Origin of the sequence: Bacillus cereus group sp. N31 (genome assembly GCF_016483245.1) — a bacterium.
Classification (GTDB): Bacteria; Bacillota; Bacilli; order Bacillales; family Bacillaceae_G; genus Bacillus_A; species Bacillus_A toyonensis.
Genome location: NZ_JAEHCH010000008.1, coordinates 57,672 through 115,342, shown reverse-complemented (window position 1 = coordinate 115,342; position 57,671 = coordinate 57,672). Strand labels below are relative to the sequence as shown.

Sequence of the window (57,671 nt, the reverse complement as noted above, 5' to 3'; positions counted from 1 at the left end):
ACGTGCCATTACTCAACATCTCCTTTTTTATTAGTATATTCAGAGATTTTCTCATGGTCTGTCCATATACCTAAGTCCATACCAAGTGCAGACAAATAAGGCACCAATTCATCTAAAATCTTTTCGCATACCGAATTTAATATAATAAAATTCAAGTAAAGAAAAAACCGCACCCCATTTTTTCAGTTACGGAATCTTTTTTATATTCTCTTTTGAAAAATTCATTATGAATCACTCTCACTTTCTAATTATCTAGTCCATTTAGTTTTAATGTCACTCTATTAACGATACTTCCCCATAAATATCTAAAGAAATTTCTAATCATGCCATCCCAGCTACTTGCAAAAAATGAAGAAAAAGCTTATAAAGAAAAGTGAGGTTCCTGATATTCGGTTTCATGATCTAAAGCAATCCCTTAACATTAATGTTGCAATAATGTATTTAACTAAAGTCTGAAAAAGAATTCAAAGACACCATCGCAAGTGAGGAGCCAGTAGTTGTTAAGTTCTTTACTACATGGTGCCCAGATTGTGTACGGGTGAAGTAGTACGTTTTATGCATGAGTATTCAACATTAATAATCGTTAATATATAAGGGTTTAGAGGACATATCAGCGACCATTTCCCTCTTACCATTCCTAAGAAGTATTCGTTTTGTTTGCATTTTCGTTTGCAAACTTGTTAGCACTTTTTTATATTTCTTCTATTATATATACCTTCACAAACACATCATACATCGCCTCTAACTCTTCCAATTTTTGTTCTCTACACTGATTAATTTTAATAAGTAAGGAGTGAAATATATGTTAAAAAAATTAACAAGAGAAGAACTAATAAATCTAGTAAGTAAAATTGTAGAATCTGAAGGAACTGAAGAAGAGATTGATGAAATGATAGAAATTGTAAAAAGAAATGTTCCACATCCAGAATTAAGTGATCTAATATATTGGAATGATGAAGATCTTACTCCAGAACAAATAGTAGAAATAGCACTGGCGTATACACCGATACAGCTTTAGATTTTTTAATAAAATCTTACTCTTGCTACATAAATAACAATAAATTTATACTTTATTAGATAAAACTTAGAAGAGTTATAAATTTAGCAAAAAAAGAGGCAGAACTCACAATTGGGTTCCGCCTCCTTTTTGCATCTCCTATTTCATATATACATAGGCTTCATTTGCTGTCATATAGTATGTTTTGACTTTTCTATTTTGTGCCTTATATTGTGGTGAACCATCAACAGTTACCTTTGCATCAATTATAAATGCTATACCAATCTCTTTACCTTTCATTTCCTTCCTAGCAAAGCGTATTCTCTCTTTACGAACTCTCTCCCCCTGACTAAAGACTGTAAAACACAAAAATTTTATAAAAAGCAAATCTTTCAAGGAAAATATATACAATTATTGTTATAATTAAGTTCACAATATTTTTCTGGGAGTATTCCTATAAAGAACAGTAGACAATGGAGTTTTTTTACCGTATAAAGTAAATGAATATGTGACTACTGAAGTGTTACATATAGGTAACCACGGTACGGATTATATGAAAGAGGTAACTAAGGTACTAAAAGAAGTTAAAGAATATGGTGGTACTCAAGCAGACGCTGTTGCAGCTTTACATGACTTAAGAACACGTTTATTAGATGGCAGCTTAAAATTAATTAACCCGAAATAATTTATGAATAGATTAAACATCAAAGGAGAAGGAAAATGAAAATTTGGGAATTGAAGAGTTCATCTAATAACTATGAGTCTTTCCAACTATTAAATTATAAAAAGGATAAGAAATATTTTGAAGGAAAATTCAAATCCACTACAATTTTACTAGATTCATGGGGAGAAATATTTATTGAATGTCTAGAAGAAGGAAAGCATAGTGATTTTCCTCATTTTTGGGGAGAAACTGGTGCACCAATGGTTAGCGAACCAGCGAAAAAATTATTAGAACCTTTAATAGGTGCTAATGTTGAGTTTCTTCCACTTATTCATAATACAACAGGTGAAGTATATTATGTAGTTCATGTTTTAAATGTATTAGATGCAATTGATAGTGATAAAGCAATTTTAAAAAAACTAATTACAGGTTTAATAATAGGATGTGAAAAATTTGCATTTACTCCTAATGTTATTCAAAATGAAATGATTTTTAAAGTATATGTAAATAAAAGGATTCATCCCACTGCTGTTTTTGTATCTGATGAACTTAAAAATACAGTTTTAGAAAGCGACTTAAAAGGCTTTGAATTTGTAGAGGTATGGGATTCGGAATCAAATATATAGTTTAAATGGCTTTCAAAAGCTGACAGACATTATAAAAAAGCAGAACCTCAGCTCCCATCAGGTTCTGCTTTTTTTGCTACCTACTACCTCACATATACGTATGCTTGAGCATTACGCATCGCTTGTACATCGTCTGGTAGATCACCATTTGACGAAGATTTCTTTTGTTGTTTTACTACACTTTCTATCGCATTATCTAGTGCTGTGCTTGTTTCTTATGTGGATTTAATCGGTAAAGATTCCGGCTCATTCTTGATACGTGTACCTTGTAATGCTTGTTCTTCCACAGCTTGATTAGTTAATTCCCTTTGTTGTCTTTCCTGCTGAATTACATCAGCAGCCACGTTAGAAATATTGATAGTGTTAGTTTTTGAATTCCGTAAGCTTTTAAGCGCATTACCAGGCTCAATAAGAAACACAAAAGCCACGACAATCTCGCACCGTGGCTGAATATATAAATGTAATTGTTTTTTCGTCCTTTTCGCGGATTCTTACCGCCCCATGCCCGTTCTTCGGTAACGTTTTGATAAAGGGGCTATGTCCTTTGATTAAGAGCACATAGATACGCTATCCCCACAGTATTCTTTTTTTCAAAGAACTGTATAGATAGGGCGTAATATCAATTCTGTTTTAAAAAATCCCCAAGAATATCCCCTGTTTTGTCAATAAAAAACTACGCATACACGTACACGTAGGTCAAATATAGATTATGGGTTATCATTATCTATAATCACTGAAGAGGTTTTATATCACTTATACAGTCGGGGATGGAAATCGCGCCGCTTCAAAGTGCGCACCATCTTCAGATGCATCAATAATTCCAGCAATAGAACTCTGAGCAAAAATCTCTACCCGATCTCCTGCTTCTAATTGAAGTATTGTAGAGACATTAACCACATTCACAAAATTTATTGGACCAAAAAAATCATTATCTATTGCAATAGCTGGATTTCCATTCACGCGAATTTCTACCCGTGCTCTATAATTTAAGTTGGGATTATTGGGAAGAAAACCGATTGTTCCCAGAACAGAATATACCCCTCTAGTTCGTGGGCTAAAGGTAGATGTAACCGGATTATATTCATTCGCTAAATCAAATTGTTCATTTTGAAATAAAACCTTGACAAAAGTATTAGCGGGAACATTTTGATTTACTGTATTTCTAGCCCTAAAAGCAGATGCTCTTACAAGATTGTATAGCTTATCATCAGAACAACAATTCACTTTTACATTAAACCAAGGCTTTTCCCCATGTTTTTCATCACATTTTTCATAACTCTTACTGCTTCTATGACAATCATGATATTTCTTTTTATAATCCTTACAATGATCACAGTAGTAATAAGACATACTAGATTCCTCCTTTTAATTTATTACTAAATACTATGTAAGGTAGATTAGAAAAGTTTGGACAAACTATCACTATTTTTAATAGAATAAAAATAGCCCCACCAACAGGCAGGGCAAGGAAACAATATAACATATAAAGTAGAACAACCACATCACAACCAATCTATATCAATAGCACAAAATACTAGAATTCCATCTTCACTTGTATAAAATCTATTTTTTAATATCCAACTGTCCTAAAATCTGATTCCATCCTCTATTTTGCATAAAAAATCATTTCAAATACCTTTATCAACTCATTTTTGAATATTTAAACAATAAATTAATATACAAACCTTGCATAAACTATTCGTTTTTTCTCTAAGGAGACACTTTTAAATTTTGACAACTTTTTGAACGACGAATTATTATACACTATTTAAGAAAATTGTATAATTTTGTCTAAATAAACGCATTTACACTTCATTATGTCAAATATAGACTGGAAAGCGTAAGGGAAAGATATATTCCTAAAAAAACATAGGGAGGCTTTATAGAATGGGAAAAATAAAGAAGTTTGCGGGAATGGCCTTAGCAGGCGCAATTGGATTAAGTGGTTTAAATTTATTTGGTACAACAAATGCCAGCGCTGCAGAGTATGAGTCATCGTTAAATTCAAAGCAATTCATAAACATTTCTAGTCCCCAGTTACAAATCAACAACTTACAAGAAAACATTAATGCTCGGACTAGCGCTAAAATTGTAGGGAAAAATGTTCAACTTGAAATTTATAATTTGGAAAACCCCTTTAATACACAGTTCTACAAAAAAGTGTTATGGTCTTTTGATGCGGATCATCCATTTGGATCAGAAGAATCACCTTCATATTTTCATTATGTAAATACAAAATCAAGCAGTTCAAAACTTAATTATACTAAAGCTAGCTTACCATTATGGAAGTATCCAGAAATAAAAGAAGATGTTACAATTTACGGCTATGTTCAAGCAAAAAATGGACTCTATTATCCAGCTGGATCAACACAAGTTACTAAATAAAATAATGATAACGCTAAACTAATACTCTAGCATTCCTTTCCCCAAAAGTTAACATAGAGTAAAGTTTTAAAAAAAGACACTCTTATAGTGTCTTTTTTTATATAATCCCCAAAGCAGTAGCTATCAAACGGATAGCACTTTTTTTATTCTCATAAAAACTATCGCGTCTCATCATTAATTCGCTATAAACATAAGAATCTTTCACCGTCCGATTCCTCAGATACTTCATCTCAATAATCTTCTGCTGATCTTCATCAAGAGCATATTTCAATGTCCGTTCGATTTGTTTAAAACGTATCTCATGATTCTTATCATCATCTTTCATTTTAGGAAAAAGAACGACGCATCCTGCTTGGGCCTGTTCTTCTTGGTTTTTCATCCGGACGCACAATGCTTTGTAGTTTTTCAACTCCTTTACCACAATTCTACGCATCTCCTTTTCATCGATGTCTCCAAAAAATGACAGTTTATTCATACGATACTCAATTCCATTTTTTTCCAAAAAAAAAAAAAAAAAACAAAAAAGAACATTAATCAAAAAACTAATCAAGCCTTTTGACTAACGTTCTCCAGTTAGCTGGTAGAACTTACATTAGGTACTCTTCATCATCTATGGTATCAATTACCTCAAGTAACACTCTTGACTTATAACAATACTCTAAATTATTACTAATAATAGATGATATACAAATAACAATAAGCAAACAATAAGTTATTAAATTAATAACTTCCTCAAAACCGTAAGATGCCCCTTCTTTAAACAATATACTTTTTACAGCCCATAAAAATATACCCATAATCATTGTAGTAATAAATTTAATTAAAAATTCAATGTATGACTCGTTTTTATCTACAACTTTTAAATGAGCACGAAATAGCTTTGCCTTTTCTTTCCCTAACTTTAAAATTTGACGTCTAATTACTCTTAAATTATCTAAACAATCCGTTTTAGCTTCTCCTTCAAATATTTTATTCTCTAATTCGTAAAACCCTTTATATTTTCCTGTGACCCATTCTTGTAATGTTGCATACTTTACTTTTTTATTACGTATCAAACGCTTTCTAAAAAATGTACTATTCATACAATCATAATAAGCCTTTAACATATATACACTAATAAACAATGAACCTATGCATGCACCTAATTTTTCATTCATAATTCTTAATAGGCCACAAATAACAGAACCTATTACAAAAACTAATAAATAATAAAATAACCTTTTAATCACTAAAACTCTTCTCCTTCATCAAATCTAACCCTTTTCACTTTTCCTTGGTGTGTTATTTTTTGTTTTACCATGTTCTGGCAATTATGTTAGCTTAATATTTCCAACGTTTACAATAATAACAAAAATATCGTTAAATTCCAATTTATTAATTTTATTTATTAATTCAATAGAACCCAGACTTTTCAATCTCATAGTTTTACTTCCTTTCCCTTACAAATCATAAATTCAGAATTCCTGCCTTTTCATTTCTCTCATATCAGTAGGCCCCCTCCATTTCCCTTCACTTTCCCACTGTTTCTTGAGCTTCCCAACATAGGTAAAACTACGATCGTACATAATGCTGATTTCTTTATCTGGAATTCCCTGTTGATTCAAATCCCTCACTATCTCAGGTGTTAATCCCATCGGTATTTTCTTTCTTTGCCCGCCATTCTTTTTCGGCTGTGTATCAAGGTATCTACCCAACTGGTGTAACTTTTCCCCAGTCGGGCACATTTTACACTCATTAACACTAAAGCTTTCATTTGATGATCGATTGTAATAACACCGTCTACATTTTTGCTCGATGATATCACCGATTTCATATGTGAGTGCTGTTCGTTCTTCATTTGTAAGTTTCATTTTGATTCCCCCAAAAGATTACTCTTCTAAATCTTCATCAGATACTTTCGACTCCTGCTCTGATTTCTTTTCTTCCTTTTGCTCATCTTCTTTTTCATCCTTCTCCTCTACCTTTGGCTGTTCCGATGTTTCTGGTTGTTTTTCTTTCCATTCGTGCCATTTCAAGGCTAATGGAGCTACACGCTTACGATATTCATCAATTACTTCAATGATTTGCCCCGACGACATATCCAATTCATTTGCTAGTTTTAAGTAAGACTCACCTTCAAGACGACGTTTCACTATTTCAGGGAGTTTCTTCGGCAATCCATCAAAACTTGTTGCTAAACCACTTATAATAAATTCATCAACAATTTCTCGATCTGCTTGTTCTTTCTCTTCGCGCGTTTGAATTTTTTCTTCAGGGATATCAAAGTCTGCTTCTAACTGTTCAAATGACGGCTTTATTTCTTGCACAATGCCTTTCTCATCAACTTCATACTGTGTAACTGGCTCATTTGTTTTTGTGTTGATAGTCACGTTGAAATTAACTTGCATTGATTCAAGCGCAATAAGAACTTTCGTATCAATCATTTCAGATAAAGAATCTAGCTTTCCTTTCAACGATGAATCCGATACTTCCAACACGATTTCTTTCTTACCATCAGCTTTAAGATTTACTTTCTTTAACGTTGGTTTGAATTCGATATATGACATATGATCCGCTCCCTTTATCTCGCTTGTTTTAGTTTTTTCTCTTCACGTTTTAATTTGTTGTACTCATCTAGTGTGATAAAGCCACCGTATTTTCTCACATGCTTTAGCAAGATGAGTTGTAATATGAAGAAAAAGAACGGTATGGTGATGGATATAATAATTATGATTTAGTTTGTCCAACCTATAATGGTAACCCCTGCAATTTCAGAAGTTTGACACAGCTCTGGAAAAAGCTTATAAAGAAAAGTGAGGTTCCTGATATTCGGTTTCATGATCTAAGGAATACCATGCAACATTAATGTTGCATGGTATTCATCCGAAGATTGTTAGTGAACGATTAGGACATAAAAGAGTAGGTATCACATTGGACACCTACTCACATGTCGTACCAGGCCTACAAGAAAAAGCAGTCGAAGATTTTGCAAACAATCTATTTCAAAAACACTAATGTTTGCAAAATGTTTGCAATTACGGATTTCGCATAAAAATACTAGCTTATCCGTGTAACATTGAGAGGAGTCAAAAACATGAGAGAAATCAAGTCTGAAAAAGAATTCAAAGACATCATCGCAAGTGAGGAGCCAGTAGTTGTTAAGTTCTTTACTACATGGTGCCCGGATTGCGTACGTATGGACAACTTTATCGGAGAGGTAATGGAAGAGTTCAATAAGTTTGAATGGTATTCTATTAATAAAGATGAGTTTCCAAGTATCGCTGAAGAGTATCAAGTAATGGGTATTCCAAGTTTACTTGTATACCAAAATGGTGAGAAGCTAGGCCACTTACATAGTGCTAACGCAAAAACTGAAGAGCAAGTTACTGAGTTTTTAGAAGCATACTAAGATGAAAATCCTCTGAAAAATATTTTTCAGAGGATTTTCATCTTTTTTCACAATTATTGTCGTAGCTCTTTCTTCATGACCAATGTATATAATTACACTCCTTTCCCCCTCATCCCCTAAGTATAGATGTATACGTTCGTATCACCACTTTCATATGTAATTAATATATCGTATTGTCGTATTTCGCCACTTTCCTTTTGTTTTTTCATTTCAATCCAAAAATTATGAATCCCATTGATTATTTGTTTGTTTTCTATGTTCATTACATATCTTTCATTTAATCCACCGTATCCTTTACATGTAGATATTGATCATTTAGAAATATAATACTTCTTCACAATTTCATCATTTGATGAATTACATCCGCTCATTATTAGAAAAATACATAGTAAGAAAAGTATTCGTTTCTACATCCACCTACCATCTTATCCCTTTCATTGTGAATGATTCCCAATTATATTCATACCCTCACTTTGTACTTTTCAACATATTTTTCCTTAACGAAACTTTGTTACCCCCTACTTAAAAAGCTATAAAGTGTCAACAATGTTTGTATAGACCCACACGAGTTTCATTTGATACTCTATGTATAGAAAGAAATTCCTTTAAAGAAAGGTGCGTGATTAAAATGGATACTCTTTCTCATAAAGAAGCTGATAAAGGTGCTATTGTCAGCATTATGGCCTACATATTTTTATCCTCTATGAAAATTATCATCAGTTATATTACCCTCTCTAGCGCATTACGTGCTGACGGTTTGAATAACTTAACGGATATTGGTGCCTCTTTAGCAATATTAATCGGTTTAAAAATTTCTCGTAAACCTCGAGATCCAGATCATCCATATGGGCATTCGCGTGCAGAACAAATAGCTTCGCTTGTTGCTTCTTTCATTATGGCAACGGTCGGATTAGAAGTTGTTATTAGTGCCATTCAATCATTTTTAAATCCGAAACAAGCTGCGCCCAATGTACTTGCTGCATGGGTAGCTTTATTTTCTGCTGTCGTTATGTACTGTGTATTTAGGTATACGAAAAAGATTGCAATTCGAACAAAGAGTAAATCATTAGAAGCTGCCGCAAAGGATAATTTATCAGATGCGCTCGTAAGTATTGGTACAGTTGTAGGCATTGTCGGCTCACAGTTCCAAATGCCTATTTTAGATCCTATTGCCGCTCTAATTGTCGGACTTATTATTTGTAAAACTGCATGGGAAATTTTCGTAGAAGCTTCTCATATGCTAACAGATGGCATTGATCCTAATAAAATGGAAGAATATGCTGATGCTATTGAGCATATTTCTGGTGTGGAAAACATTGTAGATATTCGAGCGCGTATGTACGGGAATCAAACGTACGTTGATATTACAATCGAGGTAGACGCTCGTATGGATGTTGGAGAAAGTCACTGTATTACTGACAACATCGAAGCCATGCTTCGAAAAAAATTCGGAATTTACCATGCCCACATTCATGTTGAACCAATGGAAAAAGAACCTATTATGACATAGGTTCTTTTTTTATAAACGCTTTATGAAATATAACACATAAAACGAGCCAGCTACCGCCAGCTGCCCATCCTGCTAATATGTCAGATGGAAAATGCACGCCAAGATATATTCGGCTAACTGAAATAGATAATACAACAAAGCTTGCTATAAGAATAATCAACAGTTTTTTATGCAATGAAATACGCTCTTCAGTAATTGTGACGTATGCAATAAATCCTAAAAAAGCAGTAGCATTCATCGTATGACCGCTCGGAAAACTATATCCAGTTGCAGTAACAAGCTGCGTTACATCAGGTCTTGCCCGTTCATACCATAGTTTAAGCATACTGTTTAAATAACGAGATCCGTAGTAATTAATTGTTAGAAGTAATGCACTAAGCAACTTTTTTCTAACGAGAAAATACATTACAAGAATAATGAGTAACGGAAAATATATTCTTTTGGAACCGATAAAGGACACCCAAGTAAAATAGGTTGTCAAATAATCGTTTCGAAAACTTTGAATAAAGTGTGCGACTATATTGTCAAATTTCTCAATACAAGCGGTATGATACGAAAGTGATAGTGCGACAAAACAAATGAGTAGAGTAAAGCTTAACAAGTATAAATGTCGATATCGTTTCACATACATAACCTCACTATGCAAAAAAATGGAGCGGTTGTTTTAGTTTTCCTCTCCATTTCTTTTTTATGCATAGTTTATTAAAAAATATAATTGTTAATTTTTTGCTGCATCGTTGGGATATCTTCATTCGTTACTGTAAAGCGAATAACCTTCTCATCCAGATCAAGTGCTTCTGCAAATAAACCTGCCAATCCACGTGATTTTCTATCTACTTCCATAATGATTTCTAACCGATCGTGGGAACTTGGCAAGATTAATAATTCTAATTCATCTAATTTCCCATAATACTGTCCTGAAACAGGAATAAACTCAAACTCTTGTGCGAATGGTACTTGCTTACGTAATCGATATGGTAATTCTTCGCATTCTATATGACGCGCTTTAAAACCTAATTGATTTACACTCTCTAATACACTGTTCAATAGTGCATTTGGCAACACTTGAATGTAATCACGGTCACTTGGATCAATACTATTTTTAATATCAAGGCCTGTATGAACCCAAACCGTTTTCATTCCAAGTGTTAGTGGTGCTTCAATTGGCATCTTAAATGAAAATGGAATTTCTTTCTTTTCATTTGGCTCTACAGAAAATGGATCTGTTAAACGAACTCTCTCTAAGTCAAACGTTGCTGTTACTTTTTTATCATCCACTTCTCTTACATATGATGTAGATAACGTTAAGTAAATGCTTTCAATTTGTTGGCTAACTGATCCCCCAGTTATACGAACCTTCCCTACTATCGTTTCTCCAACTACATACTCCTCTTTTTCAAGAACAGTATCTACTTTTGCACTACCAATGCCAACACTCGCTAAAAACTTTTGAAACATGGAGTCTCCATCCTTTCTAAAGCAAAAGCTATATCTTTTTTTAAATCTTGTACATTCTCATAGTACGGTGTTTTTATTTGTAACATTCGCATCAATATTTCACGATTATCATTTTTCAAAGTTAACTCTTCATACCATGGCTTTTCATGTTTTTCAATAGATTCATATCCTGCATATAATAAAAATAACGAGAAATGGCCAAGCGCATAAAAATCGCTACGAAAGTGAACTTCTCGCATCAAAGCTTGTTCACCTTCATACGTTGTAGCTCGCTCATCACCCTCACCTTTATATTTAGCTAATCCAAAATCAATAATACTAATTTGATTTTCTTTCATTAATATGTTCGGAATACGTAAATCTCGGTGAATAATACCTTTACTATGAAAAACTGAAACAATTCCTAATATTTCATATAAAATTTCAAAAACTTCACGTTCTTTATATACACGCCCATCTGAGAAAATATAATCTTCAAAATTTTCACCAGGCATATATTCCATCACAAAAAAACTTTTTTTCTCCCATAAGAACTGATCATAGAGACTAGGAATTGCTTGATGATTCAATGTTTGTAAAATCATTTTCTCTTGCTCAAATGATTTTCTACCAGACTCATATCTTTGTTTACTTTGTCTTAACTGTTTTAAGACTTTATATCTATTTATTTGTAAATCATTAACGACATATGTAACCCCATAACTGCCCATTCCAATTACTGATTCAATTTTATAACGTTCTGCTACAATTGTATTTTTTCGCAGTGGTCTATCAAATAAAGCTAGTACACGATGCCATTTCATCAGCTACTTGAAAAGAAGCTACGGCTTTTACGTTTTCTTTTATAATGTTGGTGTCCATAACCAGAAGAACGTCGCTTATAGTCACTACTTGAATAAGAGCGCCCTCTATGACGATAATCACTACTCGAATACGAACGATTTTTTTTCTTTCCTAATAAAGAATCAATAATTTTTTTGAACATCCCTTCACCTCTTTAGTAAAATTTTCTCTTAATTATACCAATAATTTATAAGCACATTTGTGACAAGTTTGTAAAGAGTAAAAAACGACGAGTTTAGCCCGCCGTTACTTTCAATCTTCCTCTTCATCAAAAACTTCGTCAATCATGCATTTCTCTAATAAATACTCGAATGTAATATCTGCGAGATCTTCAATTTCCTCTCGCTTTGGGACGTATCCCCTTTCAATTAGTTGCTCATAAAAAAACTCCGCAATCTCTTCCGTATCAATTACGACTTCAATTTCCTTCATGAGCATCACTCCTTTATTTCTGTTTTATGAAAAAATCTCAAAATTATGTATATGAGATTAGAAAAATAGTTTTTCTTTTTTATAGGTCATATCATTTGGACGAGGTGCATACGATGGTAGTACAAGCTATCCAAAAGGGGGAAATAATAATGGAATACCAATACGAAGTAGAACAAACAAAAGAAGAGTTCATGCATGAAGATCAATGGGCAGACTCTCTTATTAAATGGCTTTTTATTTTTTTAATAATTGTAGGCATACCTTATACTGCATATGTTGTTGTTCAATTTATTCTCTCTGTCTAGTTAACTATTTTTTCTCTGTCAATTTAACTAAATAATTATGAACAACATCCATAACAATTTTATATTCTTCATCTTTAAATGTATCAAATAACAATTGATAATCGTTATAAATATCAAGTAACCCATCTATGATTTCTTGACGATTTGTCTTAACACTCACTTTTTTCGAGTTGTTAATTGACTTTAATTTTCCTAAATCCAATTTATTCATGCCGGCTTTATCTTGTTTCATTTTCTTCAAAATTGCATTTGCCGTTTGAGCATTGGCAAGTAAAGTTAAATCTGATTCATCCGCTTCTAACCATTCACCATCCGTAATTCGTGATAACTCATATATCGTATCTTCCCATGCGTCATTTTTGTATCTCCATACCTCTGTACGAAAACCAACAATACGGAAAACATCTTTATCATATCCAGTCACTTGCACGAGATCACCAAAGGTGAAATTATAATTTAATTCAATCCACTCCGTATCGCCCTTTTTCATTTCTTGCTCAGTAACGTGCTGCAATGTTTGTTCTACATAAAATCCATCGTGATTATTGACTTCGTATACATAAACCCCATCTAAAACTTTCATATTTGTGATTTTACCAACGGTTCCATATAGCGTAATCACGACTATGTCCCCTACGTTGTATTTAGGTTGTTTTTTTCTTGCCATCTCTATCTCTCCTTTTTTTGACGTCGTGATTTTGATAACAGTATATGCAACCTACTTAAAAACGCTTATCACAGAAGCTTATATTCATAAATTTTTTCGATAAAAAAATATCACTACATAAAATTTATGTGAAACGCAAGAAAGCTAGTAAATAGACTAGCTTTAAATCAAGACATTTCATATAAAAAAACATACAGAATACTTCACTTTCAAAAAGTAATGTATTCTGTATGTTTTCAAATCGTTTTTATCCTTCTTGTATGTATAAATCCCACGCTTCATCAAATATAGACATACTTTCTAGCATTCCACTTAACTCTAAGTATGAACTAATTTCATCATAGTCTTCAGATTGCTTGGGAAAACTTAAATCATCATACATTGCCTCTGCTAAATCTGAAATTTCATTTCTAAATAAAGCTGCGCGATGCTTCATCATATAATGGTAAAATGTCTTTTTCAAAAATATTCCCTGCCTTTCTAACTTGGGTACATTATACAAGGCAAAAAAGAAAAAAACCAGCATAAAAGCTGGTTAAAAGTCGAAATAATTTCTTTTTAATAGTCTTGGTCTTCCCATTAACTCTTCATATGTTAGTTGTTTTGGCAAATCTTTCGTATAAATTAAAAACAACTGATCTTCAATTTCTTTTACAGTATGGTCTGCTTGATAGTCCATTCCACATGAGGAACAAGAAATACATGGTGTCTTTTGGATTTCAATGGCTTTCGTACCATCTGGTAGTTCCCAATACACAGTATTCAAGCTTTCTTTCGCTTCTGTACTGTCACACCACATACAATTCATACTGCATCACCCTCAGTTTTTTTGTCGTTTTCTTCTAATTTAGCCATTTGCGATTGATATTTTTTATCTTTTAATTGGTCTCGCTTATCACGTTTATCTTTTAAAGATGCATGCGTATCATTATCTTCATAGTCTTTACGACGGTTCATACGCTGTAAATCATCTGGAACAAGGTTAAATTTCTTATCGCTCATAAGACCTGCAATACCAACATCTGAACGTTTTTCTTCATAGTTCGGATAAATTTCTTTAAAGTAACCTTCAGCTCTTCCTGGAATGTAGCTCTCTGGTTCTGGATACGTCGTAATAACCCCTTCAAAGTTACGAAGTACAACTTTATCCGCACTTTGTGAAATTAAATAGTTTGGCTGAAGCGCAATTTTTCCGCCTCCGCCCGGTGCATCCACAACGAATGTCGGTACTGCATAGCCAGAAGTATGTCCACGTAAGCCTTCAATAATTTCAAGACCTTTAGAAACTGGTGCACGGAAATGTCCAATACCTTCAGATAAGTCACATTGGTAAATATAATATGGACGTACACGGATTTTTACTAAGTCATGCATTAGCTTTTTCATAATTGGAACGCTATCGTTAATACCTGCTAAAATTACCGCTTGGTTCCCAATTGGAACACCCGCGTTCGCTAGCATTTCACATGCTTTTTTCGATTCCTCTGTAATTTCAATAGAAGTGTTGAAATGTGTATTTAACCATACTGGATGATACTTTTTAATAATGTTACATAAGTTTTCTGTAATACGTTGCGGGAATACTACTGGTGCTCTCGTTCCGATACGAATAATTTCAACATGCGGAATCTCTCGTAAATTTTTTAATACGTATTCTAAAATTTTATCATTAATTAGAAGACCGTCACCACCAGAGATTAAAACGTCACGTACTTGTGGTGTTTCACTAATATAAGCAATCGCATCGTCTAATTGTTTCTTCGGTACACCCATTCCAATTTGTCCACTAAAACGACGGCGTGTACAGTAACGACAATACATAGAACATTGATTCGTTACTAAGAATAATACGCGGTCAGGATAACGATGTGTTAGCCCTGGAACTGGTGAATCTTCATCTTCATGAAGTGGATCTTCTAAATCATATTTCGTTTTATATAACTCTTCCGAGATCGGTACAGATTGCATCCGAATCGGACAGCGTGGGTCATCAGGATTCATTAGCCAAGCATAATACGGTGTAATATTTAACGGGATCGTTTTCGTTGAAATTTTAACGCCCTCTTCTTCTTCAGGTGTTAAGTTAATCACTTTCCTTAAGTCATCTAACGTTTTGATCGTATTCGTTAATTGCCAAACCCAATCATTCCATTGCTCTTCAGTAACATCTTTCCATAATTCGATATCCTTCCAGTGACGATTTGGTTTGTATACATCATGTAACATTGCTATTCCCCCTTTTTATACGCTCATCCTTTATATAAGCAATTGTTATGCCAACTTCATATTCTTGATAAGTAAATGTGCGAAATACCCTATTATATAGGAGAAAAAATATTTTCAAGTGCAGTAATAACAGAATATTAACTATCATATTCATTACCTTTTATATATGTAAACGTTCTTTTATTGGTGCAAACACACAAAAACCGCCGATTATTCGGCGGTTTTGTCGTACTTGCTCAGTTTATATTGAAGCGTTTGACGCGGAATACCTAACATTTTTGCTGCTTGCAAAATATTTCCTTCCGTTTCAATCAACGCTTGGTCTATTAATTCCTTTTCTGTTTGATGAAGAGCTTCCCGAAGCGGTAATATACTTTTCTTCTTTGGAAGTTTCTCTTTCTTAAATATACGAGGTAAACAATTTGCGGTTAATGCATTTCCTTCCGCAATAATGACAGCATGTTCAATTGTATGTTTTAACTCACGAACATTTCCAGGCCATTGATAAGCTTGTAGTCTTTCTTTCGCTTCCTTATCAATTTGAAGTACACCTTTTTTATAGCTTTTATTATATTCTTTCAAGAAATAAGAAGCTAATAGTAATACATCCTCAGTTCTTTCACGTAGTGGCGGGATATATAATGAAAACACATTTAATCTATAATATAAATCAGTGCGAATTTTATTTTCTCGTAAACATACTTCTGGCGGCTGATTCATCGCGGTAATCACGCGAACATCTACTTTCCTCGTCTTATTATCACCGATTCGTCTAATGACTCCATCCTCTAATACACGTAGCATTTTCGCTTGTAAATCGAGCGGCATTGAATTCAGTTCATCTAAAAATAATGTTCCTCCATCTACAAGTTCAAATAAGCCTGCCCGTTCAATCGCCCCTGTATAGCTACCTTTTGTCGTTCCAAACAGTAAGCTTTCTAATAGTGATTCTGGTAAAGCTGCACAGTTTTGTGCAATAAATGGCTTGTTTTTTCTTTTAGAAGCTTCATGAATTGCTTGCACGAACAGTTCTTTTCCTGTTCCCGTTTCACCATATATTAAAACGTTTGCATCTGTTGGCGCTACTTTTTGCGCTAACTCTTTCGTCTGTTTAAAGCGAGAATCATTTGTCACTATCGTCTCAAATGCAGCATGCTTTTTAATCACTTTTTTTCTAGACGATCGCTTTATTTTCGACTGTAAATCGACAATGGTATCAGTTAGCTTTTGAATTGTAGAGTAGTCTTTCGCAATTTCAACAGCACCAGCAATATTCCCATCTATAAAAATAGGTAACGTCGTATTTACGGTACAAACATCTTCTCCATTTAAATTTTGATAATGTTGCACTTGATGTACAATTGGTTTTTTTGTATCTAAAACTTTCATCAATGTACTCGTTTCCCTAGTTAAAGATGGGAACGCCTCTAACAAATGCTTTCCTAACACTTTTTCAATTTTGGATCCATCGTGTTTCGCAGCAACTGTATTGTAAAAAATTGTAATACCATTTTCATCTACTGCGTGTATAGCCTCATCAATACTGCCCAAAATCGCTTCAATGACTTCTTGTGTCGAAACTGCTAGCAATGTCATCCCCCCTTTTGCCGAAAATTCAGCAAATACTATGCCGAATTTCCGGCATACCTATGTGCGATTATAAGCATGACGATTCCGTTCTAATATTTTGATGAAATTTATTTTTGATTAGATAAAGTAAAACTTTAATTAGTCGGGCTTTTACGAGCAGCCCGATTCCCACCTAACTTTTTTACTTTACAGCCGAATTTTGAGGCGGGAGCCTTCATGCTTTCGAATAGCTAGATAAATCTTTTACCCATATATTCATATCTTCCAACTTATCGAAAATGTAGCAATTGTTCGCCAGTCTTCCTGTATATGTATAGCCTAACTGATGAAAGGCAGCATTCATACCGAAAGATAGCGATCGAGCAATTGTATAGGAACAGAAAATAGATTTTTCTTGAAGCTCTTCTTCTAACTTAATGAGCAAACTTTTCATAAACCCATGTTTACGATATTCAGGTAAAGTAGCACAATTCGTTAATTCTGCATTGCCTTCCTTTACGTTCATTTCTGCAGACGCTGTACTAATGATTTTCCCCTCAAATTCATATACGTAGTAAATTGTATCGTCTTCTTTCATCGTCTGTAATACATAACTCGCTTCATTTAAAGGTGTCGGATACACTTCAAATACTTTTCCAAAGACAGTTGCTAATTCTTCTGCATCTTCTTCAGTCGCTTTTCTTAACAGAAATTTCTCCGGGACTACTTTTTCTTTCACTTCTTTTGCTTTTACACCACTTAAAATAGTATCTTCCTCAGACCAATGAATACTATTTCGTCTTTCATCATTAATATATTTCACAAAGAAGTATGCATCGTGTCCTTGAAAATAATGAGGTATCGTCGCTTCCAATAAGAAACCGAAAGAGAGCCATGTTGAAACATGCTCTCCCTTTCCTTTAATAATACATTTAGTGAAAGAATGTTTCTCTGCTAGTCCGTCAATTGTCTGTATAATACTTTCAACATTTCCTGTATAGTGATCTATTCGAATACGTTTATTAAAATAATCTAAAACTCCTTCTACTGTATGGCAATTTGTCTGCTCTCTAAAAGATTCATAGTATTTCATTTTTTCACCTCACACCAATCTAGTAATGTACATGCAATAATTTTTGCGGCAGCTATCATTTTATCAATTTCTATATATTCGTTTGGATAGTGTGCTACTTTCGTCTCTCCCGGACCAAATACTATCGTTGGTACACCTGAGATTTGTGTAAATAAACCTCCATCAGTCCCCCACGGAGATGCTTCAATCATTGGTTCCTTCCCTTCAATTTCAACAAAGTTATGCTGAAGTGTTGTAATTAACTCATGGTTTTCTTCTAGTTCACCAGGAACCCATCTCGCTCCAAACCATTCTACTTCTACTGGATTTTCAACAAACCAATTGTCCACATCATGTAATTCAGCGATCCAACTCTCAAACTCTTCTTTTGCTGCCTCAATAGTCTCATTCGGCGCAATACCATATCTTCCTTCTAAAATTAACGAATCAGGAACAGAACTTGGCCAGCTACCACCTTCAATTTTTCCAATATTAATTGGAATTGGAATCGGAATTCCTTTAAATAACGGATCAGTAATTCGACCATTTCTCTTCTCTTCTAATTTTCTCAAATGATCTATAACAAACATGCTTTTTTCAATTGCACTTACTCCTTCATAACGTGTACCACCGTGTGCAGCTTTCCCTTTTACATGTAGACGGAACCACATTGACCCTTGTTGCTTCGGGAAAAACTTCATATTAGTCGGTTCTGGAATAATGACACCATCTGCCTTATATCCTCGTAATATAGTCGCTAATGTCCCTGCCCCGCCACTTTCTTCTTCTATGACACTTTGAAAATAAATATCTCCTTTTAATTCAACACCAGATTCAATAATCGCTTCCATCGCAAGCATAAGTGCGACATTGCCGCCTTTCATATCCGTCGTTCCGCGGCCATATATACGATTCCCTATTTTCTCACCACTATATGGGTGATGGTCCCATTGATTCACATCGCCTTCTGGTACTACATCAATATGCCCATTTAATATCATAGATTTTCCATCGCCGCTTCCTTTTAAAGTTGCCACAATGTTCGGGCTGTCTGAAAAACTTGTACGTGGTGATACAAAATAAGGATGATCTTTCATTTTAGAAAAAGATGGTTCCCAAATATCAAGATCTAAACCTAGCTCACGTAATTTTTCAATCACAATTGCCTGCGCACCACTTTCATCACCAGATACGCTTTTTTCTTGAATTAACCGTGTTAAAAATTTCACACTTTCCTCTTCATGACTCTCAATATAATCACAAACTTGCTTTTTTAATTGCTTCATATATTACATCTCCCCTCATTCAATAACTAGTAAGTTAGAGCCAATTTGAAACTCAGCTTCCGTATGTTGCTTTATATCTTCTACTGTATACGGGCTCATTAATTCTTGTAAAATGAGTCCACTCGAAGTCACTTCCATAACCGCCATATCTGTAATAATTAAATCTACACATTTCTTTGACGTTAATGGCAATGTACACTCTGAAACAATTTTTGCATTTCCGTATTTATCAACATGATTCATCACAACAACGACACGCTTCGCTTTTTGTGCTAAATCCATCGCTCCCCCAATACCGGGCACACGTTTCCCTGGTACAATCCAGTTTGCTAAATCTCCATTCTCACTCACTTGTAATGAACCAAGAATCGTTATATCTAGTAAACCTTTTCGAATCATCCCAAACGCAGTGCAGCTATCAAAATAACTCGCTCCTGTAATAAGAGAAGTCGGTAAACCTGCTGCATTACATAAATTCTCGTCTTCATTCCCTTTACTTGGCGTTGGCCCGATACCGACGATTCCATTTTCTGCATGAAACATTACATTTATATCGTCAGGCAAATGATTCGGTACAAGCGATGGAATGCCAATACCTAAATTTACAATCATGCCATTTTGTATTTCTTTCGCCGCACGCCTAGCAATCTTATCTCTCACTTCTACGCCCATACCCATTTCCAATTCACTCCTTCCGACGGTACGATATAATTTACGAAAACACCTGGAACGACAATTTCCTCAGGATCTAAACTTCCAAGTGGAACAATTTCTTCTGCTTCTACAATCGTTATGTCCCCAGCCATAGCAACATGAGGATTCATATTCCGCGCACTTTTGTCGAATACAAGATTACCAAACGGATCAGCTTTTTTCGCATAAACAATCGCAACTTCAGCAGTTAATGCAGTTTCAACTAAGTATGTCTTGCCATTCATTTCGACTGTTCGTTTTCCATCTTCTACAATCGTATCAACACCAACATCAACTAAAACACCACCAAGCCCTACGCCTCCAGCGCGAATACGCTCTGCTAATGTTCCTTGCGGGGAAAACTCAATTTGTAATCGTCCTTCATTTAACTGTCTTCCTGCATTTGGATTTGAACCAATATGGGAAGTAACTAAAGACTTAACTCGTTCATTTGTAACAAGACGACCGATTCCTACATCAGGAAAGCCCGTGTCATTTCCTATTAAATTTAAATTTGTAACTCCCTTTTCTAAAATAGCCTGTATTAAAGTTGGAGGGGATCCAATCCCCCCAAATCCCCCAAACATTAATGTCATATCATCATGGAACAAAGAAATTACTTCCTCTATCTCTTTTAATTTATTGAATGTATTTGTAATTGTTGTCATACGATACTATGCCCTCCTTTTTGCATCATCTCTTCTACACTTTTTGCAAAAATTGAAAGTAATTCATCTAACTCGGAATATGTAGTTGTCATTGGCGGTGCCACAAGCAGTGCGCTATCTTCTTTTCCTGCTTGCCCTGAAACAGCTTGGTATAAAAGAAGACCATTTTTAGCTGCAACCGAAATAAGCTCCGAAGCTTTTGTAAACGGTTGCAATTCTATTCCGATCAGCAACCCTTTTCCACGCACATCCGCAATAATTGTCGATTGTTGCTGAACTTTCTGTAGTCCCTTAATTAAATATTCTCCCTTTTCCGCTGTTTTTTCAGGTAGATTATGTTTCTCCATGTATTCAATAACAGCTAGAGCCGTTGCTGCAGATAATGGATTTGCACTTAGCGTATGACCACTCATAACAGAACGTGACCCACGTAAAATCGGCTCCATAACTCGGTCACTAACAATCGTCGCAGCCATTGGTGTATATCCCGCTCCTAATCCCTTACCAAGCGTCATAATATCCGGTTCTACACCCCAATGCTCCATCGCAAACCATGCACCAGTACGACCAAGCCCAGTCATTACTTCATCCGCAATGAATAAAATATCGTAATGACTACAAATATCTTTAATCACTTTATAATATTCTTTCGGTGGTACAACCGCACCGCCAGCTGCTCCGATAATCGGTTCAGCAATAAAAGCTGCAATATGCTCCGCACCAATTCTTTCAATTGATCTTTCTAGTTCAGTTGCACAAGCAAGCTGACAAGTTGGATATACCTTTTGTACAGGGCACCTGAAACAATATGGGGCTGGAATAGTTGGATAATCTTCCAAAATAGATACGAAACGTTGTCTGCGCAGCGGATGCCCAGACATTGATAAGGCTCCCATCGTAATACCGTGATAGCTCATCCAGCGTGACAAAATTTTATGTTTCCCTTGAATACCGCGCTCCTGAAAATGCTGAATTGCAATTTTCATAGCTGTTTCATTTGCTTCCGTACCACTATTTACGAAAAAGCTCCAGTTCAAATCTCCTACACTTAAATCACTTAACTTCTTCGCTAGTTTTTCAGCTGGTTCACTCGTAAACTGTGATCTATATACGAAAGCAATCTCCTCTGCTTGCTTTTTAATAACATCTGCAATCTCCTTTACGCCATGTCCAATACCTGCCGTAATTGCTCCTGACGAACCATCAAAATATTTATTTCCGTTCTGGTCATACAAATATACACCTTTTCCATGTGAAATCATTGGATACGGCTGACCAACAAGTGGTTTAATTAAGTAATCGCGCATAGCGCTCCCCCATTTCTTCAATTTGTATATGTATATGAAGAAAATTGACGTTTCTTTCATAAAAAAGAATCCTCTGCACAAGCAGTGAATTTATCAAAATACTATTATAAAATATACAAATGAGTGCTAATAAATGTTTTGAAAACAGAAAATTCAGAACTTAAAACGAAGACCAATCCTTATCTATATGCTCAAATAACCCTCCCTTATATAAAAGTAACGTATTACTAAATGTTTTCCTAACATAATGCCAGCTTCCCTCAAATGCCGACATTGTGTAAACTTCGACGGAACTCCCTTTAAACTCCTTCCTATTATCCTACTTTAAATTGCATATTTCCAAAAAAATTTCGACAATTATCTCGCCGCAATGATAACAATCTTTTTATAGAAACTAATTTTCCACATTTAATATTTTCAGTTTATACATAAAAAAAGAACCGATTAACCACATTAATCAGTTCGGCACGACGCTCTTTTATCAATATTACTGGGACTCGCTAAAATAAATCAAAAAACCATACGTTTTACGAATTCAACAGTCATATAACGATTTTTCACACAAATTCCTTCATAACTTCATTCACAATCATAATCGGGATATCCCCATCCCAAGGTGCCACTCCTTCCACCGAAGTTAAACTACCTTTCCTTTATAAATTATGTAGGACAATTATCCCTTTGTATGTGTGTTTGCCTATAAATTAAAAAATCCCTTTACTAAAAATTTTTTATACATGTATTCGATACGTTGATTGAAATGCCCTTATAATTTAGTCTTTTTATATTTTTATTACTCCTAGTAAATATAAGCTTCTATTCAACTTAACTAACTCCATATACAACTCTTTTAGTACCACTTTACTAGCCAATAATACTCAGACATACTTCTCCCAAAATATGTTTTTAATCTTTTACTTTTCCCATTCAGAAATACAAGTTTTTCGCATAACCTCTTTCTCACTTCGCATATAGTTTTAATGATGACAAAGGAGGAATGTGCATGTCTCAATCTGAAATCGAAAAATATGGACAAGAAGCTGTACATTACGATCAGCTCGCCCGTTACTATCAATATAGCAATCCCAAAAAATATGTAGAACTATATATGAAGTATTACGATGCACTTACAAAACTTGTACAGGCATATGAAAAAAGAGATTCACAAGAAGCCGCTTTACCGTCACATATAAGAATTTTTCATTCTGCTCCAAACACGCCTGCGGTTGACATTTTAGTAAATGGACAAAAGGTAATCAAAAACATTTCATTTAAGCAATTTAGCCCCTATTTATCATTAGTACAAGGTAAATATCGCATTGATATCGTCCCTGTCGGGAACGAAACTCCAATTTTTTCAGCTTTAGTACCGATAATGGGAAATCATACGTATACACTTGCCGCAATAAATAGTGATAATCACCTACAATTACAACCTATACTTGATAATACACATATACCATCTGGGCAATCCAAAATTCGATTTATGCACTTTTCTCCAGATACCCCTGTTGTTAACGTAGATTTAAAAGGTGGAGATCATTTATTTGAAAATGTGCTCTTTAAACAAATAACAGATTTTTTACAAGTTAGCCCTGGTACAGCAGATATTGAAGTTTCACTCGCAGATAATAAAAAAATCCTGTTAACTTTACCTAAATTCGATGTTGAACCGAATATAATTTATACCATTTCAATAGTAGGTTATTCAACTAAAGACCCTAAATTAGAAGCCGTTATACTTACAAATTAAAACAGTCTACACCATTTATTTGGTGTAGACTGTTTACTTTTGAAATGCAATTTGAAATTCTGTCCAATCGCTATCTGAACGACACATAATGGACCCGTTATGTTTTTCTACAATTTGTTTACATACAAATAACCCAATACCAGTTCCTAATTTTTTAGTAGTTACAAATGGTTCAAAAATCGTTTCTACATTTTCAGCTGGAATCATCGGTCCATTATTTTTTATCACAATTCGAATAGCTTGCTCTTCTTCAAAAACATCAATGATAATTTTCCGCTCTTCTTTCATTGCTTCCATAGCGTCAATTGAGTTCATTAAAATATTTAAAAATACTTGCCTCACTTCACTCCGATAACCAACAAGTGGTATTGGATACGGCAAATTCTTTTCAATCGAAACATTTGCATTAACCAAACTCGGATATAAGAACTGTATAATATCTTGGAACAAGTCATTAAGCCAAAAACGTTCCGATTCATTCCACATTTCTTTTTTCGAAACGAGTAAAAATTGCGAGATTCGAAAATTTAATTGATCTAATTCATGCGAAATGATATCTAAATACGATAAACTCGGATGGTCTGCCTTTAATAATTTGACAAATCCCATAATTGAAGTAAGCGGATTACGAAATTCATGTACAAAACTAGCTGACATTTGGCCTAAAATCGTCAGCCTTTCTTTATGTGTTTCATTAATATATTGCTGTTTTTCCTCTAAATTCCTCGATATAATTTCCGAGTATTTTAAAACGGTATAATAAATTAATTTGTCAAAACAAGTATGTATTTTGGCCATAATTGGTTTCAATTCACGAGCGCTAACATCTAATTCACACATCGCTTCAAAAAGTTCATTTCTTCCCACATTTGCATTATAAACAAAGTCTCCAATATTCGCATCTGCTCCTGCTCGTTCAATTGCGATTTTCTCGCATAATGGTTGAAGATAATTTATATCTTTATCTTCCATAGTAAGTTCGATTATTAACTCTAATAAATCCTCTCCATTTTGAACTACTTCTAGTTTAAATGGATCTTTTTCGGAAATTATCATTTTGTTTTTCCAGTTCTCTACGAATTGGTGCCTGTTGTTTTTCAAGTGTGAACAAAATACTTCTTTAATATCCTTATCGATTGGAAAAACCTCCATTCACTCCATTTCCATACGACGAATACCCTTTATATTTTGAATATTAACACAAAAAATATGTTTCGTTAATAGATTATTGTCACATTTTGTTAATTTCTGTTGATAAAATTATTTTTTTCTTTCTTATTTAATTATTTATATTCAAATCTCTCTTTTTCCTTCTCATTTTTTTAATTATTTCCGTATCCAAAACGACTTTTTTTGCATCATTTTTAATTCTTGCGTACAATAGGAAGTGAAAGGTGTGAAAAATATGGTAAATAAAAATGTGGAAGACTATCTCCAAGAAGGCATTTATGGCCAAAAGCAAAACAAACCAGAAGAACGTAATATGTATTTAACTACATTACGTGAGCGCGTAGAAATCGCTTTAACTATCGGTCAAGTAATGCAAAGTAATGTATATACTGAAGTAGCAAGTAGCATACGCTCTTCTCAATCATTACAAATCCTCCTAAACGGTGGCATTGCTTACCCACATTTATCAAAATACATTAAATTAGCAAACGAAAAAAATATTCCTTTTACAATTGTTCAAAATAAAGATACAGAAACACCAATTGGTTTAGTATTATCTCATAGCACAGCTGTAGATAAAGAACAAATTTATGTAGAAGATGCTATTTTCAAACAAGAAATGAAGTGAAATAAAAGGTACACTTAATTAAACAAGTGTACCTTTTGCTTTATTTTTTAATACACACTAATTTCATTTCTGTCATTTCTTCAATTGCATATTTAATTCCTTCACGACCCGTGCCACTTTCTTTCACACCACCGTAAGGCATATGATCTACTCTAAACGTTGGAATATCATTAATCATAACCCCACCAACCTCTAACTCATCAATTGCACGCATCGCTTTAAATAAGTTATTTGTAAATACGCCTGCTTGTAAACCGTAACGTGAATGATTTACTTTCTCTATCGCCTCATCAAATTCTTTAAATGTATTTACTGTCATAACTGGACCAAATACTTCTTGGCACTGTACAGATACATGCTCTGGAACATTTGTTAATACAGTTGGTTCGAAAATTCTTTCATCACGCTTCTTACCACCGTATAAAACAGTTGCTCCTTCCTTAATTGCTTCTTGCACCCACATGTCAATTCGCTCTACATCTTTTTTCGAAATTAAAGCTGATACATCCGTTTCCTCATTCATTGGATCACCAACAACAACTGTTTCCATCGCTTTCTTTAGCTTCGAAAGAAATTCATCCATTCTCTTTTCGTGTACAAACACACGTTGTACCGAAATACAAACTTGTCCATTATTTACAAATGCGCCCCATTTCACGCGTTCCATTATCTCATCAGTTAACTCTACATCTTCATCAATAATAACGGCAGCATTGGATCCTAATTCCAACGTAACTCGTTTTAATCCAGCCTTTTCCTTTATTCCGATTCCGACTTTCGGACTTCCGGTAAAAGTAATGGACGCAACATCATCATTTTTAACAATTGCCTCGCCAACAGTTGCACCAGGACCAGAAATGATATTCAAAGCTCCCTTTGGCAACCCTGCCTCTTCAAATAATTCAACTAATGCGTAAGAAGATAATGGCGTTTGATCAGCTGGTTTTAACACTACTGTGTTTCCGGCAGCAATTGCAGGGCCCACTTTATGCGCTACTAAATTTAACGGAAAGTTAAATGGCGTAATAGCTCCTATAACCCCAATTGGTTTGCGAATCGTATAGGCAATTCGCCCCTCTGCACCAGGTGCTGCGTCAAGTGGCAATGTTTCACCATATATACGCTTCGCTTCTTCTGCTGCAAATTTATATGTTAGAACAGTACGATCTACTTCTCCCCTTGCAGCACGTATTGGTTTTGCAGCCTCTTTTGCAATAATTTCTGCAAACTCTTCTCTTCTTTCATCCATTATTTGCGCAACCTTCTCTAAAATAGTTGCCCGATCGTATGCAGTTAATGTATTCATTTTTTTCATTGCATTTTTTGCAGAAGTAACAGCCTCTTGAACATCTTCTTCCGTTCCTTGTGCAATTTCCGCTAACGTTTCTTCAGAGTATGGTGCATATAATGGTTTATACGTGTTTACTGACTTCCAATCTCCATTTATATATAAATGCTTTTTCATCTTTCTTCCCCTTCCAAATATATGTATAAAATAATACTTCACCTAGTGAAAGGTCTGACTTATGTAATTGTATCATAGCCCGTATTCCTCCAAAAACATTATGCTCAAAAAAACTCTGCTATATAGCAGAGTTTACGAGCTAATTTGCTCTTGTAAAGAAATTTGTTTTTCATCTTCTAAAACGACAATCGATTCTACTGTTTTTGTAACTTCTAACCTTTTAATATAGCGCCCGTCTAATTCTTTCACACAAAACTTATAATTTCCAATTTCAATGGAATCCTCTTCAGCAATCTCTATATTCTTCGTTAATATCCAACCACCAATTGTATCAACACCATCATCATCAATCTCTAGACCAAATAACGTATTCACTTCACTAACGAGTACTTTTCCCTCTAGTATCGTCTTTGTTTCACTAACTTGTTGAATTTCTGGCTGTTCATCCGTATCAAACTCATCCTGAATATCTCCTACAATTTCCTCTAAAATATCTTCAACAGTAACAAGCCCAGATGTACCACCATATTCATCTATCAATATAGCAATATGTGTTCTTTCTTTTTGCATTTTTAAAAACAAATCATGAATTGGAATAGAATCAATAACTAAAATAATTGGTCTAACATATTGCTCTACTGTCTTTTTATTAACAGCTTTATGCTGTACAAACTCATTAAAAATATCTTTAAAATTTACAAAACCTATTACGTGGTCTTTGTCGCCATCAACAACTGGATACCTTGTATATTTTTCACGAGACATTTTTTGCAAAGCTTCTTCAGCGGGCATTTCTTTACTTATAATATTCATTTCAGTTCGAGGTACCATTATTTCTTTTGCAATCCGATCATCAAATTCAAAAATTTTATTTACATATTTATATTCAGATTGATTAATCTCACCATTTTTATAACTTTCTGAAACTAATAACCGTAATTCTTCTTCCGAATGAACCTCATCATGCCCTTTCGGCGGTTTCAGCCCTAGCAGCTTCGTAATGATTCGAGCTGAACCATTTAATAGCCAAATGAATGGGAATGCAATACGATAAAAGAAAATTAACGGCTTAGAAACAAGCAAACTCACTTGTTCAGATTTTTGAATTGCAACTGTTTTTGGGGCCAATTCCCCTATTACAACATGTAAAAAAGTAATTAACAAAAATACTAAAATTACAGCAAAAATATCTGCGAGCTGAGTAGATATGTTCCAATTTGCAAAAAGCGTGTCGAACATTTGCTTTAGCGCAGGTTTACCAAACCACCCAATTCCAAGAGCTGTAACTGTTATTCCTAACTGGCAAGCCGATAAATATTCGTCTAAGTTTGTAATGACTGTTTTGACAGAAGTTGCACGATTATTTCCCTCTGCAATTAAATTGTCAATTCGTGAACTCCTCACTTTAACAATTGCAAATTCTGCTGCAACGAAAAATGCCGTTAAGGCAATTAAAACAATCACTATACTTATACTATATATGTCCAAATACTTTTCCTTACTTACATTGTAAGCAAGGAAGCCACCTCCTACTTAATTTTATTCAAGTGAAGTAAGCATTCTAATACTCTAACAAAATTCTACATTAGCAACCACCTTTTTATATATTATATGCATACATAAAAAAGATATTTATCATTATGATAATCTAATTCATTTCCCCTCGTCAAATCAAATTATTTTAAATCTTACGATGAATCATTTTTATATAAACGATATATTCTTCACAACTTAATTTCGTGAAAAAACACTTTCTTTGCCGATTCCACACTTCTTTTGTCATACCGGAAGGGAACTTACTTCATAGATCGAAATCATTCAACAGGATATATATAGGAGGGATTATTTTGGAATATAAAACACCATTTATCGCAAAGAAGTTAGGTGTTAGCCCCAAGGCTGTTGTCCGGATTGCACAACAATTAAATCTTACGATAGAAAAAAATAAATATGGTCACTTTATTTTCAAACAAGATGATGTAGATCAAATGTTAGAATACCATCGTTCTCAAATTGAGCATTCGCAAAACTCTCAACCTACTCAAAAAACATCATCAAATGATGTTGAAGAATTAAAAACTCAAGTAAACACAATTGTTCAAAACACATCATCAAATGATTTTGAACAATTAGCTACTCAATTACACACAATTACTAGAAGGCTAGATCGAATGGAGGAGCAAATGCAAGATAAGGCAAATGATGTCGTTACGTACCAACTTTTGCAACACCGTCGTGAAATGGAGGAAATGTTAGAACGAATCCAAAAGCTAGAAGCTTCCCTCAAAAAAGAAGAGCCCATATATATTACTCCTGATTCAAAACCAACATATGAAAGAGAAAAGAAACCGAAGCGCCGCAAAATGATTTTTAGTATATTTGGATTATGATTTTTAGACCCTTATTAAAACAATAAGGGTCATTTTTTCATGAAGGATACTGCCATATTAATATATCATTCTCTATATTATATATATTCACTTCTAATTATTTTGTTAACATAATATTCTTACTGTATTCCGCGATTAATGCCTGTGCATGAGCATTCCCTTGAATCACATCGCGAAATTCTTTTAAAGAATACAAATGCGTAACTCCTTTTCGAGCATGAATTCGCACTGGTACACCTTGTAAAGTATCATGAAACTGAAATGGATTGTCTATCGGCTCTATAGGAAAACCGAGTGTTAGTAGATACATATACATTCTTTTTGTAACTGCTGCAATATACCATTCCGCTTTCGTTTCTAACGCATGCACAAATAAAATAGCTGTTAGCCTTTTGAAATGCCCTCTCCCACGAGACGTTTTCGCAATACTTAGCTTGCCTATTTCATACACATTTTTTAAATCTTTCACTAAATCATTTTTAGAAAACGGATAGAAAAACTCAGAATTTGATTGTTCGGGTACCGTATACTTAATACACTCCACTGTACCTATATGATGCTCATCTTCTATTAATAAAAATCGTGTTGGATTTAAATTACGTTCTACGAACATTAAGTTTCTTTCTTCACAAAAATCTCCCCATAGTTGCTCGAACCAAAAATGTTCTTCCTTTGTTTGAACACGCTGGAACATATTTCCCCGCCTTTCCCATCGTCGCTCTGTTTTGATAACGCTTTCACTATCTATCATATAAGAACAAATCTTCGTATGCAACTAAAAATATTTATGACTTATTATATTCTGCAAAATGAATTAAATTCCAACTTCGTCGTCTTTTACCTCACATGTACAGTTATTCTAATAACCTATGTGTATCACTTTTTAAATTACATCCTACCTACTTCCATACAGCATATAATTCTTCTTAATCTAAAAAAATCCTTTATGAAAAAGGATTTCTTTTACTTCTTATTATTTTTTAACCACTTCTCAAAGATTTGTACCATCCCATGTTTTCCTGCTAATTTCTCTTCTCCTTGTTTCGTCTTATATGGATATAATTGCAAAAAGACACCGCACCCAGATTCAATTTTTTTACTATGCATATGACTTCCTGGATATACACAAATAACTTCATAAATTGCCCGTCGATGAAAAACACGCTTTCCATTCTGTTCTTCTACATACTTTATAGACCAGTATTTATACATTTGCTCAGTCGCTTTCGTATTTCCAACGTGCTGAAAAATATTGTACATTGGGCTATACTTCACTTCAATAATAATAGAAGATTTATATACGTATTTCCCTTCTTCCTTTACATAACAGTCTAAGCGAATATCTGGTTTTTTTGTATCCTCGCCATTATAAAAGTTACTCCCTTTACTTAATGCAATAAGGGGGTGTGTTTCAATTAAGTCATTAAATGCAACATGGACCTTCATATCATCTTGATGTAAAACTACTGTCGTCCCATCTTGTAACCCATCTACATAAAAATGCTCTTGTATTTGTTCACGAATGGGATTTCTAGCTTTAAAACCAATTTGCTCTAGCATGGAAATAACGATAAAAAAAGCGTAATATTCATACACTAAAAACGTTGGTTTATATACAAATAATAAAGATGGAGATTGATCTGTATATTGTGGAAGTAAGTTTAAATGCTGTAGTAATTGTTGATGTGGAATTGGTAAATCGTATGAGTTCATATTACCTGTTTCAGAAACTTCTCTCCAAAAGGGGGAATATATTAAAGTTTTAAAGTATTGTACACTTTCACGTACAATATGAGCTAATATTTTATATTCTTGTATTTTCACAGAGCTTTTACGTAAATCGGCTTCTTTTAGTAAATGTATATTTTTATATTTTTGCTTCTCTCTATCAGTCACAGATCCATTACGCTCAATTGTTTGCATAATCGTTTTTACAGCTTGAAACTCTTCTAATTTTTTCTTTTTTTCTCTTTCTAATATTTCAATTGTTTGACGTAAAAAACTTTCGGCTTCAAGTAAATAATGATAAAATTGCATCGCTTTAAATTTAAGAAATGCATTTTCTCTACTATTTTTTTGTTCAATAAACTTACGATTATAATATTTCGTATAGGACTTTCTTTCCGCCATTATTGTTCCTTTTCTCGTTGCCTTCCGTTCCTTCACTTCCCATTTATATTCATGTATAAATTTTGAACTTGATTCAATCTTTTTAAAAACTTGTTTTATCTTTTTCATTTTTTGCGGCAACTTTCTAAGTAACACTAAATAAGAAGAATCCTCAATATCACTAAGGGCAGAGAAAGTCTTTTTATAATAACCTCTATCTAAAATCAACTCATTTAAAATTGACTTTACATAGTTTTGAATCATTTCAAATTGGTCATCAAAAAAATTTTTTGGAACGATTTGAAAAGCACCATAATACGTTGTGTCTTCTATACGAACTTCAAAATGATATAAACCACATCGCCATGGATAAAAGAATTCCGTTTTTCCATGTTCATAAATTAGTAACTTTTGTTTTTTTTCATTTATTTCGTATTGTGACTCTTTTATATTTTTCTGGCCCTCATACACTTTATTCCATATGAAAGTAATATTCATTGGACTTTCGTAATGGTAATGCAATCTTATCGGTTTCAATTCTTGTACTTTGTAAATACATTGAACTAATGCTGTAGTAGATGTGCAAAGACGATTTAATAAAATATACTCCCCTTTTGCCTCTGTTCCTATGATTAACTTTAATACAAAAGGGAGCGTTTCATTCGTATCAACGATTTCTGTTTCATACCGCTCTTCATTTCGCATATCCATACAACTCCAGTTCTCTACGTTTTTCTCTTATATATGCTAAAGAGTGTTCAAATGTAGAGACTCTGTTTGCAAGTGGCGATTGCAAAAGAGGTACTAAAGTCGCTCCCCTTTTTACTTCTTCAGAAAGTAATGACCCAACCATCATTTCAGTACCTCTTAATTTCGTCAGTACACGTTGCTTTATTTGTAAATCAAAACCTTCTTCTCTGCTAATCATATAAGAATGATTATTTTGAAATGGTATATTTTGCAAATACATAGCAATTGCATTTGCACATCGAAAAGAAATTCCCTTTGACGCATCATGTGATGACAATACAACATGCAACTTATCTAATAGCTCCAACTCTTCTTCAGAAAACACTTCAATCATAGATTTCTTTCTGATCCAATTTATCCGAAATTCTCCCGCTGTTACTTTCAGAGGTGGTTGTAATACACCTTTCTCTTGTACCATGCACATCTCACAAAACGGAATTTTTTGTAACGTAATTAAATTGGTTCGGTCTAATAATCGATCAGAGAGTTCTTTCGTTGTTTCATCAAAATTCACAGTACCTACAAAGATAATATTTTCTCCAATTTCAATTGTTGATGGAATTTGGTTTTCTAATTTCTGCGCACCCTCATACAAATTCAAAATACGATTTTCCTTTTCAAGTTGAAGAACAGATAGAAATGGAGTAAACCAATGCTCAATATGTGACATGTTCATTTCATCAAAAACGATTATATACAATTGATTTTGATTTTCTTTTGCCTTCATTAACGCTCTAACTAACTTTGTTTCACTTTCAATAAAAGTACCATTTGGGTGAAGATATCCAAGTAAATCATGTGGTTCTTGATACGATGGAGAAATCGGAATCCAAACCAATTCTTCTCCATACTGTAATCCAAGTGCCTCTGCATAAGCTTGCACAAAGCGTGATTTTCCAACTCCCGGTATACCACCAAGAATCGTTAACATATTTGTTTTTACACTTATATGAAAATTATAAATATCTGTTTCGTCCAAATACATCCCTTTATTACGCACCGTACTTTGTACATACTGTAAAAAGGATGATTCACGCTCATCCCATTCCCATACTTCCTTGTGTACTTTTATATCCTCTACTTCAACTAGCTTCCCTTCTTCCGTTATTCGTTTTTTTAATTGCTCATACACTTGATCACTTACGAAATACAATTGCTCTTCTACCGCAATTTCTACATGCTTCATCCAGTCACTTAAGTCTATATATTTACATTCTCGATTTTGTTCAAAATACGCGATGGAACTAATTGATGACTTTAATAATATATTTCCATATAACCTTCCATCATGCCACAGTAATTCAGGAGACTCAAAGTCTTTTGGATATTTCGGCATAAGAAATGATAAATAACCATTACAAAGCTTTCGTTCTAAAGACTCTCTTTTTTTATTATCTGCAACTTTAGGTGCTGGAATCATTTTATAGCCAGTTGCTATTTCTCTAGGTTCTTCTGTACATATTAACTCCACGTATACATTTCCTCTTTCATAATAAAGACGAAACATAACCAATTGCTTTTCTAATTTCTTCTTCTTTAATTCTGAAAAAATCTTTTCATTCTTTTTATTGCTACATAACCCTTCAAATATATAATGTTCATTTGTAAATTGCTCTTGTAAATTAGATGGTATTGGCGATAGACATTGTACAAAAAAATTCTCTCCATTCTTCTCTCTCTCCGCGTTTGTAAATTTCCCGATAAACCTCATATAGTACATTCGTTTTATAAAACTTGGCTGAAGAGCTTTATGTAATTTCATCTTAATCACCTTCTTTTTTCATACTATTCTTAGTGTATGAAAGAAAAAAAAAACTAGAAATAAAAAACCTGACGTTATCCGCCAGGTTCAAAATTAAAACGTATATTAATGAGATGGAAATGCTTTTTTCTCTTGTAAAATAGCATTGTGAGCAATTTTCATTTTAGCCAGTACATATCGTAATCGATCCTCAGCGTTTTCATCTTTATTTTGCTGCAACTCCGCTAAATTCTCAACAGAACTCGCTAAATTTTCAATTACTCCCCTTAGTTCAGGATGATGATTAAAAAAAGATTCTTGTACTAATACTTTCCTTAACTCACTAGCTAAATCAATTATTCTAGACAACTGTTCTTTTTCTTCCATTTTCATCCCTCCTGAATATCTTATGTATTAAATATTCTCTACACAAAGAAAAAAGCCCTTTAAATGAAAAGGACTTTTACATTTTTATCGTTCCAGTTATCAACAGATAAAGTGATGTGATAGCTGCGACAACAATTGCCCACATCACATATCTCTCTATACCTACAAAACAACGATTCCCTTTTTCTTTTCGTGCAAACATGTAAACGATAATCCCAATTCCATATACGATTGAAACGAGTAATAAATTCTTTAAACCCGCTGCATAAATAAGCCATACAGAATAAATAGAGGCAATTAAAGCTAACGAGCCATTTTTTACTTTTGCATCTTTTAGTTCATTTGTAATTACTAATTTGAATTGGTATAGCGCTGATAATAAATATGGTAATAATATTGATGTTGACGCAATAAAATACATAATTTGATATGTCGATTCTGAAAACAGAACAATTATAAATATAATTTGAGCAACGATATTTGAAATCCATAATGCCATGTGTGGCGTTTGCTTTTTATTTGTTTTCGTAAAGACCTTCGGAAACACGCCATCTTTTCCTGCTACGTGAGAAATTTCCGAAACAAGTAAAAACCAGCCAATTAATGTACCTACAAGTGACGCAACTAATCCAATATTAATTGCCATTGCACCCCATGGCCCAACAACATGTTCTAATACATGTCCCATTGAAGGAGTTTCTAAAACGGAAAGTTCTCCTCGCGTCATTGCTCCCATTGACAGAACAGAAATTAAAATATAAATAGACATAACTAAAATTAATCCAAGTACTGTCGCTTTTCCAACGTCCCTACTATTTTTTGCTCTTCCTGATAATACAACTGCTCCTTCAACCCCAATGAACACCCATAGCGTTACAAGCATTGTATTTTTCACTTGACCAAGAATAGCGGAAAGTGAGATTGTTCCTTCTCCCCAAAAATCATGTGTAAATGTATCCCAGCGAAACGCTGTTACCATTACGACAATAAATAATAAGATCGGAACTAATTTCCCTACTGTTGCAATAACATTCATAATGGAAGCTTCACGAATTCCAAATAAAATTAGAAAATGAAGTGTCCATAGTAAAAGTGATGCACCTACGATTGACGCAACATTATTTCCACCTTTAAAAATTGGGAAGAAGTAACCTAATGTACTAAACAGTAGCATAATTGTTGCAACATTTCCTAAAATCCCTGCCAGCCAGTATCCCCAAGCACTGTTAAAACCAATATATTCACCGAATCCAGCTCGTGCATAACTATAAATTCCGCCCTCAAGCTCCGGTTTTTGTCTTGCTAACGTTTGATATACGAGCGCAAGTGGAATCATTCCCATTGCTGTAATACACCAACCAATTATCGTTGCACCACTATTTGCTCCTACTGCTAAATCATGCGGTAAACTAAAAACACCGCCACCAACCATCGTTCCAACTACTAATGCGATTAACGGAAAAAATCCTAACTTCTTTTCTATTTGTACCACCCCATCTGTCATTCTAGGTGTTATGTTCGTTCAACTATTAAAGTCACCTTTTTCTCTAATAGACGTTTCTCTTATATTTTTTCAGGAAAACATTACTTATTCTAAAAGAAAATGAAGAAAAATGGAATACTTTTTTGAAAAAATGTATAAGTATGCACAAAAAAACCGCTCATTTTGTAATGAGCGGTCATTTTAAACATATAAAATTGTATATTTCTTGTAAAATTAACGAAGTAAATTCTCTTTTTGTAAAAATTGTTTCGCTACTTCTTCACTACTTTTACCATTCACATTTACTTCATAATTCATTTTTCGCATTTCTTCATCTGTAATCTTTCCAGCTAATTTATTTAATACTTTTTCAAGTTCAGGATATTTTTGTAATGTCTCTTTTCTTAATAACGGCGCACCTTGATAAGGTGGGAATAATCCTTTATCATCTTTTAGCACTTTAAGTCCGTATTGCTCCAATTCACTATCCGTTGAATATGCATCGATTACGTTCACATCACCAGATTGAATTGCACTATAGCGCAGTTTCGGTTCCATCGTTTTAACATTTAAAAACTTATAGTTATATAACTTTTGCATTCCTTTATAACCATCTTCACGATCTGCAAATTCTAATGTAAATCCTACTTTAGCTTCCTGTGCAATATTTCCTAAATCAGAAATTGTATTTATATTCTTTTGATCTGCTATTTTTTTCGGCATCGCTAGTGCATATGTATTGTTATACTCCATTGGATTTAACATAACCATATTATATTTTTTTTCCATTCCAACGCGAGCTTGTTCATATACTTCCTCACGATTTGTGCTTTTCGGTTCTTCTTTCACGAAAGTAGATAAGGCTGTTCCTGAAAATTCTGGGTATATATCTACTTCACCTGATTTTAAAGCTTCAAATACAAATGCTGTTTTCCCAAGACCCGGCTTTAATTCTACTTGTAAATCTGTATCCTGTTCAATAAGTTGTTTGTACATTTGAATTAAAATTTCTGGCTCCGATCCAAGTTTTCCAGCAATAACTATATCTTTCTTTTGTGTATTCCATAGAAATGGAGTAGCAATCATAACTACAACTATACATATCGTCAATATAACGCGCTTAGAAGAGCGTTTTGGACTCTCAAGTATGCGAAGTACTATATCAAAGAATAAAGCGAGTAACGCAGCTGGTACGGCCCCTAAAATGATAAGCGCATGGTCATTTCGATCGATCCCGAGTAGTATGAGCTTACCGAGCCCACCAGCACCTATTAAAGCAGCTAATGTAGCCGTTCCAACAATTAATACCATCGCTGTACGAATACCAGCCATAATAATTGGCAACGCGAGCGGAAGCTCTACCTTCCATAACCTTTTCCAGCTATTCATCCCCATAGCTCTCGCCGCTTCTATAAGTGATTCATCTAATTCCCGTATTCCTGTATATGTATTTCGTAAAATAGGTAATAGTGCATACACAACTAATGCGATTATAGCTGGCAGTTTTCCAATTCCTACTAACGGAATTAATAGTCCAAGTAAAGCAAGTGAGGGCACTGTCTGCATAACAGCAGAAGTCCCTATTATAAATTCAGCCATTCGTTCTTTTCTCGTTAATATAATGCCTAGTGGCACTGCAATAATTACTGCAAAAAATAGTGAAATAAGCGATATTTGTAAATGCTCACTTAATGCACTTAGCAATTCTATTTTTCTTTCTTGGAACGTTTGAATAAAATCAGTCACTGTTTAGCCTCTTTCCTTCATTTGTTCAACAATATAATTGACAATATGACGACTTGTTAACATACCAACATATTGACCATCTTTTTCAACCGGCACTGATTCTTCAGTTTGTAAACGGACTAGTGCTTCTTGTAAAGGAGCATGTAAAGATAAAGCAGCCCCTTCTACTCGTGCATGATCGTCTAGTGGCATTACATCTTCTATAATTATTCCCTCATACCATTGTCGCCCACGATTTCCAATGAACTCCTCAACAAACTCATTTTTCGGATTATGTATAATACCTTCAGGTGTATCTAATTGAACAACTTTTCCTGCTCTCATTACACAAATGCGATCACCAAGTGATAATGCCTCTTGCATATCGTGCGTTACAAACACGATCGTTTTTTGAATCTTTTTTTGCAGTTGTACGATATCCTTCTGAAGTTGCTCCCTGCTTAACGGATCTAACGCACTAAATGGTTCGTCCATAAGAACAATTTTCGGATTTGCGGCTAATGCCCGTACGACACCGACACGTTGTTTTTGCCCTCCTGACAATTCATCAGGCATACGATCACGATATACATCTGGATCGAGCCCAACCATCTGTAGCAAGTCATCGACACGTGCTTTTATTTCTTTTTTGCTCCATTTTCTCATTTCAGGAACAACTGCAATATTTTCAGCGATTGTCATATGTGGAAATAAAGCAATTTGCTGCAACACGTATCCTATATTCCAACGTAATTCATTTATATTATATTGTTGAATATCTTTTCCATCGATTAAAATTGAACCTTCTGTCGTTTCAATCAAACGATTAATCATCTTCATTGTCGTTGTTTTCCCGCAACCACTCGGACCAATGAGAACAAAAAATTCTCCTTTTTTAATTTCTAAATGCAATGAATCCACTGCTTTTGTGCCATCTTCATACGCTTTTGACACATGATTAAATTGAATCACAAATACAACTCCTTTATTGTTGTTTCCTTTATTTTGATGGAATATGGAATTCATTTCAAATGATACGCATTATTTCTATATAAAAAAGAGCTCACATTTGAGCTCTAACGGTCGAACAATATTGTTTTCATAATAGCAGCATATTCACGCACATACATTTTTCTCTTAGAACGCATTGGCGTTTCTGCAGCTAATGCCTCCATCTTTATTCCTAAACGCCTTGCAATTATTTTTGTTCGATATAAATGATACGTATTACTGACAACTACCGCATGTTTTACATCAAATAAATCCATACTAAACTTCAAATTTTCATACGTATTTGTCGAACGGTCTTCCATTAAAATACGACTCTCATCTATACCGTGTACCATTAAATAGTTTCTCATACTGTGAGCTTCCGGTATATCTTCATCTTCTCCTTGACCACCTGAAACAATTACTTTCACCTCAGGGTGAGAATATAAATATTCCAACGCTACATCCAAACGGTTTTGAAGTGATAAAGACGGTCTATCTCCAAATAACTTTGCACCTAATATAAGAACGTATGGAGAGTGATTACTCAATTTCTCACGAGCAGCTTTATTCATTCGAAACGTCATATAAATAATGTATAGTGGCGGTAGTAATAAGATTATAAGTAATATCCATTTGTTCATAAATAAGTTAACACTCCCTTTCTTTTTATTATATAGAAAAAGAAAGGGAGGCAGAAGTAATTTTTAAACGAGTGATTTATTCGGAACATCCGCTCTGATTTTACGTTGTGATATCACATAGTAAAGAGCGATTCCTAATGATAGGATCAATATACAGCTTAATAGGTAAAATGGGAGCATTACCCCAACTTTAGATACACCTGCTGTAAACACCATTAACAATACTATTCGTATTCCTGTACCAATTAAGCGAAATAAGCTGTCCACTCGTCCCATTACTTCGTTTGGGATTTCCTCCATCATCAATACATTTCTCGCCACTCTTGTTCCAGCGTTTCCAATCGCATGAAAAATCGCTAGTCCATATAACAGCATTACGGACGGTTCAATGATCATTATGGTAATTGAAATTACATAAATGATCATCGTCAAAACGATTGAAACTTCTGTTTTGACATACTTCATTATGAGTGGAATACTGATTCCCGCAATAACCGCTCCGACACCGTACATCATACCTTCTACTGCGTATACAGAAGCATTGGCTTTAAGTATATCTGAAATATAAACTGGTATTAAATAATTTGCCATCATAACACCGATAAACGGCATATAAGTGGCAAGTAAAAACCAAAAAAGCTTAGGACACTTTTTCATAAAGTGAATTCCTTCGAACAATTGCTTCTTAAACGGTACTTTCCGTTTCACTTCTTTTTTCTTTACGTACGGTATACATAAGAAAAGAAAAAATGCTCCTGCAAAAGTTAACATATCTACTAACAAGATCCATTTCAAAGAAACAATTTCAATTAAAAAACTCGCAGCTGCTCCTGAAATAACTTGTGTTAACTGTCCTTGTATCTCCATCGTTCCACTTAAACTTTTATAATGTTCTGCTTGAAATATTTCTTGGTTAAATGCAAAAATTGTAGGATAGAATAATAGATAATAGAATGACCCTGCTATATAAATAATAATGTAATGAATAGAATGATAAGATTGCCCGGCAAATCCCCATATAGTCATCATTCCTATAACGGCTATCCCGATACCTTCGTTACATAACAATAAAGATTTTCTTGAAAAACGATCAATGCTTTGCCCAATGAATGGTGTTAATAAAAACATAATGAGGGTTGCAACGATCGAAACATAACCAAACGTTGTCTCTCCCCCACCTTCTTTAATTAACAACCATGGGATCGTAATCATAACAATCCCGGAACCAATAGCTGATAAACTATTGGCTCCTAGAATGTAATACAAGCGAGAATCATGATAAAGCGAGGACATATCACTCCACTCCTAGTTGTTTTTTCACCTCTTTATATACGCTCATATATGCTTTTAATTCTTTAACTACATCATGAATTAATGGTTTTGCATCTTCTCCAAGTTCACCATCTTGTACGTGAAGTCCATCAAGCACTACTTGTTTTGGGATTGCATTTGCGTAAACACCTCTAGCAACAGTTCGCATACTATTTAATGCGTTAATTCCTCCTTTACCGCCCCCCGCAACAGCTAGTAATGCGACAGGTTTATGGATAAACTCACTACTACTTAAGTAATCTAACGAGTTTTTCAGCGCTCCGCTCATCGCATTATGATATTCTGGTGTACATAGTACTACACCGTCTGCTGCTTTCACTAACGCTTTTAATTTTTTTACTGCCTCTAAATCACGTTGCGATTCTTCGCCGTTATATAAAGGCAATTCCTCTATTGCTAAATCGTATAATTCCCCTTCAAATTGATCTGCAATATATTTTGCCACAACGCGAGTTCTACCTAATTTTCTTGGTGTACCGTTAATAACGACTAGTTTCATAAACAATTCTCCCCTTTGTTTTCAAATTCTACTTATATATTATCAGAAATTTCTATACAAAACACAATATAAAGAGGGAACTTCCTTAATCAAATAGTATGATACACGAAAAAAGAACTCATACTTTCGTATGAGTTTCGCGCTATTACTTTGTTTCACCATTCTGACTTATTGTACCTATGCTTTTATTTGCTTCAAAATGGTAATATGCTTTTTCTGCTAATTCTTTTCGTTCTTCTGGTAATTCTATATATTTCATTACGTTTTCAATTATTTTTTCGTACGGAGTAAATACAATTCCTGGCCACTCTATCTCGTCTTCTGGATTACTATTTTCCGAAATAATAAATTTCTTATTCGCGACCGCATAAGAAACACGTGGTGTTTCAAGAATTCCCGATAAGTAAAAGTGAATATTTAATATAATTTTAGACCTAGCAATTAACTCATTTCTAGCAATTCCCCACGCATTATTTTTAAAAACTATATTTAAATTCGGTGCAATGGCTTTTAGGTGATTAAAAATAGCTTGCCGCCTCGGATTAAGAGCACCTATAAACAAAATATCAATATCTTCAGTAATCTCACCTTCAAATATATCTTTTTTTATTTCCAAAGTTGGAGCATAGTTCATTCCTACATGTTTTATTTCTTTTCCTACCCCTTTTTGTTTTAACCATTCTATATTTTGTTTACTATAATCCCAAATCACTCTATCATTTAATAATATTAAATAAAGCGGGTGCGCATATGGACTTCCTTCGTATAGCTGTTCTAAATTATAAATAATTGCATCTTGCGGAAGGAGATTCGGGTTATAAGCGTATGTATGCGCTCCAAAAACAACTGTATTCTTTACATTTCCCAGTATTGTTTCTGATATAATTACTGTATTTCCCTCCTGCTCCAACCTCCATTTCAAAGCTCGCGCAACATCTATGAAACTACCGTACGTCTTCGGGCATATAAAAAGACAATAATCATATTCTTTATTCAAATAAACTTCCATTAATTTTAAATTATTTTTATATAAATCTACATCCGGATGTTTAAGTACCAACTCATTTGCATGTTTTCTTGCCACTTTATATAATCCAGCATAATAAGCAGCGATGCATCTTCTTAATTCGATTCTTTCCCGATCTTCATCTAATACATCCATGTTTAAAAGAAGATTTGCGATACAATACGCTTTTAAATGATCACGATCATAATAATAGTCTAGTAGTGGCATCAATTCTTCATACGTATTTCCATGCACCGATTCCCCTAGTTCAATCGCCCATCGTATTAATTCCATGATTATTCCACTACTCCTTTAACCGGAAATGTATTTAATAAAATTTCGCATTATTTTCTACCACATTTGCTATATGAAATGGAATCTCTTCTTTTATCGATTCCAAATACTTTTGCGACACCGCCCCTAAATGTTTTTTATGAGGTATATAGAAAGCACTAATAGAAATTTCATAGTCAAATAAGTAATCATACACATGATAATCTACAAATAGAAGATCATCCTTTGGAAAAGGAATTTCCTTCCCTTGCAGAGCATACATCAAAGCAATATTGTTTTGAGATCTTAATCGATACAACCTTGCTAGTTGGTATAATGGTTCAGCCCGAGTTGGTCTATATTCCCACGCTTTTTGAAAATAAAAAACAGCTAATGCTAAATATTGCTCTTCTTGCCCTTTAACATTTTCTTTTTCATCAGCATCTGTCACTTCATTTTGTTTATTTGCTGAACGATTTGCTAACTGCTCATAACAAAATCCTATTCGCAATAACGAATAGAATACCTCTTCAACCCATCCCCCTGCTTCCACTCGTTTTTTATACCATTTAATCGAATTTTCAAATTGACTTAAATGAAAATAAGTCTGAGCTAAATAAAATAAATATCTTATATGCAAATCTGGCGTTGTTTCTGGGTCGTTTATTCCTTGTAACAACAACCTCTCATCTCGTTCAAATTTATCAGCTTTACTTCCGCCATCTCCGGGATCATTCACGACAAGAGTCTCTAACCGATCTACCCTCGTATTGTAATTCGCTCCAACTTTTGAACGATCTATATCCCAATACTCATGAGTAACACCGACAGATTTCCATGGTAAAGAAGCTTTTAAAAGACGTGTAAGCCAATATTTAATATGAACATCATATTGCAATGTAAGATAATGATCTTCCGTTAAGCTCGTTTTATCAAAATTCGGATCAACCTCTAAAATCATATCTGCATCTAATATTAATAAATAATCCGCTTCTGGATATGTTTTTTGCGCTAATGAAACAGCTAAGCTTCTGTTATAACCAAAGTTTTTAAACGGCTCATGATGAACCGTCCCAGGTATCTCATTTTCCTTACACCAATTTTTAATAATTTCCGGCGTATTATCCGTCGATCCAGTATCACAAATAGAAACAAAATCTACAATTGATTTCGTTGCATTTAAACATCTTTCCATAATTCTAGACTCATTTTTGACGATCATACAAAGACATAACTTTTTTTCTTCCTTTACAGACTTCACTTGCTCATTTCCCATTTAACCACCTCATATTTTATTAACACGCTCTCCTCATATGTAACAACATTTCTTAGCTATACTGATGACATAAGCACCCTTTTACTATTTATGAAAACTTCATTTTATTTATTCTTACTTTTATGTTGGGACATATTTCATGCTTCGCTTTATATTTGATACAATCCGTACAAAATGAACATATAGAATACATTGTTCAATCAATGAACGTTGAAGCTGTCATTTGTAAAAAAACGATGGTTGATGGGTATTTTTAAAATAGGAGTTTCTTACACTATATAAAAAAAAGAAACTGGCGCTTATGCACAAGTTTCTTTTCAAAAGCATTACTTATTTTTTTACAACTTCATGTCCACCGAACTGATTACGTAGCGCTGAAACTACTTTTCCGTGGAATGTATCATCTTCTTGAGAACGATAGCGCATAAATAATGACATTGCGATTACTGGTGCCGCTGCTTGTAACTCAAGCGCAGTTTCAACAGTCCATTTTCCTTCTCCTGAAGAGTTCATTACACCTTTAATACCATCCAGTTTTGGATCTTCTGCAAATGCTTTTTCAGTTAAGTCCATTAACCAGCCGCGGATAACTGATCCGTTCGCCCACACTTTTGCAACATCTTCATAATTGAAATCAAAATCACTTTTATCTAGCACTTCAAATCCCTCAGCGATTGCCTGCATCATTCCGTACTCAATTCCGTTATGAACCATTTTCAAGAAATGTCCACTACCATCAACACAACACTTCATTAAGGCACATTAATCTAAATTTATTGATGTAGTTGAGATGGACTCACTTTTTGAATTTGAACAAGTATATCAAACGCTTTACCTAATGATATATCAACAGTTTTTGGTATATCAGGACCTTCGGTAGTTATTCCAGCGAAAATTGGATGTTGTTCGTTTAACCAAGTTTTTGTCACGCCGTTTGCCTTGCGTAAATCAATAAAAAATTGATCTTTTTTAACTTGTCCAAAGATGTAGTTATAACTGTTTGGATCATCCGATTTTAATATTCCATATGGGCCAAATTCACCATCGCTATTCTTGACATTGTATTGTCCTTCATAAACTGACGTTCCAATAGATACGTACCGTTTTCCGTAATATTCTGCTAAATGTTGCCCAGCTACTTTAGGGTATATAAAAGGAAGCATATTTGTTTTCGAAACGTGTCCATTATGTCCCCATACAATGGTTTTTCCTAAATGTTCTTCAGTCCACTTCGCATTTTCATACATTGCAATATCATGTTTCAAATAAAAATCCGATGGTTTATCAGGAGGTGACGCTAACATTGTAGTAAACTGTTCAATAATACGAGCATTTTGTTTTATCCATGCGAACTCTTTAGATTTCCCATTTAAATAACTTTTATTTTCTTCTAATAAAGCATTGATTTGTTTAGCATCTGAAATATACTTTTCTTTTTCTTCTTTCGTAAGACTCTCAAAAGTATTCATATCCTTTGTTACAGGAATAAGCCCTCTTATCTTCTCTTCTACTCTAGGCAGAAGTTTTGAATTGTTTCTTTTAATATATTCTATTATATTATTATAAACATTCTCGTTTACTGATTGAATGTCCATCCCGATGATACGTATTTTAGATTTATGTTTTGGATTAGCATTATATTGCCGGATCCAATCAAGTAAATCTAACATTTCTTTCGTCTTAAATACAGGTGTTAGATGTTGGCTTGGGTTTCCCTTACCAGTAAGAACATATCGATCAAGTTCTAAAGCTCGGTCCCACCCCCCTTCTAAAACTAAGTTGATAAATCCCTTTTCAGACACTAAATACTTAACAATACGTTGTTTCATTGTAAAAACTTCATGAGCCCCATGCGTAGCTTCACCTAAACCTACAATTGAAGCTGAACCTACCATATTCTTAAGTGGTTTTAAATCATTAAAAGATGCATTTGGATTAGTAGTTTTTAAAGGCTTTGCATGCATTTCTAACCATTCCGCTATTTGATTTGTATTGTAGGAAGCTGTAACAGAAACTCCTGTTTTCGAGTCTGCATAAGTACTTCCTACAAAATTAGTCAATATTATAGCAGAAACACCAAGTGCAGTAATCATTTTTTTTCATAAAACCCTCCTGAAATACTTACTTAAAAAGATAACGTTTTTTTGTACTTAATTACGAATATTAAAATTTCTTAAGCCGATAGTAATGTGGTGCTCTCAACACTCATCAATTTAAGAAAAAAAGTACAAATGAAATGACATCTCAAATTAACTACCTGTAGAGAAACAAAATTCTATTTAGGGGATACTCCAAAACCCTAGTTTGATGACGAAGTGTCAGGACCTCATGCCTATCGACTTAAGAACTTGCTTTATTCAAAAATTTTTAGAGTAAGTTGTTTTTTGAACCAAAACGGCATATTTTAAACTATAAAAACTATGACAAAATTTATCCGTTTTTCCTTTTTGCCTACTTGCTAAATTCAGCAAGTAAAATATTTTTAAAAAGTTCCGGATTATTAATATTTAAACTGTTCGAATTGATAGCAAATGTATGTTTGCCTCCAAGTGTTCCACCAGCAAAAGTTGAAAACCCTGGAACGGCACCCCTGTGCCCCCATACCGAGACACCGTTCGGAAGCTTAATTTCAAGGATTCCAAGACCATATCCAGTTCCTTCTCTTTCTGTAGGAACTGTAGTAAGCATTTCTTTTAGTTGCTGTTCCTTCAGTAATTTGCCACTGAGTAAGTAAGAGAAGAATTTGTTTAAGTCATCAGCAGTGGAAATCATATCTCCATCCGAGCTACCTGGGTTAATATAAGTAACGTCTTTTAGCTCACTCGCTCCGTCTAGTTGCAAATAGCCACGGGCATGCTTGGTGCCTGGAATCACGCTTGAATTGCCAGGTAGAAATGTATTTGACAAATCAAGCGGTTCAATAATCCGATTTTCAACCTCTTCTGCATAGCTGTTTCCTGTTACTTTTTCAATAAGGATTCCTAGTATTACGTATCCTGTATTTGAATAAGACCACCCCTTCCCTGGAGCAAAGTCTGGGGGAAGAGAAATCCCCATCTTTACAAATTCTTCAGCCGTATACGATTTTTTTATATCCGTAATATCAAAGTCTTTTGAATTTATATAGTCAGCAATACCACTTGTATGATTCAATATTTGCCGGATCGTAATCTGGTTACCATCATACCCGTTTCCTTGAATGACACCAGGCAACCATTTTTCAATGGAGTCATCTAGATTCAAACGGTTCTCTCCAGATAATTGAAGTAGAACTGTTGCAATGAACGTTTTCGTCACACTGCCAATACGAAAGCGAAAATCTGCTTTCATTGGTTTCTTAGTTCTCAGATCCGCTACCCCAGCGGTATAACTCCACGTTTTACCACCCTTAGAAATTTGAGCGAGTATTCCCGGGTATCCAAGTTGCAGTTCATCCCGTATTGCTTTCTTAACGGAAGTACGATCGCGTTGCGTACTTGTTTGTAACGAACTAGATACATTTTGCGTAGATTCTGCTTTTACAATTGATGTTGGTGTTATGTATAACAGGGAACTTCCAGCTATTAAAAGTGCTAGACTTGCACATGTAATTTTACTGCGTGTTTTCATAAAGAATTCCTCTCTTCTATTAAAATTGTATTGATGGTTGATAGCTATGTCATATACTAACCACACAGCTATCAACTCTCCCAATGATAAAAGTCAACACTGAATTTGCAATCATCTATACACCAATTATTTCTACAAACAACTCTCTGACCTAATAAATGATTAACCCCTCTTCTTCAGTTGTCTGTTCACTTTTATAATTTCTTCTTTTCTTCCATAGAGTTTCATTAATTAATTTTTTTATATAAATATACAGTAACTATTCCCCCTCTCGTTCTTCTCTATATTTTGATCATACACATTGAAAATCTCTTTTTTCTTACTCCTTCCTTACAAATTCCTTACGTTCAAAATCACTTCTATATTTCGGTGGTTTTTATTTTAAGAAAACTTAGTTCTATTAACTTGATCGCAATGGAATAGCACCAAATGCCCATCAACTGAAGAAAAGTAAATGCCTCGAAAATGAAAATACTGCACATTTTGCTTGATGGACATAGGGACCGGCTCCTTAACATAACTTTTTTACCATATAAATATATATTACGTATTATAATTATAAAACCTAAAAAATTTCTTATTTTTCAGAAAAATAAAACAATAAATCAGGATTTATTGTATAATGTTGTAAAAAGATGTCGGAGGGATTTAATGTTACATACAATAACTCAATTCACAATTAAGCTTTCATCAATTCTTTTATCACTCTTACTATTATTAAATTTACCTTATTTATTTATCACTCAACAAGGATTTACCTTTCAACCAATATATTTTTTTAATCAGATCGTTACTATGTTAAAAGAGGTTTTCTCCCCTGAATCATTAGTGGTTATCGGCTCAGACCCGAAATTTGGTAGTTTCAAAAAAACACCATTATTCCCAACTGTTTTAGAACCTTACCTATATTCATTTACTGTATTATTTTTAGCCTTTTTACTTGCGCTCTTTCTATCTTCTAGCATGGCATTTTTTTATTTTTTAGCAAAAGATTATATAAAAAAATGGATAAACCGAATTGTGTTCATATTAGAAGCTGTCCCTGATATGATGATGATGATTTGTTTGCAAATATTTTTCATATGGGTACTTCAGAAATTCGGGGAATCTCCTGTCACCATTATTTCTTTTAATGAAAATCGAGCTTATTTACTCCCTATTTTATCTTTAGCTGTCTTACCTACATTACAAATGTTTCGGATGATGGTGTTATACATAAAAGAAGAACATGGAAAACATTACGTAGAGGTTGCATATGGAAAAGGCCTTTCATCAAGTTATATACTATGCATTCATTTATTCAAAAATATATCTATCCACTTCTTCCATCATTTAAAAACGATTTTTGTTTTCTTACTGTCTAACTTATTCATTTTAGAATTTGTTTTTAATATGCAAGGTATTATTCAATTTTTATTTAATAAGGCGTTTATTTCACCACCAGCTGCATTTATCATACTTGTTATGATTATTTTACCGTTTTATGCCATTTTTCAAATAATCTCATTCATGATGAATAGATGGCAAAATCAATTGAAAGGAGCAACATTATGAAATCTATTTGGAAATCAAAACGCTTTTTAATCGGCTTTACTTATTTATTCATACTTATTTCAGCTAGTTTTATTTATAGTTGGTTCTTTAAAGATAACATCCCAAAACCTCCTCAGTTACTTTACAATGACAATAACGAATTACTTGGAAAGGCCCCCTTTCCACCATCATTAATACCGCCTTTTGGATCTGATCGTTTTGGAGAGTCTGTTTTCTTACAAATTGTAGAAGGAGCAAAATTCACTATTTTATTAGCCGTGGCAATTAGCTTCTTTCGAATTTTATGCGGAACATGTATAGGAATCCTCTTAAGTTTATACGCTCCAAAACTCAAGAGATTTTTCCAGGCATGCTCAGAAGTTTTTTATTATATTCCAACCCTATTTATCGCATTCATACTCATCACGCCCGTTAATATTGTAATCACATCAAATGCCGATGGGTTAGATCCAAATATTTCATTTACGTTTTATCAAGTACTCGTACTTATTTTCGTCGCTCTGCCTACACTTTCTTTATATATATCCTCAGAGGTGGATGAATTTATGAAACGAGATTACATCTTAAGTTCACAATTACTGGGTGCTAGCCGTTTTCATATTATCAAAAAACACTTACGAGTCTTATTACTTGACCGCTTATTTGTGTTATTCATGGAACATATCGTCCAAACACTCATACTCGTTATCCATTTAGCGTTGCTTAACATTGTAATTGGCGGGATACAAATGCGTGAACTCTATGACGGAGTGCTCAGACCTGTTTCTATATCTAATGATTGGGCAGGCCTTATTGGATTAAATCGTAATGAAATGAATCTTTCATGGTGGATTATTTTTTATACTCTCGCTTCATTCTTTATTACGATTCTATTTATTAAACTTATGACAATCGGGATTCAAGATGCACTGAAAGCAAGAGATTCGCAAGTTGTAGCAACTCAAAACGTTCCAGATCATAAAAAGTTTGTTAAAAATAAAGATTCTTTTTCGTTTGCAAATAAAGTGAACTTTTAATCATATCTCATCAATCAAGTATGAATTGGCATTGATATTAGTAGAATATAAAGAAGATGATCCCTATTGAATACAGGAATCATCTTTTTTATGCCGTCTAACTTTTTTACATGACCTTTGCTAGACTCATGCTTTTTATATTTAAAATGAATTATTTACAATCACAACTATTCTGTTTAAAATCGATTACCATACGCCCTTGAATTTTACCTTGTTCCATTTCTTCGAATACATTTTGTACTTTATCTAGAGAACACGTTTGAACAACCGGTACTACTTTTCCTTCTGCACCGAACATAAATGCCTCTTCGAGATCCTTACGAGTACCTACTAGAGATCCAACTACTTCAATTCCGTCTAGTACAAGTCGTGGAATGTTTAAATCCATAGTTTCTACTGGTAACCCTACCGCAACTACTTTACCACAGGCACGTACTGCATCAACCGCTGAGTTGAATGCTACTTTAGAAACGGCTGTTACTACAGCAGCATAAGCACCACCAAACTCATCTTGCACAATCTTATCAGCAGGACCTTGAGAAATTGGATTGATAGTCATATCAGCACCAACCTCTTTTGCTAAGGCTAATTTATCGTCATTAATATCTACTGCAATTACCTTTGCACCAAATACGTTTTTAGCATATTGGATAGCTAAGTTACCTAATCCACCACAACCATAGATGACGATAGGTTGACCAGGTTTAATATCTGATACTTTAATAGCTTTATATGTAGTTACGCCTGCACATGTAATTGATGATGCTTGAGCAGGATCTAATCCTTCTGGTACTTTCACTGCATAATCAGCTGTAACGATACATTGTTCAGCCATACCACCATCTACTGAATAACCAGCATTTTTAACTTCACGACAGAATGTCTCTCTACCAGTTACGCAATATTCACAACGTCCACAAGATTGGAACATCCATGCAATACTTACACGGTCACCAACCTTAAGTGAAGTTACATCATCAGCAAGTTTAGTAACAATACCTACACCTTCATGACCAAGAATGCGGCCATCCGTGTTACCAAAATCATGATTCGCAACGTGTAAATCAGTGTGGCAAACCCCACAATACTCTACATCTACTAACGCTTCACCTGAATGTAACGGACGTAATTCTTTTTCGATAACCTCGATGTTCGCTTTGCTGTTTTTATTAACCACTACTGCTTTCATATGTGATCTCCCCTTTAGTGTTTTAGAGTTTTAATGAGTTCATCTCACAACTACTGTCCTCACTATTTTGGCTAATTATTGCGCCAAATTTAAATGTTCAATCATCATTACACGTTCATCATAACATGACATTTCATAAGTAAATTGTGAAATTATGAACAATGTTTGAATTATTGCATAAATCGATTTCTTAACTGAATTAAAGATGAGAGTTTATGAATATAAGTAGGTCGCATTTTTTTACAGGAAAATAAATCAACTACATTTAGAGATTATATAATCAAACGATCCACCAATAAAAAAAGCTCTTCATTTGAAGAGCTTTTTATATTCGCTTCATCGAAATTGTTTCACGTATACTTTGTAAATTTTGTAGTGTTTCCTCTTGTCGTTGCAACGACAATCCTACATACAAAGTATCTAATAAACTTAGCTGCGCTAAGCGTGATGAACTTGCTTCCGTACGAAATTCTGTTTCACGTGTTGAAGTATAAAGTGTTATATCAGCAAGTTGACTTAGTGCTGATTTCTGATAGCTCGTAATTGCAATAATGCAAGCTCCTCTTGCTTTTGCTACTTCTAACGCTTCCAATAATCCTTTATTACTACCAGAATGAGAAATTGCAATGACTACTGCTTCTTTTGTAAGTAAACCAGCACCCATAATTTGAAAATGAGAATCTGTATGAGCAATACAAGAAATACCCGTTCTCATAAATTTATGATATGCATCCATCGCAATAATTCCAGAGCCACCATTTCCGTAAAACTCAATTCGGTTCGCTTCTTGCAAAGCTCGTACAGCTTTCTCAAGTGCGGTGTCATTTAACAAATGTAATGTATCTTGCAGTCCTGTAATATGCGAATGAAAAACTTTTTTAGCAACTGTTACCATACTATCTTCTGCTGATACTTCTTCATGAATATTTTGCATCGGTGTATGTACAATTTCACGAGCTAATGTAATTTTCAAATCTTGAAACCCTTGCAAACCAAGGTGTTTACATAAGCGGAATATCGTAGCTTCGGAACTATTCGTAACTTCTGCTAATTCAGTAATAGATTTATGTACAACATCTTGTGGATGTTTCAAAATATGTTCGGCAATACTTCGCAATTTCGGTGACAAACCGTTTAACGAAGCCTGAATCTTTCCAATCCCACTTCTTGTTCCAGGCATAGCATATCTTCCCCTTCCATTGTAGCTATATTGTACCTAATTATTGAAAGAAGAAAAACCTTTATTCGGTATCATACTATTATTTATTTGTTCCTATAAATGTTATCTTAACATATGACACACTTATAACTAGTTTCCCCCATACTTCACCGCATATAATGCAGCTTGTGTACGATCATCTACTTCCAATTTAGCTAAAACGTTTGAAACGTGCGTTTTCACAGTTTGTTCTGTAATGTGAAGCTCTGCTGCAATTTCCTTGTTGCTTCTTCCTTTCGCAATTTCGCGAAGTACCTCTTGCTCTCTTTTCGTTAACATTGAAAAAGGATTTTCTATTTCCTTCTTTACTGCGGAACGCCCCATTAATGCAGGTGTTACTTTCGGGTGAAAATTCGCATTTCCTTGATGTACTGCAATAATAGAAGCGACAAGTTGCTCAGGTTGTACTTCTTTTAATTGATAACCATCTGCTCCAGCTTCAAGTGCTGGTATAACATAATCTTGCTCTGAAAAACTACTTAATATAAGTACCTTTATCGTCTCATCGTATTGCTTTAGACGTTTTGTTGCCTCAATTCCATCCATTTTCGGCATCGATACATCCATTAGCACGACATCCGGTTTTTCTTTTTGCACGAAATGTAATGCCTCTTCGCCATTTTCCGCTTCCCCAATAATTTCAAATTCTTCTCTCGTTTTCAAAAAGAATACAAGTCCTCTTCGAACGATATGATGATCCTCAACTAGTAGCAGTTTAATCTTCAACCTTATTCTCCCCTTCAAATCGGCAATTGAATTTTTATTTTTGTACCCTTTTTTAGCTCTGTTGTAATTTGAAACGATCCCTTCATCAACTGAATACGTTCCTTCATACTTTTCAGACCAAGTGCTGATCCCCTTACTTGTTCTTGTATAAATCCTATTCCATTGTCTTCTATGTAAAAATGTAACTGGTTATTTTCTATTTTTAAAAGAACATGTACCTTTTCACACGAAGCATGCTTTTTACAATTATGTAGCGCCTCTTGGCTAATACGCCATAAAACTTCTTCTATTTCATCCCCAATTGAAACCATCCCATCAATTCGAACTTCCACTTGAACTCCTAATAACTTCCCGTAATTTTGAATTGCTTCTGCTAATCCTTTCTCTAATCCTTCAGGTCTTAATTGCCAAATTAATAGCGTCATCTCTTGTAATGCTTCTTGTGATAATTCTCCAATATAACTTAACATCTCTTGCAATTCTCTATCTTGCGTCATATTCAGAGTACCTTTCGCTGTTAGCATAATAGAAAATAACAATTGTTTTACTGAATCATGTAAATCACGTGCAAGTCGATTTCTTTCCGCTACCACTACATATTTACGTTCTTTCTCAACTAATTGAATACGTTGTATTGTCGTTCCAATTTGAAATGCAATCGCTTCTAATAACGCTAACTCTTCCTCAGAAAAATGAGTCTTATGAGGTGCAGCCACATTTAATAGACCAAATTTCTCTGATCCGGACCTAAGCGGAATTGTCGCATGATGTGTAACATCTTCTGTTTCACCCCAATTACATTCAATCGCATCTTCTATTCGCTTACATTCAATAATATTTGTCGCTTTTTCTAATCTGCCATTCACAAAACGCTCTACACACCAACAGTCTCCTTCACACATCGGCTTCTTCTCTTGCCACGTAAGAGCTGGTGGTAAGTTTTCGTCTACAAGCATACGGTGCTTTCCACTTTCATCAATAAAAAATATCCACCCTGTTTGTAAATTCATAACTTGTAACAATGTATGTAAAACTTTTTCTAACATGTCCTGTAAATTCGTTGCTTCATTTAGCAATTCCGCAATTTCTTTTAATGCTTCTAAACGATGTATCTCTTTTTCTTCAAAGTTCATTCTCATCACCAACTATCATTATAACATTAAGAAATTTCTAAATTCTACAAATAAAAAGAGCTGAATTCCTTCAGCTCTTTTTATTTATCAATCATTTTTTTATTTTCCCTTTAAATTTTGACCGCGTAATTCTTAAACTGAACAACGCCAAGTAATGAAGTTACTTTTAAACCCTCTAAGACTCATCTACATCTATAAATCAGAATTCTAAATGTAAAGCTTTATTTAATTGTCTGACAAAAATTGTTCTCCACGGATATGCTGCAAACTTTCAGTAGTAACGAACATATTCGCTGCTGGCATTTGCACTTGATGTTTATGGAACATAGCCATTAATGCAAACCTTACTTGTCTAGAAGTTTCAAAATAATCTTCTGGTTTAATTAAACCTGTAATACAAAATTCATATCCAACATATTTAAGGTTAGGATTTAAGTCTGTAACACCAACATATTTAAATGGTTCAACAGCCTCATCCTCTACTCTATACAAACTTTGTTCCAAATTTTCATTGCATATCACACATACGTCTTCTAACAATTCCTTAACTCTTGTAGGGTCTTCCTGATAACTTACCGTGATGCGTTCAATTACTCGCATCCACCCTTTATTAAAATTTTGTATCGTTCTAATCTCTCCATGTGGTATGGTAAGTAGTTTTCCTGACCATTCACGTATTTGCATAAAACGAATACTGATTTCCTCAATAGTTCCTGAATTTGTTCCATTAAAAGTAACAAAATCGCCAACGCGAAACTCTTTGTCCGCTAATCTCGCAAAGCCTAATATGACATCTTTTAGCATCTGTTGCGCAGCAAAACCAATGACAACTCCCGCTATCCCTGCACCTGCAATGATACTTTTTATATCTACAAACTGACTAATTAAATAAATGATTAGACTGATGATAATGATATATCTAAAAATAGATCGAATGACACTTTGAATCGTCTGCTCTACCTCTTCATCAAAAAAGCTGGACTTTCTAAAAAACCAATCAATAATGCGATTAATAACAAACGAAATAATGATAAGAACTAAAGCAAATAGTAAAAACCTTAATAGTAAAAACTCCCTTACATAATTAAAAAACTCCTCCGTATACGCTAATATACTCATCTATCCACTTCCTTATTTTTTAAATTTTCATGTAGAGCTAATCTATTATAATTCCTTATTAATTATCTCAAAATTTTCTTTCGTAACTTTTCCCCTGACCTTTCATTTTACTTTCTTAACTATGTATTTGTATCCCTAGTACATCTTCAACAATATAACCCTTTCATTAACCTTTCAACTTCTGATGCCCTTTTCTATTTACTATAAATATACCCTTTTTAATAATCTAAAGGGAGATTACAATAGAAATTTTTATAAACAACTTTGTAATACTTACCTCATTTAAAGGAATACATTCACATAACACCGAATCATTCATTTGATACTTTTTTCACGGAGGTTACAATTAATGGGGTATATCGAAGAACTAAGAGAAATTGTTGGATCAAGACCACTCAATTTAGCAGGAGTTGCTGTAGCTGTTTTAAATGACCAAGGACAAATATTACTACAACAAAGACGAAATGGCATGTGGGGTGTTCCTGGAGGTTTTGTGGAACTTGGTGAATCCACAGAAGAAGCCGGAAGACGAGAAGTACTTGAAGAAACAGGTATTGAAATTGGTATACTTCAGTTAGTAAGTGTATTTTCAGGTAAAGAGTTTTTTGTGAAATTAGCGAACGGAGATGAATTTTATCCTATAACAATCGCTTACCTTTGCAAAGACATTAAAGGTGGCTTGCTAAAAGCTGACGGAGTTGAATCATTACATGTACAATTTTTTGATTTAAATGGGCTACCAGAAAACATTAGCCCGTTCATAAAAAAACTAATTGAGCAAAATGTCGTCTCAATTTAAACGTAAAAAGAGGCCTTTTCAAAGGCCTCTTTTTCACTTCACTTCTGCATGTAAACAAGATTTAAAATGTCCAAGTGCATATTCATGTCCTTGCGCATTAAAAGATGCAACTGCCTTTTCATATACAACAATTTTAAATCCTTTATTATAAGCATCTACTGCTGTATGAAGAACACAAATATCAGTGCACACCCCTACAAGATGAACTTCTTCTATTCCTCGTTCTCTCAACTTCATCTCTAGATCTGTTCCAGCAAATGCACTGTATCGCGTTTTATCCATATAATATACATTCGCATCATTTTTATATTTTTCGTATACATCTTGTAATTCACCGAATAAGTCTCTTCCATTTGTACCTGCTATATTATGAGGAGGGAACAACTTTACTTCTGGATGATATTCATCATTTTCTTCATGTTTGTCGATTGCAAACACTACATAATCTCCATTTTCAATATATTGCTTCGTTATATGTACAAGTTCCTTCTCAATTTCTTGACCTGGTTTTCCGCAAGTTAAAGCACCTTTTTCAGCTACAAAATCATATGTATAATCGATATTAATAAGAGCTCGTTTCATAACTACTATCTCTCCTTCTCCTGTTTCACAATAAACAATAGAAAATTTGTTATTACGACATCGTATGTACTATTCGACATTTCAAATGAAATACCTACATTTTTCTTGCAAAACTTAACTTAATCTAAGTTTATCATAAAACAGATATACTATGACAAAACATACTGTTCCTATTAGCATGTCATGGATTTGATAATTGAGCGTAACTTCAACCACCTCGTGTAAAGTAAACCAGATTATCGAAATTATCATACTAAGCAAGATGATACGAACAAATCACTACACACCTTCAACCTCTTTCTCTTTCTTAGTAGTAAAGAGTAATTTCTTACTATTCATACGTACTAGAAAGTGAAACAAATTATTCTCAACAACCCATTTATATCCAAATTAAAAAGTACACTACTACTTTAAGTAATGTACTTTTTATCCATAATTAAGATGCTGGCTTCGTTTCAAACGTCGCTTGATTAAAGCTAATGACTTTTCCTTTTGGGTCATTATTTTCAAACTGAGCTGCAGTAATCGTATGACTACCTGTCTCAAGTGTCTTTTCTTTTAATTGTACTGTTGTCTGTGTTGTACTAGTTACTTGATGTTTATCAGCAAATATTTGATCTACAAATACGAATGTTTCTTTATCGTTTTGAAAATTAGAAAGTTCTAATTCAACTTGCTGAATTAAAGTATCTTTTTTGATAAATACAGTCGGTGTATTGCCGTTTTCAGAAGTACCATCTGGTGTAATGACTTTTACTATCCCTTCTCCAATTGGTACTGCCCCTTCAGGAAATACAACCATACTCTCCTCACTCGCATTTACAACTTGTTCTTCCTGATTTGACTGTGCATCCTCTTTTTCCTTTGGAGCACCACAGCCTACTAATAACAATACAGACAATCCAGCGATTATGAATTTCTTCAAAATTCATCCCCCCTGTAATTTCATTATAATTTATTATACAAAAATAACTTTGTAATTTTAAAACTATTTTTAACACTTTCATG

At 34.0% G+C, this 57,671-nt stretch carries 59 protein-coding genes and 7 pseudogenes (1 of these 66 only partly in view); 17 read left to right on the top strand and 49 right to left on the bottom strand.

Annotation, left to right across the window (positions count from 1 at the left end):
* On the bottom strand, positions 1 to 9 hold the beginning of the coding sequence (locus JDS81_RS12895; RefSeq protein WP_000135303.1) for an N-acetylmuramoyl-L-alanine amidase. The gene continues 732 nt to the left of window position 1, outside the view; the window shows 9 of its 741 coding nt (coding positions 1-9); the start codon lies at positions 7 to 9; its stop codon lies beyond the left edge, outside the window.
* A gap of 436 nt (positions 10 to 445) precedes the next feature.
* Here JDS81_RS12895 and JDS81_RS12890 point away from each other — a divergent pair.
* Both JDS81_RS12890 and JDS81_RS12885 read left to right on the top strand, forming a co-directional pair.
* Positions 446 to 541: pseudogene (locus JDS81_RS12890) on the top strand (thioredoxin domain-containing protein); the annotation flags it as partial.
* A 261-nt stretch (positions 542 to 802) separates the two neighbouring features.
* Positions 803 to 1,018 carry a bacteriocin immunity protein gene (locus tag JDS81_RS12885; RefSeq protein WP_097953456.1) on the top strand — a complete coding sequence of 72 codons (216 nt, stop codon included), beginning with the start codon at positions 803 to 805 and terminating at the stop codon, positions 1,016 to 1,018.
* Positions 1,019 to 1,156: 138 nt separating this feature from the next.
* Here JDS81_RS12885 and JDS81_RS12880 read toward each other — a convergent pair whose 3' ends face one another.
* On the bottom strand, positions 1,157 to 1,297 hold the full coding sequence (locus tag JDS81_RS12880; protein ID WP_176518766.1) for a hypothetical protein: 141 nt from the start codon (positions 1,295 to 1,297) through the stop codon (positions 1,157 to 1,159).
* A 172-nt stretch (positions 1,298 to 1,469) separates the two neighbouring features.
* On the opposite strand from JDS81_RS12880, the pseudogene JDS81_RS12875 reads away from it, so the two are divergent.
* Together JDS81_RS12875 and JDS81_RS12870 are read left to right on the top strand one after the other, a co-directional pair.
* A pseudogene (locus tag JDS81_RS12875) lies at positions 1,470 to 1,682 on the top strand (AHH domain-containing protein); the annotation flags it as partial.
* A gap of 35 nt (positions 1,683 to 1,717) precedes the next feature.
* A complete protein-coding gene (locus JDS81_RS12870; RefSeq protein WP_097953457.1) occupies positions 1,718 to 2,287 on the top strand; it encodes an imm11 family protein in 570 nt (189 codons plus the stop codon).
* Between the two features lie 107 nt (positions 2,288 to 2,394).
* Here the strand turns inward: JDS81_RS12870 and JDS81_RS12865 are convergent.
* Together JDS81_RS12865 and JDS81_RS12860 are read right to left on the bottom strand one after the other, a co-directional pair.
* Positions 2,395 to 2,685: pseudogene (locus tag JDS81_RS12865) on the bottom strand (hypothetical protein); the annotation flags it as partial.
* A 355-nt stretch (positions 2,686 to 3,040) separates the two neighbouring features.
* On the bottom strand, positions 3,041 to 3,637 hold the full coding sequence (locus tag JDS81_RS12860) for an ABC transporter permease (protein WP_097953458.1): 597 nt from the start codon (positions 3,635 to 3,637) through the stop codon (positions 3,041 to 3,043).
* Positions 3,638 to 4,174: 537 nt separating this feature from the next.
* Here JDS81_RS12860 and JDS81_RS30375 point away from each other — a divergent pair.
* Both JDS81_RS30375 and JDS81_RS31065 read left to right on the top strand, forming a co-directional pair.
* Positions 4,175 to 4,247 (top strand): annotated as a pseudogene (locus JDS81_RS30375) (enoyl-CoA hydratase); the annotation flags it as partial.
* On the top strand, positions 4,220 to 4,672 hold the full coding sequence (locus JDS81_RS31065) for an enoyl-CoA hydratase (RefSeq protein ID WP_371399168.1): 453 nt from the start codon (positions 4,220 to 4,222) through the stop codon (positions 4,670 to 4,672). The pseudogene JDS81_RS30375 and the gene JDS81_RS31065, both read left to right, overlap by 28 nt.
* A 97-nt stretch (positions 4,673 to 4,769) precedes the next feature.
* On the opposite strand, the gene JDS81_RS12850 is transcribed toward JDS81_RS31065, so the two are convergent.
* The 5 genes and pseudogenes from JDS81_RS12850 to JDS81_RS12835 form a co-directional block, all read right to left on the bottom strand.
* Complete coding sequence (locus JDS81_RS12850; RefSeq protein WP_199688517.1) at positions 4,770 to 5,147, bottom strand: ArpU family phage packaging/lysis transcriptional regulator; 378 nt, start codon at positions 5,145 to 5,147, stop codon at positions 4,770 to 4,772.
* Positions 5,148 to 5,259: 112 nt separating this feature from the next.
* Entirely contained in the window at positions 5,260 to 5,901 is a 642-nt protein-coding gene (locus JDS81_RS12845) for a 3-hydroxyisobutyrate dehydrogenase (RefSeq protein ID WP_097953460.1), read from the bottom strand.
* Positions 5,901 to 6,093, bottom strand: a pseudogene (locus tag JDS81_RS30370) (XtrA/YqaO family protein). The gene JDS81_RS12845 and the pseudogene JDS81_RS30370 overlap by 1 nt, the downstream one beginning before the upstream one ends.
* A gap of 33 nt (positions 6,094 to 6,126) precedes the next feature.
* Positions 6,127 to 6,522 (bottom strand): hypothetical protein, encoded by a 396-nt coding sequence (locus tag JDS81_RS12840; protein ID WP_097953461.1) that lies wholly within the window; start codon positions 6,520 to 6,522, stop codon positions 6,127 to 6,129.
* An 18-nt stretch (positions 6,523 to 6,540) separates the two neighbouring features.
* Positions 6,541 to 7,218: a 2-methylcitrate dehydratase gene (locus JDS81_RS12835; RefSeq protein WP_097953462.1), complete on the bottom strand. Its 678-nt coding sequence runs from the start codon at positions 7,216 to 7,218 to the stop codon at positions 6,541 to 6,543.
* Between the two features lie 125 nt (positions 7,219 to 7,343).
* Here JDS81_RS12835 and JDS81_RS12830 point away from each other — a divergent pair.
* The 3 genes and pseudogenes from JDS81_RS12830 to JDS81_RS12820 form a co-directional block, all read left to right on the top strand.
* A pseudogene (locus JDS81_RS12830) lies at positions 7,344 to 7,666 on the top strand (tyrosine-type recombinase/integrase); the annotation flags it as partial.
* 79 nt (positions 7,667 to 7,745) lie between these two features.
* Positions 7,746 to 8,060 carry a thioredoxin family protein gene (locus tag JDS81_RS12825; RefSeq protein ID WP_001206937.1) on the top strand — a complete coding sequence of 105 codons (315 nt, stop codon included), beginning with the start codon at positions 7,746 to 7,748 and terminating at the stop codon, positions 8,058 to 8,060.
* 628 nt (positions 8,061 to 8,688) lie between these two features.
* Positions 8,689 to 9,570 (top strand): cation diffusion facilitator family transporter, encoded by an 882-nt coding sequence (locus tag JDS81_RS12820; protein ID WP_000380382.1) that lies wholly within the window; start codon positions 8,689 to 8,691, stop codon positions 9,568 to 9,570.
* Here the strand turns inward: JDS81_RS12820 and JDS81_RS12815 are convergent.
* The 5 genes from JDS81_RS12815 to JDS81_RS12795 all read right to left on the bottom strand — a co-directional run bounded on the left by JDS81_RS12815 (position 9,560) and on the right by JDS81_RS12795 (position 12,303).
* On the bottom strand, positions 9,560 to 10,195 hold the full coding sequence (locus JDS81_RS12815; protein WP_002093763.1) for a phosphatase PAP2 family protein: 636 nt from the start codon (positions 10,193 to 10,195) through the stop codon (positions 9,560 to 9,562). The genes JDS81_RS12820 and JDS81_RS12815 overlap by 11 nt on opposite strands.
* 77 nt (positions 10,196 to 10,272) lie before the next feature.
* Positions 10,273 to 11,028: a sporulation protein gene (locus tag JDS81_RS12810; RefSeq protein ID WP_000486638.1), complete on the bottom strand. Its 756-nt coding sequence runs from the start codon at positions 11,026 to 11,028 to the stop codon at positions 10,273 to 10,275.
* Positions 11,010 to 11,831, bottom strand: coding sequence for a serine/threonine protein kinase (locus tag JDS81_RS12805; RefSeq protein WP_097953463.1), 822 nt, complete (start codon positions 11,829 to 11,831; stop codon positions 11,010 to 11,012). The genes JDS81_RS12810 and JDS81_RS12805 overlap by 19 nt, the downstream gene beginning before the upstream one ends.
* Entirely contained in the window at positions 11,831 to 12,013 is a 183-nt protein-coding gene (locus JDS81_RS12800; RefSeq protein WP_000473369.1) for a hypothetical protein, read from the bottom strand. Before JDS81_RS12800 ends, JDS81_RS12805 begins: the two co-directional genes overlap by 1 nt.
* A 110-nt stretch (positions 12,014 to 12,123) precedes the next feature.
* Positions 12,124 to 12,303 (bottom strand): YozD family protein, encoded by a 180-nt coding sequence (locus JDS81_RS12795; RefSeq protein WP_000658452.1) that lies wholly within the window; start codon positions 12,301 to 12,303, stop codon positions 12,124 to 12,126.
* A gap of 149 nt (positions 12,304 to 12,452) precedes the next feature.
* Between JDS81_RS12795 and JDS81_RS12790 the strand changes: the two genes are divergently transcribed.
* Positions 12,453 to 12,608: a DUF3930 family protein gene (locus JDS81_RS12790; RefSeq protein WP_000456536.1), complete on the top strand. Its 156-nt coding sequence runs from the start codon at positions 12,453 to 12,455 to the stop codon at positions 12,606 to 12,608.
* Between the two features lie 4 nt (positions 12,609 to 12,612).
* Here the strand turns inward: JDS81_RS12790 and JDS81_RS12785 are convergent, their stop codons facing one another.
* From JDS81_RS12785 to JDS81_RS12740, 10 genes are all read right to left on the bottom strand, one after another.
* A complete protein-coding gene (locus JDS81_RS12785; RefSeq protein ID WP_000101503.1) occupies positions 12,613 to 13,275 on the bottom strand; it encodes a hypothetical protein in 663 nt (220 codons plus the stop codon).
* A 247-nt stretch (positions 13,276 to 13,522) separates the two neighbouring features.
* The gene (locus JDS81_RS12780; RefSeq protein WP_000750718.1) at positions 13,523 to 13,738 is read right to left on the bottom strand and encodes a YozE family protein; all 216 of its coding nucleotides are present in this window, start codon (positions 13,736 to 13,738) and stop codon (positions 13,523 to 13,525) included.
* 72 nt (positions 13,739 to 13,810) lie between these two features.
* The gene (locus JDS81_RS12775; RefSeq protein ID WP_000995765.1) at positions 13,811 to 14,083 is read right to left on the bottom strand and encodes a YokU family protein; all 273 of its coding nucleotides are present in this window, start codon (positions 14,081 to 14,083) and stop codon (positions 13,811 to 13,813) included.
* Entirely contained in the window at positions 14,080 to 15,501 is a 1,422-nt protein-coding gene (kamA, locus tag JDS81_RS12770) for a lysine 2,3-aminomutase (RefSeq protein WP_000902144.1), read from the bottom strand. The genes JDS81_RS12775 and kamA overlap by 4 nt, the downstream gene beginning before the upstream one ends.
* A gap of 210 nt (positions 15,502 to 15,711) precedes the next feature.
* Complete coding sequence (gene rocR / locus JDS81_RS12765; RefSeq protein ID WP_002038616.1) at positions 15,712 to 17,097, bottom strand: arginine utilization transcriptional regulator RocR; 1,386 nt, start codon at positions 17,095 to 17,097, stop codon at positions 15,712 to 15,714.
* A 208-nt stretch (positions 17,098 to 17,305) separates the two neighbouring features.
* Positions 17,306 to 18,163 (bottom strand): putative beta-lysine N-acetyltransferase, encoded by an 858-nt coding sequence (ablB, locus tag JDS81_RS12760; protein WP_000878582.1) that lies wholly within the window; start codon positions 18,161 to 18,163, stop codon positions 17,306 to 17,308.
* The gene (locus tag JDS81_RS12755) at positions 18,160 to 19,428 is read right to left on the bottom strand and encodes a peptidase (RefSeq protein WP_000811521.1); all 1,269 of its coding nucleotides are present in this window, start codon (positions 19,426 to 19,428) and stop codon (positions 18,160 to 18,162) included. Before JDS81_RS12755 ends, ablB begins: the two co-directional genes overlap by 4 nt.
* Positions 19,429 to 19,443: 15 nt before the next feature.
* A complete protein-coding gene (locus JDS81_RS12750) occupies positions 19,444 to 20,106 on the bottom strand; it encodes a CoA transferase subunit B (RefSeq protein ID WP_097953464.1) in 663 nt (220 codons plus the stop codon).
* A complete protein-coding gene (gene atoD / locus JDS81_RS12745; RefSeq protein WP_000208114.1) occupies positions 20,091 to 20,789 on the bottom strand; it encodes an acetate CoA-transferase subunit alpha in 699 nt (232 codons plus the stop codon). Before atoD ends, JDS81_RS12750 begins: the two co-directional genes overlap by 16 nt.
* Positions 20,786 to 22,096: an aspartate aminotransferase family protein gene (locus tag JDS81_RS12740; RefSeq protein WP_001205888.1), complete on the bottom strand. Its 1,311-nt coding sequence runs from the start codon at positions 22,094 to 22,096 to the stop codon at positions 20,786 to 20,788. The genes atoD and JDS81_RS12740 overlap by 4 nt, the downstream gene beginning before the upstream one ends.
* 1,003 nt (positions 22,097 to 23,099) lie before the next feature.
* Here JDS81_RS12740 and JDS81_RS12735 point away from each other — a divergent pair.
* Positions 23,100 to 23,849 carry a DUF4397 domain-containing protein gene (locus JDS81_RS12735; protein ID WP_097953466.1) on the top strand — a complete coding sequence of 250 codons (750 nt, stop codon included), beginning with the start codon at positions 23,100 to 23,102 and terminating at the stop codon, positions 23,847 to 23,849.
* A 33-nt stretch (positions 23,850 to 23,882) separates the two neighbouring features.
* Here JDS81_RS12735 and JDS81_RS12730 read toward each other — a convergent pair whose 3' ends face one another.
* Positions 23,883 to 25,001, bottom strand: coding sequence for a BA2291 family sporulation histidine kinase (locus JDS81_RS12730; protein ID WP_000451750.1), 1,119 nt, complete (start codon positions 24,999 to 25,001; stop codon positions 23,883 to 23,885).
* 253 nt (positions 25,002 to 25,254) lie between these two features.
* Here JDS81_RS12730 and JDS81_RS12725 point away from each other — a divergent pair, with 253 nt between their 5' ends.
* Positions 25,255 to 25,647 carry a YueI family protein gene (locus JDS81_RS12725; protein ID WP_000247576.1) on the top strand — a complete coding sequence of 131 codons (393 nt, stop codon included), beginning with the start codon at positions 25,255 to 25,257 and terminating at the stop codon, positions 25,645 to 25,647.
* 40 nt (positions 25,648 to 25,687) lie between these two features.
* Here the strand turns inward: JDS81_RS12725 and JDS81_RS12720 are convergent, their stop codons facing one another.
* Both JDS81_RS12720 and JDS81_RS12715 read right to left on the bottom strand, forming a co-directional pair.
* Positions 25,688 to 27,112 carry an aldehyde dehydrogenase family protein gene (locus JDS81_RS12720; protein ID WP_000716473.1) on the bottom strand — a complete coding sequence of 475 codons (1,425 nt, stop codon included), beginning with the start codon at positions 27,110 to 27,112 and terminating at the stop codon, positions 25,688 to 25,690.
* A gap of 132 nt (positions 27,113 to 27,244) precedes the next feature.
* Positions 27,245 to 28,600: a hemolysin family protein gene (locus JDS81_RS12715; protein WP_097953467.1), complete on the bottom strand. Its 1,356-nt coding sequence runs from the start codon at positions 28,598 to 28,600 to the stop codon at positions 27,245 to 27,247.
* A gap of 359 nt (positions 28,601 to 28,959) precedes the next feature.
* On the opposite strand from JDS81_RS12715, the gene racA reads away from it, so the two are divergent.
* The gene (gene racA, locus JDS81_RS12710; protein ID WP_000456001.1) at positions 28,960 to 29,502 is read left to right on the top strand and encodes a chromosome-anchoring protein RacA; all 543 of its coding nucleotides are present in this window, start codon (positions 28,960 to 28,962) and stop codon (positions 29,500 to 29,502) included.
* A 97-nt stretch (positions 29,503 to 29,599) separates the two neighbouring features.
* Here the strand turns inward: racA and JDS81_RS12705 are convergent, their stop codons facing one another.
* From JDS81_RS12705 to JDS81_RS12650, 12 genes are all read right to left on the bottom strand, one after another.
* Positions 29,600 to 30,196, bottom strand: coding sequence for a hypothetical protein (locus tag JDS81_RS12705; protein ID WP_000487809.1), 597 nt, complete (start codon positions 30,194 to 30,196; stop codon positions 29,600 to 29,602).
* 269 nt (positions 30,197 to 30,465) lie between these two features.
* Positions 30,466 to 32,316 carry a hypothetical protein gene (locus JDS81_RS12700; protein ID WP_097953468.1) on the bottom strand — a complete coding sequence of 617 codons (1,851 nt, stop codon included), beginning with the start codon at positions 32,314 to 32,316 and terminating at the stop codon, positions 30,466 to 30,468.
* Positions 32,306 to 34,123 carry an AAA family ATPase gene (locus JDS81_RS12695; RefSeq protein WP_097953469.1) on the bottom strand — a complete coding sequence of 606 codons (1,818 nt, stop codon included), beginning with the start codon at positions 34,121 to 34,123 and terminating at the stop codon, positions 32,306 to 32,308. Before JDS81_RS12695 ends, JDS81_RS12700 begins: the two co-directional genes overlap by 11 nt.
* Positions 34,124 to 34,228: 105 nt before the next feature.
* On the bottom strand, positions 34,229 to 34,489 hold the full coding sequence (locus JDS81_RS12690; protein ID WP_000391448.1) for a hypothetical protein: 261 nt from the start codon (positions 34,487 to 34,489) through the stop codon (positions 34,229 to 34,231).
* A 76-nt stretch (positions 34,490 to 34,565) separates the two neighbouring features.
* On the bottom strand, positions 34,566 to 35,993 hold the full coding sequence (locus tag JDS81_RS12685) for a basic amino acid/polyamine antiporter (RefSeq protein WP_000129458.1): 1,428 nt from the start codon (positions 35,991 to 35,993) through the stop codon (positions 34,566 to 34,568).
* 213 nt (positions 35,994 to 36,206) lie between these two features.
* Positions 36,207 to 37,718, bottom strand: a complete 1,512-nt coding sequence (locus JDS81_RS12680) for an ABC transporter permease/substrate-binding protein (protein WP_000129124.1) — start codon at positions 37,716 to 37,718, stop codon at positions 36,207 to 36,209.
* Between the two features lie 3 nt (positions 37,719 to 37,721).
* A complete protein-coding gene (locus JDS81_RS12675; RefSeq protein WP_097953470.1) occupies positions 37,722 to 38,669 on the bottom strand; it encodes an ABC transporter ATP-binding protein in 948 nt (315 codons plus the stop codon).
* Between the two features lie 104 nt (positions 38,670 to 38,773).
* A complete protein-coding gene (locus JDS81_RS12670) occupies positions 38,774 to 39,331 on the bottom strand; it encodes a YdcF family protein (protein ID WP_097953471.1) in 558 nt (185 codons plus the stop codon).
* Between the two features lie 63 nt (positions 39,332 to 39,394).
* Positions 39,395 to 40,624, bottom strand: a complete 1,230-nt coding sequence (locus tag JDS81_RS12665) for an MFS transporter (protein ID WP_000097150.1) — start codon at positions 40,622 to 40,624, stop codon at positions 39,395 to 39,397.
* Between the two features lies 1 nt (position 40,625).
* Positions 40,626 to 41,162 (bottom strand): NADPH-dependent FMN reductase, encoded by a 537-nt coding sequence (locus JDS81_RS12660; protein WP_000780368.1) that lies wholly within the window; start codon positions 41,160 to 41,162, stop codon positions 40,626 to 40,628.
* Between the two features lie 145 nt (positions 41,163 to 41,307).
* A complete protein-coding gene (locus JDS81_RS12655) occupies positions 41,308 to 42,462 on the bottom strand; it encodes a CgeB family protein (protein WP_097953472.1) in 1,155 nt (384 codons plus the stop codon).
* Positions 42,463 to 42,496: 34 nt separating this feature from the next.
* A complete protein-coding gene (locus JDS81_RS12650; protein WP_097953473.1) occupies positions 42,497 to 43,717 on the bottom strand; it encodes a glycosyltransferase in 1,221 nt (406 codons plus the stop codon).
* 122 nt (positions 43,718 to 43,839) lie between these two features.
* Here JDS81_RS12650 and JDS81_RS31060 point away from each other — a divergent pair, with 122 nt between their 5' ends.
* Complete coding sequence (locus JDS81_RS31060; RefSeq protein WP_179864505.1) at positions 43,840 to 43,974, top strand: DUF2711 family protein; 135 nt, start codon at positions 43,840 to 43,842, stop codon at positions 43,972 to 43,974.
* A 73-nt stretch (positions 43,975 to 44,047) separates the two neighbouring features.
* Here JDS81_RS31060 and JDS81_RS12640 read toward each other — a convergent pair.
* From JDS81_RS12640 to JDS81_RS12630, 3 genes and pseudogenes are all read right to left on the bottom strand, one after another.
* Positions 44,048 to 44,452, bottom strand: a pseudogene (locus JDS81_RS12640) (hypothetical protein); the annotation flags it as partial.
* Positions 44,453 to 44,490: 38 nt separating this feature from the next.
* Positions 44,491 to 45,810 (bottom strand): erythromycin esterase family protein, encoded by a 1,320-nt coding sequence (locus JDS81_RS12635; RefSeq protein WP_097953474.1) that lies wholly within the window; start codon positions 45,808 to 45,810, stop codon positions 44,491 to 44,493.
* Positions 45,811 to 46,168: 358 nt separating this feature from the next.
* Entirely contained in the window at positions 46,169 to 47,326 is a 1,158-nt protein-coding gene (locus JDS81_RS12630) for a serine hydrolase domain-containing protein (RefSeq protein ID WP_097953475.1), read from the bottom strand.
* Positions 47,327 to 47,977: 651 nt separating this feature from the next.
* Here JDS81_RS12630 and JDS81_RS12625 point away from each other — a divergent pair.
* On the top strand, positions 47,978 to 48,880 hold the full coding sequence (locus tag JDS81_RS12625) for an ABC transporter permease subunit (RefSeq protein WP_000903311.1): 903 nt from the start codon (positions 47,978 to 47,980) through the stop codon (positions 48,878 to 48,880).
* Positions 48,877 to 49,896, top strand: a complete 1,020-nt coding sequence (locus JDS81_RS12620; RefSeq protein ID WP_000836570.1) for an ABC transporter permease — start codon at positions 48,877 to 48,879, stop codon at positions 49,894 to 49,896. The genes JDS81_RS12625 and JDS81_RS12620 overlap by 4 nt, the downstream gene beginning before the upstream one ends.
* Positions 49,897 to 50,047: 151 nt before the next feature.
* On the opposite strand, the gene adhP is transcribed toward JDS81_RS12620, so the two are convergent.
* The 5 genes from adhP to JDS81_RS12595 all read right to left on the bottom strand — a co-directional run bounded on the left by adhP (position 50,048) and on the right by JDS81_RS12595 (position 55,282).
* Positions 50,048 to 51,085, bottom strand: a complete 1,038-nt coding sequence (gene adhP / locus JDS81_RS12615) for an alcohol dehydrogenase AdhP (protein ID WP_000649126.1) — start codon at positions 51,083 to 51,085, stop codon at positions 50,048 to 50,050.
* Positions 51,086 to 51,410: 325 nt separating this feature from the next.
* Positions 51,411 to 52,265 carry a MurR/RpiR family transcriptional regulator gene (locus JDS81_RS12610; RefSeq protein WP_001119637.1) on the bottom strand — a complete coding sequence of 285 codons (855 nt, stop codon included), beginning with the start codon at positions 52,263 to 52,265 and terminating at the stop codon, positions 51,411 to 51,413.
* A gap of 129 nt (positions 52,266 to 52,394) precedes the next feature.
* Positions 52,395 to 53,030 carry a two-component system response regulator CasR gene (gene casR, locus JDS81_RS12605; RefSeq protein ID WP_000694625.1) on the bottom strand — a complete coding sequence of 212 codons (636 nt, stop codon included), beginning with the start codon at positions 53,028 to 53,030 and terminating at the stop codon, positions 52,395 to 52,397.
* A gap of 14 nt (positions 53,031 to 53,044) precedes the next feature.
* A complete protein-coding gene (casK, locus tag JDS81_RS12600; protein ID WP_097953476.1) occupies positions 53,045 to 54,163 on the bottom strand; it encodes a two-component system sensor histidine kinase CasK in 1,119 nt (372 codons plus the stop codon).
* Positions 54,164 to 54,388: 225 nt separating this feature from the next.
* The gene (locus tag JDS81_RS12595) at positions 54,389 to 55,282 is read right to left on the bottom strand and encodes a mechanosensitive ion channel family protein (protein WP_000025244.1); all 894 of its coding nucleotides are present in this window, start codon (positions 55,280 to 55,282) and stop codon (positions 54,389 to 54,391) included.
* A gap of 349 nt (positions 55,283 to 55,631) precedes the next feature.
* Between JDS81_RS12595 and JDS81_RS12590 the strand changes: the two genes are divergently transcribed.
* A complete protein-coding gene (locus tag JDS81_RS12590; RefSeq protein ID WP_000540499.1) occupies positions 55,632 to 56,081 on the top strand; it encodes an NUDIX hydrolase in 450 nt (149 codons plus the stop codon).
* 33 nt (positions 56,082 to 56,114) lie between these two features.
* Here the strand turns inward: JDS81_RS12590 and JDS81_RS12585 are convergent, their stop codons facing one another.
* Together JDS81_RS12585 and JDS81_RS12580 are read right to left on the bottom strand one after the other, a co-directional pair.
* Complete coding sequence (locus JDS81_RS12585) at positions 56,115 to 56,663, bottom strand: cysteine hydrolase family protein (RefSeq protein WP_000816780.1); 549 nt, start codon at positions 56,661 to 56,663, stop codon at positions 56,115 to 56,117.
* 436 nt (positions 56,664 to 57,099) lie between these two features.
* Positions 57,100 to 57,588 (bottom strand): putative periplasmic lipoprotein, encoded by a 489-nt coding sequence (locus JDS81_RS12580; protein ID WP_000713449.1) that lies wholly within the window; start codon positions 57,586 to 57,588, stop codon positions 57,100 to 57,102.
* Positions 57,589 to 57,671 lie beyond the last annotated feature (83 nt).

What these genes read in the sequence shown, in the direction of transcription:
- ablB (WP_000878582.1), bottom strand. Translation starts at nt 18,163, where the DNA reads ATGAAATACTATGAATCTTTTAGAGAGCAGACAAATTGCCATACAGTA.
- JDS81_RS12735 (WP_097953466.1), top strand. Translation starts at nt 23,100, where the DNA reads ATGTCTCAATCTGAAATCGAAAAATATGGACAAGAAGCTGTACATTAC.
- JDS81_RS12690 (WP_000391448.1), bottom strand. Translation starts at nt 34,489, where the DNA reads ATGGAAGAAAAAGAACAGTTGTCTAGAATAATTGATTTAGCTAGTGAG.
- JDS81_RS12720 (WP_000716473.1), bottom strand. Translation starts at nt 27,112, where the DNA reads ATGAAAAAGCATTTATATATAAATGGAGATTGGAAGTCAGTAAACACG.
- JDS81_RS12685 (WP_000129458.1), bottom strand. Translation starts at nt 35,993, where the DNA reads ATGACAGATGGGGTGGTACAAATAGAAAAGAAGTTAGGATTTTTTCCG.
- JDS81_RS12665 (WP_000097150.1), bottom strand. Translation starts at nt 40,624, where the DNA reads ATGTCCTCGCTTTATCATGATTCTCGCTTGTATTACATTCTAGGAGCC.
- JDS81_RS12820 (WP_000380382.1), top strand. Translation starts at nt 8,689, where the DNA reads ATGGATACTCTTTCTCATAAAGAAGCTGATAAAGGTGCTATTGTCAGC.
- JDS81_RS12620 (WP_000836570.1), top strand. Translation starts at nt 48,877, where the DNA reads ATGAAATCTATTTGGAAATCAAAACGCTTTTTAATCGGCTTTACTTAT.
- JDS81_RS12590 (WP_000540499.1), top strand. Translation starts at nt 55,632, where the DNA reads ATGGGGTATATCGAAGAACTAAGAGAAATTGTTGGATCAAGACCACTC.
- JDS81_RS12635 (WP_097953474.1), bottom strand. Translation starts at nt 45,810, where the DNA reads ATGATTACTGCACTTGGTGTTTCTGCTATAATATTGACTAATTTTGTA.
- JDS81_RS12800 (WP_000473369.1), bottom strand. Translation starts at nt 12,013, where the DNA reads ATGTTCAAAAAAATTATTGATTCTTTATTAGGAAAGAAAAAAAATCGT.
- JDS81_RS12840 (WP_097953461.1), bottom strand. Translation starts at nt 6,522, where the DNA reads ATGAAACTTACAAATGAAGAACGAACAGCACTCACATATGAAATCGGT.
- JDS81_RS12660 (WP_000780368.1), bottom strand. Translation starts at nt 41,162, where the DNA reads ATGAAACTAGTCGTTATTAACGGTACACCAAGAAAATTAGGTAGAACT.
- JDS81_RS12740 (WP_001205888.1), bottom strand. Translation starts at nt 22,096, where the DNA reads ATGCGCGATTACTTAATTAAACCACTTGTTGGTCAGCCGTATCCAATG.
- JDS81_RS12595 (WP_000025244.1), bottom strand. Translation starts at nt 55,282, where the DNA reads ATGAGTATATTAGCGTATACGGAGGAGTTTTTTAATTATGTAAGGGAG.
- casK (WP_097953476.1), bottom strand. Translation starts at nt 54,163, where the DNA reads ATGAACTTTGAAGAAAAAGAGATACATCGTTTAGAAGCATTAAAAGAA.
- kamA (WP_000902144.1), bottom strand. Translation starts at nt 15,501, where the DNA reads ATGTTACATGATGTATACAAACCAAATCGTCACTGGAAGGATATCGAA.
- adhP (WP_000649126.1), bottom strand. Translation starts at nt 51,085, where the DNA reads ATGAAAGCAGTAGTGGTTAATAAAAACAGCAAAGCGAACATCGAGGTT.
- JDS81_RS12870 (WP_097953457.1), top strand. Translation starts at nt 1,718, where the DNA reads ATGAAAATTTGGGAATTGAAGAGTTCATCTAATAACTATGAGTCTTTC.
- JDS81_RS12850 (WP_199688517.1), bottom strand. Translation starts at nt 5,147, where the DNA reads ATGAATAAACTGTCATTTTTTGGAGACATCGATGAAAAGGAGATGCGT.
- JDS81_RS12805 (WP_097953463.1), bottom strand. Translation starts at nt 11,831, where the DNA reads ATGAAATGGCATCGTGTACTAGCTTTATTTGATAGACCACTGCGAAAA.
- JDS81_RS12585 (WP_000816780.1), bottom strand. Translation starts at nt 56,663, where the DNA reads ATGAAACGAGCTCTTATTAATATCGATTATACATATGATTTTGTAGCT.
- JDS81_RS12650 (WP_097953473.1), bottom strand. Translation starts at nt 43,717, where the DNA reads ATGGGAAATGAGCAAGTGAAGTCTGTAAAGGAAGAAAAAAAGTTATGT.
- JDS81_RS12860 (WP_097953458.1), bottom strand. Translation starts at nt 3,637, where the DNA reads ATGTCTTATTACTACTGTGATCATTGTAAGGATTATAAAAAGAAATAT.
- JDS81_RS12880 (WP_176518766.1), bottom strand. Translation starts at nt 1,297, where the DNA reads ATGAAAGGTAAAGAGATTGGTATAGCATTTATAATTGATGCAAAGGTA.
- JDS81_RS12670 (WP_097953471.1), bottom strand. Translation starts at nt 39,331, where the DNA reads ATGAACAAATGGATATTACTTATAATCTTATTACTACCGCCACTATAC.
- JDS81_RS12700 (WP_097953468.1), bottom strand. Translation starts at nt 32,316, where the DNA reads ATGCGAAATGAAGAGCGGTATGAAACAGAAATCGTTGATACGAATGAA.
- rocR (WP_002038616.1), bottom strand. Translation starts at nt 17,097, where the DNA reads ATGACATTGCTAGCAGTTTCGACACAAGAAGTCATTGAAGCGATTTTG.
- JDS81_RS12730 (WP_000451750.1), bottom strand. Translation starts at nt 25,001, where the DNA reads ATGGAGGTTTTTCCAATCGATAAGGATATTAAAGAAGTATTTTGTTCA.
- JDS81_RS12795 (WP_000658452.1), bottom strand. Translation starts at nt 12,303, where the DNA reads ATGAAGGAAATTGAAGTCGTAATTGATACGGAAGAGATTGCGGAGTTT.
- atoD (WP_000208114.1), bottom strand. Translation starts at nt 20,789, where the DNA reads ATGACAACAATTACAAATACATTCAATAAATTAAAAGAGATAGAGGAA.
- JDS81_RS12885 (WP_097953456.1), top strand. Translation starts at nt 803, where the DNA reads ATGTTAAAAAAATTAACAAGAGAAGAACTAATAAATCTAGTAAGTAAA.
- JDS81_RS12695 (WP_097953469.1), bottom strand. Translation starts at nt 34,123, where the DNA reads ATGAAATTACATAAAGCTCTTCAGCCAAGTTTTATAAAACGAATGTAC.
- JDS81_RS12825 (WP_001206937.1), top strand. Translation starts at nt 7,746, where the DNA reads ATGAGAGAAATCAAGTCTGAAAAAGAATTCAAAGACATCATCGCAAGT.
- JDS81_RS12775 (WP_000995765.1), bottom strand. Translation starts at nt 14,083, where the DNA reads ATGAATTGTATGTGGTGTGACAGTACAGAAGCGAAAGAAAGCTTGAAT.
- JDS81_RS12625 (WP_000903311.1), top strand. Translation starts at nt 47,978, where the DNA reads ATGTTACATACAATAACTCAATTCACAATTAAGCTTTCATCAATTCTT.
- JDS81_RS12725 (WP_000247576.1), top strand. Translation starts at nt 25,255, where the DNA reads ATGGTAAATAAAAATGTGGAAGACTATCTCCAAGAAGGCATTTATGGC.
- JDS81_RS12630 (WP_097953475.1), bottom strand. Translation starts at nt 47,326, where the DNA reads ATGAAAACACGCAGTAAAATTACATGTGCAAGTCTAGCACTTTTAATA.
- JDS81_RS12810 (WP_000486638.1), bottom strand. Translation starts at nt 11,028, where the DNA reads ATGTTTCAAAAGTTTTTAGCGAGTGTTGGCATTGGTAGTGCAAAAGTA.
- JDS81_RS12750 (WP_097953464.1), bottom strand. Translation starts at nt 20,106, where the DNA reads ATGGGTATGGGCGTAGAAGTGAGAGATAAGATTGCTAGGCGTGCGGCG.
- JDS81_RS12705 (WP_000487809.1), bottom strand. Translation starts at nt 30,196, where the DNA reads ATGTTCCAGCGTGTTCAAACAAAGGAAGAACATTTTTGGTTCGAGCAA.
- JDS81_RS12655 (WP_097953472.1), bottom strand. Translation starts at nt 42,462, where the DNA reads ATGGAATTAATACGATGGGCGATTGAACTAGGGGAATCGGTGCATGGA.
- JDS81_RS12835 (WP_097953462.1), bottom strand. Translation starts at nt 7,218, where the DNA reads ATGTCATATATCGAATTCAAACCAACGTTAAAGAAAGTAAATCTTAAA.
- JDS81_RS12790 (WP_000456536.1), top strand. Translation starts at nt 12,453, where the DNA reads ATGGAATACCAATACGAAGTAGAACAAACAAAAGAAGAGTTCATGCAT.
- JDS81_RS31060 (WP_179864505.1), top strand. Translation starts at nt 43,840, where the DNA reads ATGTTGGGACATATTTCATGCTTCGCTTTATATTTGATACAATCCGTA.
- JDS81_RS12610 (WP_001119637.1), bottom strand. Translation starts at nt 52,265, where the DNA reads ATGCCTGGAACAAGAAGTGGGATTGGAAAGATTCAGGCTTCGTTAAAC.
- JDS81_RS12785 (WP_000101503.1), bottom strand. Translation starts at nt 13,275, where the DNA reads ATGGCAAGAAAAAAACAACCTAAATACAACGTAGGGGACATAGTCGTG.
- JDS81_RS12755 (WP_000811521.1), bottom strand. Translation starts at nt 19,428, where the DNA reads ATGAAGCAATTAAAAAAGCAAGTTTGTGATTATATTGAGAGTCATGAA.